The sequence below is a fragment of the Dactylosporangium sucinum genome (assembly GCF_014647515.1).
GTDB classification, from domain to species: domain Bacteria; phylum Actinomycetota; class Actinomycetes; order Mycobacteriales; family Micromonosporaceae; genus Dactylosporangium; species Dactylosporangium sucinum.
Genome location: NZ_BMPI01000075.1, coordinates 1,223 through 51,125, shown reverse-complemented (window position 1 = coordinate 51,125; position 49,903 = coordinate 1,223). Strand labels below are relative to the sequence as shown.

The window sequence follows — 49,903 nt, the reverse complement described above, 5'->3', positions numbered from 1 at the left end:
CTCTCCCGCGCCGCCCTGCTCGACATCTTCCTGATGTTCTGGATCGTCGTCGCCTTCTACTTCCTCGTCCTCGACCGCGAGCAGCGCCGCGCGGGTGTCCTGGCGTCGCTGGAGGGCGGACGGCAGCCGGGGATCCCGTGGTACCGCGTCGCCTGCGCCGTCTCGCTCGGGCTGGCCTGCGGGGTCAAGTGGAGCGGCCTGTGGTATCTCGTCCTCTTCGCGGTCGCGGTGGCGGTCTTCGACCTGGGTGCGCGCCGCAGCGCCGGGCTGCGGCTGCGCCCCGTGCCCGCCGCCGGCTGGGCGCTCGCCGTGGTCGGCATCGCGGCGCTGGCCTACCTGGCCACCTGGTGGGGCTGGTTCGCCTCCGACGACGGGTACTTCCGCCACTGGTCCGACAACGCGCTGGTCAGCCTGTGGCACTACCACCGGGAGGCGTACGGGTTCCACACGACGCTGGACACGCCGCACCCGTACCAGTCGTGGCCGTGGCAGTGGCTGCTGCTCGGCCGGCCGGTGCTGCTGTACTGGACCGGCGACGCCACCTGCGGCGGCCCCAACTGCGCGTCCTCGATCCTGCTGCTCGGCACCCCGCTGCTGTGGTGGTCGTTCCTGCCGGCGCTGTTCGGCCTGGCCTGGCTGGCGACCGCCCGCCGCGACGGCCGCGCCTGGCTGGTCCTGCTCGCCGCGCTGGCCGGCATCCTGCCCTGGTTCCAGTCGATGCCGGCCCACCGCACGATGTTCTCGTTCTACGCCCTGCCGGCCGAGCCGTTCCTCGTCCTGGCGGTCGTCTACGTCCTGGGCGCGATCATCGGCCCCCCGCAGTCCGACCACCGCCGCACGGGCGCGCTGGTCGCGGGGGCGTACGTGCTGCTGGTCGCGGCCTGCTTCGCGTACTTCTACCCGATCTTCAGCGGCATGGACATCACGTACACCCAGTGGCTCTCGCGGATGTGGCTCGGTTCCCGCTGGATCTAGGACGACGAACGTTCACCGGGTTGGTGGTGTTGTGGTTCCTCGCCGCGTTGCCGAGTCGAGCGACTCCCCACCTTGTGTGGTGGTGGGGCGGGCCTCAGCCGGCCGACCGACCCGTGCGTCCGTCCCTGCCGTGCGCACCGGTGGTTCGCCTGGTGTGGCGGGTCGGTGGTGTGGTGGGGGTCGGCGTGGGTCACGCCGGGACAGTCCGGCACCGGGGAGGTGCCGCCCTGCTCGACGGTGCGTGAGCACCTCCGGCAGCACAAGGGGTCGCGGCGATGGCGCAAGACCCGCGCAGCAGCCCGAAGCACCGCTCCCGCTGCGCCCTGGTGGTGCGCAACCCGACACGGCAGGTGCGATGCACCACCCGAACAGCAGCCGGACCACGACGACGAGGCATGCGCACACTCAAGCACACGGGTATGACAGAAAACCCGGCCAACGTTTCTGGACACAGCACTCGCCGGAACACCTCGTGCCGCTTCGCGTCGAACTCGGCGTCCGGGAGGGCGCCCGGGGCGCGCTCGTCGCCCCCACGCATCAGGCCGGGCTGTTCCCCACGCCCCTCGGCGCGCGGTAGCCGGCCCACAGCAGCCAGCCGAGGAGGACGACCTCGCCGACGAAGGTGAACGTCGCCAGGCCGAGGTCGTAGCCGGCGATGGTGCCGAGGCTGTCGCCCGCGTACCCGGCACCCGCCAGGATCAGCAGCGCGCCGAGCCAGGTCGGCACGTGCGGTGCCCGGATCGCGGCCCAGCCGGTGACGAGCAGGTGGACGCCGAAGACGAGCAGCGCGAGGTCCCAGCCGCGCTCGAAGGCGTCGACGCCGGACCGGCCGGCGAGCAGGTTGCCCTGCGCGGCGAGGAACGCGGCGGCGTAGGCGACCCGCAGCCCGGCGCAGAGCTGGGCGAGGCCGCGGTCGGCCGGGGCGAGCACACCGTAGAGGCCCCAGGCGACGACGACGTCGAGGACGGCGACGATCGCGAACCCGGCGGTGGCGCCGCGCAGGTCGGCGCCCGCGTCGGAGAGGGTGGCGAAGCTGTACCCCGACAGCACGACCATGGCCAGCAGGCCGAATCCGGCGGCGAGCGCGGAGCGGCGGTCGATCACAGCGTCACCACCAGCTTGCCGGCGGGGCGGTGGCCGAGGGCGCGCAGCGCGGCCGGGGCGTCCGCGAGCGGGTAGGTGCGCTCGACGGCCGGCGTGACCGCGCCCGCCTCGATGAGCGCCGTGAGCTCGCGCAGGTCGGCGGCGTCCTCGCGGGCGCCGACGCTGCGCAGGCGCTGCCCGACGAACAGCGACAGCAGCGGGGCGCGGAACATCTGCCGGGAGAAGCCGCCGAGGAGGCCGCCGCGGTCGTAGCTCCCGCCGACGATGGCCAGGATGCCGCGCGGGGTGAGCGCGCGCCGGAGCGTGGCCAGCGGATGGTCCCCCGCGGTTTCGATGATCACGTCGTACCGCACGGGCCCGCGGTCGAACCGGTCCTTGGCGCGGTCGATGACCTCGTCGGCGCCGAGGCCGCGGACGAGGCCGGCCTTCGCCCCGCTGCACACGCCGGTGACGTGGGCGCCGCGGGCCTTGGCGAGCTGCACGGCGAAGGAGCCGACGCCCCCGCCGGCGCCGATGACCAGGACCCGCTGGCCCGCGCCGACCTCGCCCGCGTCGCGGACGGCCCGCAGCGCGGTCATGGCGGAGACGGGCACGGCGGCGGCCTGGGCGAAGGTGAGGTTGGCGGGCTTCGGCGCGAGCCGGTCGGCGCGGGCGACGGCGAACTCGGCGTAGGAGCCGCTCTCGCCGCAGCCGTACACCTCGTCGCCGGGCCGGAAGCCGGTGACGCCGTCGCCGACCGCGGCCACGACGCCGGCCAGGTCGCGGCCGCGCACGGCCGGCGTCGGGCGGCGCAGGCCGATGGCCATGCGGACGAGGTACGGCCGGCCGGTCATGAAGATCCACACGCCGGGGTCGACGCCGGCGGCGCGGACCTCGACGAGGACCTTGCCGGGCCCGGCGGCCGGTCGGTCCGTGTCGCGCAGGGCGAGCACGTCGGCCGGCCCGTAGCGATCCTGAACGATGGCTTTCACGAGGTTTCCTCCTCGGGGTACTGGAAGACGTCGTCGAGCCGGACGCCGAGCACGTGGGCGATCTTGAACGCCATCTCCAGCGACGGCGAGTAGCGACCCTGCTCGATGGCGATCACGGTCTGCCGGGTGACGCCGATGCGGTCGGCGAGCTCGGCCTGGGTCATCTCGCCGCGCTCGAAGCGCAGCGCGCGGATGCGGTTGGTGACGCGGGTCGGCTTCACCACTGGGGGAGACTCCCGCGGTACACCAGGACCTTGGTGATCGACCCGAGGACCGCCGAGAGCACGAAGCACAGGTAGATGACGTTGGCGATCCAGAAGTAGTCCCACTCGGCGAGGGCCATGAGCATGGCCGACACCCCGCCGATGACGACGAACGCCTGGCCGACGTGGTCACCGAGGCGGCCGATCTCCTTGTCGCGCACGTCCCTGGCGCGGGAGGCCCGCGGGTTGACGACGCCGAGGCCGATCTCCGCCACGATGTTCGCCACGATGGCGCCGCCGACCGTCCACAGCAGCGGGCCGGCGTAGTGCACGCCCGCGAGGGCGCCGCCGTCCGCGCGGCCCAGCACGGTCACGACGTAGGCGGCATACGCCAGAACGCTGACCACGAGCATGATCCACGCTCGTTTCTCCTCATGCGTCACGGTCGGCTCCCGGAATGGATGTACAGAATCTTTGACATCCCGAAGGTAACACGTCTTTGACACCATGTCGAGAATGTTTGACACCGCTGCGGGTGAGCCGGTGATCGGGTCGCGGCGGCTAGCATCGGACCCGATCCGGATCGAAGAGGGGCCGCCTATGCTTGCCCGCCTCGCCGCCTGGCTGGTCCGGCCGGAGCCGCCGCCACTCGGGTGGGGCATCGCGGCCGGCGCACTGTTCGTGGTGCTGGAGACGCTGCTGGCGTATCCGCTCGCGCAGACCGCGCCCCGCGAGGCCATCGGCGCCCTGTTCCTGCCCGGCGTCCTGATCGTGGCCATCGTCTGGGGACTGCGGCTGGGCGTGGCGACCGCCATCGCGAGCGCCCTCGCGTTCGACTTCTTCCACGTCCACCCATTGCGCCGCTTCACGCTCGCCGACCTGCGCGACTGGCTGGAGCTGGCGGTGCTGCTGCTCACGGCGGCGCTCGGCGGCGCCCTGGCCCGGCTGGCCCGGTCGCGGGCGGCCGAGGCGACCCAGCGGCGCGGGGAGGCGGACCTCATCGCCGGGCTCGCCCGGCTCGTGCTCGGCGCCGGCGAGCTGCCGCCGGTGCTGCCCGAGGCCGCCCGCCGGATCGCCGACACGCTCGGGATGCCGTCCTGCTCGATCGTGCTCGACGACCCCGGGACGGCCGACGGGGAGCCGCGCGTGGTCATCCCGCTGCGGCTCGACAACCGGACCGGGGCCCTCGTCGTGCCCGCCGGCCTGCCGCCGCCGGTGCTGCGCCGGCTGTACGACCGGGTGCTGTCGCCCCTGGAGGCGCTGCTGTCGGCGGCCGGCGAGCGGGCCGCGGCCGAGGCGGCGCTGCGCACCCTGGCCGCCGAGCAGGCGATCCTGCGCCGGGTGGCGGTGCTCGTCGCGCACGGCGCCCCACCGGCCGACGTGGTGACCGCGGTCGCCGCGGAGACGGCCCGGCTGCTCGGGGCCGACGCCACGCGGCTCTTGCGCCACGAGGCGCCCGGCACGGTGACGGTCGTCGCCGAGTACGGCAAACCCGGCTTCGACAGCCTCGTGGGCCGGCGGCTCGACGTGAGCGGCGGCGTGGCCGAGCTGGTCCTGCGCACCTCCCGGCCGGCCCGCATGGACAGCTACGGCGACCGCCGCGGCACCCTCGCCGACCTCGCCCGCACCGAGGGAATGCACTCCTCGGTCGCCGCGCCGGTGCTCGTCGACGGCGGCGTCTGGGGCGTGCTGACCGTGCTGTGGGCCCGGCCCGATCCGCCGCCGCCGGGCGTCGAGCAGCGCCTCGCCCAGTTCACCGAGCTGGTCGCGACGGCCGTCGCCAACGCCGAGGACCGGGCCGAGCTGACCCGCTCACGGGCCCGGCTGGTGTTCGCCGCCGACGAGGCCCGCCGCCGCATCGAGCGCGACCTGCACGACGGCGTCCAGCAGCGGCTCGTCTCGCTCGGGCTGGAGCTGCGCGCCGCCGAGGCGCTCGTGCCGGCGCAGCTCGGCGAGCTGCGCGACCGGCTGTCCCGCACCACCGACGGCCTGCGCAGCGCGTTCGACGACCTGCAGGAGATCTCCCGCGGCATCCACCCGGCGATCCTGTCGCAGGGCGGGCTCGGCTCGGCGATCAAGGCGCTCGCCCGTCGCAGCCCGGTGCCGGTCGCCGTCCGGACCGGCCCGCGCCGCCGGTTGCCGATCGGCGTCGAGGTCGCCGCGTACTACGTGGTGTCCGAGGCGCTCACCAATGCCGCCAAGCACGCCGCCGCGTCCGAGGTCGACATCGACATCGAGTTCGCGCCCGACCCCGCCACGCGCCGCGAGCAGCTCATCCTGTCGGTCCGCGACGACGGCGCGGGCGGCGCCGACCCGAGCCTCGGCTCCGGGCTGGCCGGGCTGCGCGACCGGGTCGAGGCGATCGGCGGCCGGCTGCGCATCGCCAGCCCGGCCGGTGGCGGCACGCACCTGAGCGTCACGCTGCCGCTCGAGGACAGTCAGGTCGCCGCGCGCACCTGATGGACCTTGTGCAGCAGCTCGGCGCCGGTGAACGGCTTCTCCAGCAGAGCGACGCCGGGCTCGACGATCTGGGTCCCGCCGAGCAGGCCGTTGCTGTACCCCGACATGTACAGCACGGGCAGCCCGGGCTGACGCTCCTGGAGCGCGGCGGCCAGCCGCGGCCCCGACAGCTCGGGCATGATGACGTCGGTGAGCAGCAGGTCGCACCCGTGCAGCTCGTGCAGGCGCAGCGCCTCCGCCCCGTTGGCCGCGACCCTGACCTGGTAGCCGCCCGCGACGAGGATCCGGCACACGACCTGGGCCAGCGCGGGCTCGTCCTCGACGACCAGCACCCGCAGCCCGCCGCCGTCCGGCGGCTGCGCCCTCGCCGCGGCCTTCGCCGGCGCGGCGCCGTGCGCGACGCGCGGCAGGTAGACGCGGAAGGTGGTGCCGATCTGCGGCTCGGTGTACACGTGGATCCCCCCGCCGGCCTCGGTCACGATCCCGTAGACGGTGGCGAGGCCGAGCCCCGTCCCCTGCCCGCGCGGCTTGGTGGTGAAGAACGGCTCGAAGATCCGCTCGGCCACGTCCTTCGGCATGCCCTCGCCGGTGTCGCTCACGACGAGCCGCGCGTACTCCCCCGCGGCCAGCTCCGGCCGCACGTCCGCGACGTCCCCGTCGAGCGTCGCGGCCCCGGCCTCCATCACCAGGGTCCCGCCGTCGGGCATCGCGTCGCGCGCATTGATCGCCAGATTCAGCAGTACCTGTTGCAGCTGCCCCGGGTCCGCGTGCACCACCAGCGGCTCGCCGCCCGGGACGGTGACGAGGTTGATGTGCCCGCCGATGGTGCGGGAGAGCATGGCCTGGACCTCGGCGAGGACGGCGTTGAGGTCGACGTCCTGGGGCTGCACGGCGTCCGCGCGGGTGAACGTGAGCAGCTGGCGCGTGAGGTTCATGGCCCGCCGGGTGGCGACCCGCACCTGCTCCAGGTCCGCCTGGACGGCCGCGGCGCCGCTCGGACCGTCGGCGCTTCCTCCGCTGTCCCCGACGCTCCGGCCGCCCGCTCCGCCACCGACCCGCGCGCCTTGCGCACCTCTGCGGCTTCCGTGCAGTTCCACCGCCTCGGCGGCGAAGTCGGTGTAGTTGGCGATGATGGCCAGGATGTTGTTGAAGTCGTGGGCGACGCCGCCGGCCAGCTTGCCCAGGCTTTCCATGCGCTGCGCCTGGTGGGTGCGCTCCTCCATCGCCCGCCGCTTGGCGGCCGCCTCGTTGGCCGCGGTGATGTCCCGCGCCACGGCCGCCATGCCGACCAGCGCGCCGGTCGCGTCCTCGATCGGCGCGATGCTGACCGCCACCGCGAGGACCGTGCCGTCCTTGCGGACCCGGCGGGCCTCGTACTCGAAGTCCCGCTCCCCCGCCGCGATCCGCGCGATGACCCCGGCCTGCTGCCCCTCCTCCTGGTCGGCCGCGAGCATCGCCGCCGGCCGCCCGAGGACCTCGTCGGCGGTGTACCCGAAGAGCCGCTCCGCGCCCCGGTTCCACGCGGTGATCGCCCCGTCGAGCGACACCCCGATGACGGCGTCGGTGGTGGCGTCCACGACCGCCGCGAGGGTCGCCCGGGCGGCCCGCTCCCGCTCGCTCGCCTCGGCCAGCCGGCGCTGCTCCCACGGGCTGACGTAGATCGCGCCCCGCCCGAGCAGGACGCCGTAGCTGCGCCGCAGGGTCCAGTAGTACCCGCCGATGCCGGCGGTCAGCAGGTCCCACACGGCCATCGACCACGGCGCGTGCCCGGCATGGCCCTGCATCGCGTCCCGGTACGCCGCCGCCGCGTGCATCCCGTGGCCGACCGCGCAGCTGCAGAAGATGAGCGCGGTCGCCACGGCAAGCTTGTTCGTGCGCAGCTGCCCCGCCCGCCACACGGGCACCGCGACCGCCAGCGTGATCGCGGCGTACGCGACCATGATGAGCAGGTTGCCAACCAGGAACAGCTGCCCGGGCACGTTCACCCGATCGGACGCCCGCGGCCAGAACTGAGCGATTCACGCCCCGCGCCCGTCTTTCGGGTCCGGAACGCCGCGCGGTACGTGTGCGGGGCCGCGCCGACGACCCGCTTGAACCGCTCCCGGAACGCCGTCGGCGAGCCGAAGCCGACGTCGGCGGCGACCAGCTCGACCGGCCGGTCGGTGGTCTCCAGGAGGTGCTGCGCCCGCCGGATCCGGGTCAGCAGCAGCCACTGCAGCGGCGTCGTGCCGGTCTGCTCCCGGAACCGCCGGTTCAGCGTGCGGACGCTCATCCCGGCCCGCCCGGCCAGCTCGGCGAGCGTGAGGTCGGCGTCCGTGTTGTCCTGCATCCAGCGCAGCAGCGGCTCGAGGGCCGAGCCGCGCGGGGCCGGCGGCTGCTCCGGCACGATGAACTGGGCCTGGCCGCCCTCCCGTTCGAGCGGCATCACCGACAGCCGGGCCGCGTCGGCGGCGACCGCCGAGCCGTGGTCGCGCCGGATCAGGTGCAGGCACAGGTCCAGCCCGGCGGCAGCCCCCGCCGAGGTGAGGAACTGGCCGTTGTCGACGTACAGCACGCCGGGGTCGACCTCGACCGCCGGCCACCGCTCGGCCAGCGCCGGCGCCGCGAGCCAGTGCGTGGTGGCGCGCAGGCCGTCGAGCAGCCCGGTCGCGGCGAGCGTGAACGCGCCGGCGCAGATGGACGCGATGCGGGTGCCCCCGCCGGCCGCCTTGCGCAGGTGCCGCAGGACCTCCTCGGGCACGGGGCGGGTGGCGTCGGCGCAGCCCGGCACGATGATCGTGTCGGCGTCGAGCAGGGCGTCCAGCCCCCACGGGGCGTTCAGGGTGAAGGCGCCGGCGTCGACGGTGGCGGACGCGGCACAGATGCGTACCTCGTAGGGCGCGCCGCCGTCGGCGAGCCGCACCCGGCTGAACACCTCGATCGGCGTGGCCAGGTCGAACGGGATCACCTGGTCGAGGGCGAGGACGGCGACGACGTGCATGCCGGCCAGCGTACTGGCCGGAATCCGTCACAGCTCGGCAATCCTGCCACGAGCGCTACCCGCCGTGCTGCTCCAGGGCGGCGCCGATCTCGACGATCGCGCGCTCGACCCGGGCCCGGACCTGGCCGGCCATCGCGTGCGGCAGGACGTCGGTCAGCCACACCAGGCGGCTGCCCGCCGGGTGGTCGAAGACCTGGAAGGACGCGTGATGGTACGTGAGCGGGAGGCGCTGGCCCTCCACCACCGCGTAGGCGAGGCGGCGCAGGTCGTGGTCGGTGGCCAGGATCAGCTCGCGGATCCGGGAGCCGTCCGGCATGGTCAGGATGCGGGTGTCGCCCTCGATCCGGGCGTCCGCGACCCGCCCGGGCAGCAGGCGGCGATGCACGGCGCCGACGTCGGCGACCGCCTCCCACACCACCTGCGCCGGCAGCCCGACGACGACCTCGACGCACACCGTTGCCACGCCGCCCATCCTCGCAGACGCACCACGGCAGGCCGAGGCGACGGCCGATCAGCACGCTCCAGGCGGGGCCGACGGTCCGGCGGGCGACCGGGCCGCGTCGCGGTGGCCGTGTTCAGCGGTACAGCGTAGCGACCGCCGCGATGTCCGCGTCCTGCAGGCCCGACGCGGCCGCCTGCTCGTAGCGGTGGTGGATCGCGTCGGCGGCCGGGAGGTCGACGTGGGCGCGGCGGGCGATGTCGACGGCCAGGCCGGCGTCCTTGGCGCCCAGGGCCGTGCTCCACCAGCCGTCCTGCTTGCCGGTCAGCACGTCCTCGAACCGGTTGCGCACGCCGGCCGGCAGCATCGGGCTGGCCCCGAGGAGCTCCCGCAGCTGCTCGTCGCGCAGGCCCCCGGCCCGGCCGACCGCGAACGACTCGGCCAGGACGACCACCTCCGACAGCAGCATCAGGTTGGTCGCCAGCTTCGCGGTCAGCGCGAGATGCGGGGAGTCGTACCGCCGGACCGAGCCGGACAGCGCCGTCATCACCGGCCCCAGGTGAGCCACGATCCCGGGCTCACCCCCGGCGAGCAGCATGGCGTGCCCGCCGGTCACGGCCACCGGGCTCCCGACCACCGGCATCGCCACGAACCGGCCGGAAAACGCCTCGGCCAGGGCCGCGCTGCACTCCGGCGACACGGTCGACGAGTCGACGTACACGGCCCCGGCGCCGATGGCCGCGCGCAGCTCACCCAGCGCCACCGCCCGCACGGCCGCGTCGTCGGCGAGCATGGTGATGACCACCTCGGCCCCGGCGACGGCGTCGGCGACCCCGGACGCCTCGCGGCCACCCGCGGCGAGCACCTCCCCCGCCCGGCCCGGCGTGCGGTTCCACACCGTCACCCGGTGGCCGCCGCCGAGCAGCCGCCCGGCGATCGCCCGACCCATCCGCCCCATCCCGAGCACCGCGACGTCCATGCGCCCTGGCTGCCCGCCCTCGCCGCCGCCAAACCCGTCGTCCGCCCGGCGGCCCGGAACCTACCGCGACGTCAGCTCCAGCGCGATGTCGACGAGCATGTTTTCCTGACCGCCGACCAGCTTGCGCCGGCCGGCCTCGGTGCGGCCAGCTGGGCGGGCGGCAGCATGTGGCTCATCATGAGGAAGCCGGACACGTCCATGCCGAGGCCGCGGGCGGCCGCGATGTGCTGCGCGGAGACGTCCGCCTCGGTGCAGTGCGTGGCACTGTCGGCACGCCGGCCCGGCCGGATCACCACGACCCACGAGACCGCGCGCCTCACACGCCTGACCGGGCCGTCGCGCCGGATCGGTCGGCCGGGACTCAGTGCTGCACGAGACGGTTGCGCAGCACGATGGTGCGGGCCGGCTGGTCGTCGCCGTTGATCCGCTCCAGCAGCAGGCCGGCGGCGGTGGTGCCGATCAGGCGGGCCGGCAGCTGCACGACGGTGATCGGCAGCGGGGCGAGCGGCATGAAGGGCAGGTCGCCGAACATGGCCACGCCGACGGCCGGGGGCAGCAGTCCCCGCTGCGACAGCACCCGCAGCGCGCCGACGCTCATCAGGTTGTTCGCCACGAAGACCGCGTCGGGCGGCTCGGGCAGGTCCAGCAGCTCGGTCATCGCCTGCTCGCCGCCGTCGATGCGGAAGTTGGCGTGGCGCAGCAGCGCGTGGTCGGCGCCGCCGTGGGCCGCGAGGGCGTCGGCCCAGCCGTCGGCCCGCTGGGTCGCGGTCTCCACGTCGCGCGGGCCGGTGACGCAGGCGATGCGGCGGAAGCCCTGGTCGAACAGCGACGTGGTGGCGGCCCGGCCACCCGCGCGGTTGTCGACCGTGACGGCGTCGATGTCGAAGCCGTGCGGGCCGCGGTCGACCGCGACCACCGGGCGGCCCCGGTCGATGAGAACCTTGACGTCGCTGCGGTCGCCGGCGGCGGCGATCACGACGCCGGCGATGTTGGCGCCGACCGCGATGTCGAGATACCGCGCCTCCTTGTCGTGGTCGTCGTCGGTGTTGCACAGCAGGACCGAGTAGCCGGCGGCCTGGGCGACGTCCTCGACGCCGCGCGCCATCGAGGTGAAGAACGGGTTCTCGATGTCGGGGATGACCAGCGCGATGACCTCGGAGTGCTGCCGGCGCAGGGTCCGCGCGACGCGGTTGGGACGAAACGACAGCGCCTCGGCCGCCTCGCGCACCCGCTTGGAGCGCTCGGGCGAGACGCTCACGCCGTTCATGACCCGGGAGACGGTGGCCGGGGACACGCCGGCGAGCGCGGCGACCTCATAGATCGTTGCCATGACTCCCCCGTCCGCACCGGCTCGCAATGCCTGCGATCCTATGCCGGACGCCGGCCCGCTCGCATCGACATGCTTCCACGCCGCCCGTGCCCGTCCACCGGGGCTCGCCGTCCCAGGCGGCGCTGCACCGCCTGACGTCGTAGCCCAGCCGCGGCGGGCCGTGCCTGCCTACGCGATGGGCCACGCGTGCGGCATCGCCCACCGCGGCGTCCAGATACCGGTGTCCGGCAGCGGTCGGCGCAGCGTGCGGACGTGGGCGAGCAGCGCCGCGAGCCCCGGGTGCGGGTTCTCGCGGTGCCAGACCAGCGAGTGGGGGTACACCGGGATCGGGTCGCGCACCGGAATGCGGCGCAGGTCGTAGTGGGCCGGCCAGACCAGCCGGACGTGCCGGCCGGTCAGCGTGGCCAGGGTCGGCGAGTCCGCCAGCACCTCCAGCAGGTGGTCGGTGCCGAAGTTCGGGCCGATCCCCTCGATGCCGAGCCCGAACTCGGCGGCGAGGTCGGCGTAGAAGGTTGCCCACTCGGTGCCGGGGACGATGCCCGGGATCCAGATCGGGTGCCCGGCGAGCTCGGCCGGCGTCACCGCCCGGGCGGCGGCGAGGCGGTGGGCCGGCCCGGTCAGCAGCTCGTGCGGGTCGTCGAGGAAGCGGGCCGCGGCGAGGCCGTCCCGCAGCTGCCGCTCGGGCGCGGTGACCGCGCGGAACGTCGCGTCGATCGCACCGGATCGGACGGCGGCGACGGCCGTGTCGACGTCGGTGTCGACCAGGGTCACGACGTCGAGGTCAATGTCGGGGTGCGCCTGGTGGAAGGCGCGCATGAGCGCCGCCGGGCCGATGCTGTGGTTGAGCACGTCGACGCGCAGCGCCCGGCGCGCGGGGCGCACGGCGGCGACGGCCCGCGCCTCGGCGCTGAGCAGGGTCCGGGCGTGCGGCAGGAACGCCTGGCCGTCGATGGTGAGCCGGGCGCCGCGCGACGTGCGGGTGAACAGGGCGACGCCGAGGCTCCTCTCCAGCATGCCGATGCGCTTGGACACCGCCTGCTGGCTGATGCCGAGCCGGGCCGCGGCCTCGCCGAAGTAGCCGTCCTCGGTGACCGCGACGAACGCGCGCACCGCACCGACGTCGAGGTCCGCCGCGGAGTCGTCCACAACCGATGGTTGGGGGCGATCGGCGTGTCGGTTGTTGGACATCGCTGCCTGCTCTCGGATCGAATGCTTCCGACAACGACGAGGCTACAACCAGGAGGTGTCGTGTCGGCGGCGTCCTTCGTGCATCTCCATGTGCACACCGAGTACAGCCTGCTCGACGGGGCCGCCAAGATCGGCCGGCTCGTGGCGGAGGTCGCCCGGCAGGAGATGCCGGCCGTGGCCATGAGCGACCACGGCAACCTGCACGGGGCGTACGAGTTCCACCAGGCGGCCCGCAAGGCCGGGATCAAGCCGGTGATCGGGATCGAGGCGTACCTCGCGCCGGCCGGCCGGCAGCACCGCAAGCCCGTCTACTACAGCGACGACCTCGCGCTGCGCCGGTCCGACGACGAGACCGGCGAAGGCGGCGACGTCTCCGGGCGGGGCCTGTACACGCACCTGACGATGTGGGCGGCCGACGCCCGCGGGCTGCGCAACCTGTTCCGGCTGCAGTCGCGGGCCTGGCTGGAGGGCCATGTCCAGAAGTACCCCCGGATGGACGACGAACTGCTCGCCGAGCACGCCGGCGGGATCGTCGCCACGACCGGGTGCCCGTCCGGGGAGGTGCAGACCCGGCTGCGGCTCGGCCAGTTCGACCGGGCGGTCGAGGCCGCCGCGCGGTACCGCGACCTGTTCGGCCGCGACAACTACTTCCTGGAGCTCATGGACCACGGCCTGCCGATCGAGCGCCGGGTCCGCCGCGAGCTGCTGGAGCTCGCCAAGCGGCTGGGCCTGCCGCCGCTGGCCACCAACGACTCGCACTACGTCACCGCCGAGCAGGCACCGGCGCACGACGCGCTGCTGTGCGTCGGCACCGGCCGGCAGCTGGCCGACACCGACCGGTTCCGGTTCGCGGGCAGCGGCTACCACATCCGCTCCGCCGCCGAGATGCGCGCGCTGTGGGACGACGCGGTGCCGGGCGCCTGCGACAACACGCTGCTGGTCGCCGAGCGCGTCGGCGACTACGGCGACGTCTTCGCGCACCGCGACCTGACCCCGCGCTTCCCGGTGCCCGGCGGCGAGAGCGAGTCGAGCTGGCTGCGCCGGGAGACGCTGCGCGGTGCCCGCCGCCGCTACGGCGACGACCTGCCGCCCGCGATCCTGGACCGCATCGACTACGAGCTGTCGGTCATCGACGTCATGGGGTTTCCGGGGTACTTCCTCGTCGTCGCCGACATCTGCCGGTACGCCCGCGAACACGGCATCGGCCTGGGCCCCGGGCGGGGATCCGCCACCGGCTCGATCGTCGCCTACTGCACCGGCATCACGCAGCTCGACCCGATCGAGCACAAGCTGATCTTCGAGCGCTTCCTCAACCCGGAGCGCATCACGATGCCGGACGTCGACCTCGACTTCGACGACCGGCGGCGCGACGAGATGATCGCCTACGTCACCCGGAAGTACGGCGCCGACCGGGTCTGCCAGATCGTCACCTTCACCACCATCAAGGCGAAGGCCGCGGTCAAGGACGCCTGCCGCGTGCTCGGCCTCCCGTACGCGCTCGGCGACCGGATCACCAAGGCGTTCCCGGCGGCGGACGGCGGGCAGGAGATCCCGCTCGCCGCCGTCCACGACGAGCACCACCCGCGCCACGGCGAGGCGGCCGCGCTGCGCGAGATGTACGCGCAGGATCCCGACGTCCGGCAGGTCCTCGACACCGCGGCCGGGCTGGAGGGCCTGACCCGGGGCACCGGCGTGCACGCCGCCGGCGTCATCCTCTCCAGCGAGCCGCTCGTCGACGTCGTCCCGCTGGTCCGGCCGAAGGCCGACGGCCCGGTTGTCACCGGGTTCCCGTTCACCCAGGCCGAGGACATGGGCCTGCTGAAGATGGACTTCCTCGGGCTGCGCAACCTCACCGTCATCGGCGACGCGATCGCGAACGTCCGCGCCAACAAGGGCGTCGACATCGACATCCTCGACGTGCCGCTCGACGACGCCCGCACCTACGAGCTGCTGGCGCGCGGCGACACGCTCGGCGTCTTCCAGCTCGACAGCGCCGGCATGCGAGTGCTGCTGCGGCTCATGCAGCCCACCACGTTCACGGACATCGCCGCGGTGAACGCGCTGTACCGGCCGGGACCGATGGAGATGAACGCCCACACCAACTACGCGCTGCGCAAGACGGGCCGGCAGCCGGTCACGCCGATCCACCCGGAGCTCGCGGAGGCGCTGGAGCCGATCCTGGGCGACACCTACCACCTGGTCGTCTTCCAGGAGCAGGTGATGGCCATCGCGCAGCAGCTCGCCGGCTACTCCCTCGGCGCCGCGGACCTGCTGCGCCGCGCGATGGGCAAGAAGAAGAAGGAGGTCCTGGACGCCGAGTGGGACCGCTTCTCCGCCGGGATGCGCTCGCGCGGGTACTCCCCCGAGGCGATCGGCGCGGTCTGGGACGTGCTCGTGCCGTTCAGCGGCTACGGGTTCAACAAGTCGCACACCGCCGGCTACGGCCTCGTCTCCTACTGGACCGCGTACCTCAAGGCGAACCATCCCCAGGAGTACCTGGCCGCGCTGCTCACGTCGGTCGGCGACGACAAGGACCGGATGGCGGTCTACCTGTCCGACTGCCGGCGCCTGCGCATCCGGGTGCTGCCCCCGGACGTCAACGCCAGCCGGCTCGACTTCACCGCCGTGGGCGCCGACGTCCGCTTCGGCCTGGGTGCCGTGCGCAACGTCGGCGCCGGCGTGGTGGACGCCGTCGTCGCCGCCCGGCAGGCCCACGGCCCGTACACCGACCTCACCGACTTCCTCGCCAAAGTGCCGGCCGTCGTGTGCAACAAGCGCGTCATCGAGTCGCTCGCCAAGGCCGGCGCCTTCGACAGCCTCGGGCACCCGCGCAAGGCCGTGGTCGCCGTGCACGAGCCCGCCGTCGACGCGGTGCTCGACGTGAAGCGGCACGCGGCCTACGGGCAGGACTCGCTGTTCGGCGAGGCCGACCTGCAGGCCACCTTCTCGGTCGCTCTGCCGGACGGCGAGTGGGACCGGGCCACGCTGCTCGCCTTCGAGCGGGAGATGCTCGGCCTGTACGTCTCCAGCCACCCGCTCGACGGCGCCGAACACGTGCTCGACGCCAACCGCGACACCACGATCGCCGACCTGCTGGCCTCGGGCCGGCCGGACGGCGCGGCCCGGATCAGCGGCATCGTGGCCGGCCTGCAGCGCAGGGTCACCAAGCAGGGCGCCCAGTGGGCGGTGCTGACGGTCGAGGACCACGACGCGGCCGTGGAGTGCCTGATCTTTCCCAAGACCTATGCGGTGTACCGCGACGTGCTCGCCGAGGACCGCGTCGTCTCCGTCCGCGGCCGGATCAACGTCCGCGACGAGACGACGAGCGTCTACGGCGAGGAGGTCACCCTGCTCGACGTCACCCGGGCGCCGACCGAGCCGCCGGTCGTCATCTCGATCCAGCCGGCCCAGGTGAGCCCGCGCCTCGTCCGGGAGCTCGGGCACATCCTGGCCGCCCATCCGGGCCAGGCCCCCGTCCACGTGCGCCTGCACCACCGCCGGGCGGCGAGCGTCCTGCTGAACCTGCGGCCGTTCCGGGTCACCCCGCGACCGGCGCTCTACGGCGACCTCAAGGCGCTGCTCGGCGCCGACGCGATCGGCCGCGGATGACCGGCGAGTGGACCTGCCACCGGTGCGGCGCCGACACCCTGCTCGCCGTCCTGCACGTGCCCGGCACCTGGACGAACGCGACGGGCACCCGCTTCCCGGTCGTGCACAAGCTCGTGGTGTGCGCGGCCTGCGACCCCGCCGGCCCGCGCACGCCGGCGGCCGTGGACGAGGACGTCCTCGCCGCGGAGGCCGACGCCTGGCACCGCGGGACGCTGTGACCGCCCGCCGCTGGGGCGCCGGCGTCACCAGCCGCCTTCGAAGAAGGCGAGCAGGGCCGGGGCCGGGTCGGCGGCCACCGTCGTGTTGGCCACGGCGACCGTGAGCATGGCCAGCGACAGCAGGACCGACAGCCCGCCCAGCGCGCCCCACACGGCCCTCGCGCGGCGGGAGTCGCGGGGCGTGCGGGCGAACCGCCGCCACAGCGCCACGGCCACGGCGACGAACGCGACCGTCACGAGACCGGCGACGACGGCCATCGCCGCGTGGTAGCGCCCGAAGTCGTCGACCATCGCCTGCAGCGCCGGCGACACGGCGGCGCCCGTGGTGAGCGAGCCGGCAAGCTGCTCGCGGGCCTGGGCCAGGTCGCCGCCGCTCAGCATCGGCAGCAGCGAGGCGAACGGTGCCACGGCGCCCTGGACGTTGGCCATCACCACGACGAGCGCGAACAGCCCGAGCAGCGTGACCAGCGCGCCCGACCCGCCGAGCGCCAGCCGCCGGCCGGTGCCGGGGCCGCCGGTCCGCAGGAACGACCGGCCGAGCCGCACGGCGAGCGCGGCGAGCACGACCAGCAGCAGGGCGGCGATCGCGCCCTTCACCAGGTGGTAGCCGAACCAGTAGTCGACGGCCCGCTGCAGGGCCGGGGAGAGCGGCCGGTCGCCGGCGCTCCAGTACTCGGCGAACGCCCCGCGGAGGCCGTCGAGGTCACCGCCCGAGCCGGCCGCGGCGAGCGGGCCGGGAGCGACGACGAACGCCGCGACGAGGGCCGCGGCGACGGCGGCGAGGACGGCGACGGTGCGGCCGGACACGCCGGACGGCCGCCACGGGAGGACGGGGCTGCTCACGGAGAGGCTCCTTACTGTTGACTGCGCAGGTAGGTCAGCACGGCGAGGACCCGCCGGTTGGTGTCGTCGTTGACGGGCAGGCCGAGCTTGGCGAGCAGGCTGCCGATGTGCTTGCCGATGCCGGCCTCGGTCAGCGCGAGCGTGCGGGCGATCGCCGCGTTGGAGTGGCCCTCGGCGAGCAGCGCGAGCACCTCGCGCTCGCGGGCCGACAGGTGGCCGAGCGGGTCACGGCCGCGCAGCATGAGCTGGCGCACGACCTCCGGGTCGACGACCGTGCCGCCGTCGGCCACCCGCCGCAGCATGCCGGCGAACTCGGCGACGTCGGCCACCCGGTCCTTGAGCAGGTAGCCGATGGCGCGGCCCTGGCCGGAGGCGAGCAGCTCGCCGGCGTAGCTGTGCTGCACATACTGGCTCAGCGCCACCACGGCGAGCCCGGGATGCGCCGCCCGCAGCGCCACGGCGGCCCGCAGCCCCTCGTCGGTGAACCCCGGCGGCATGCGCACGTCGGTGACGACGAGGTCGGGCGCGGTCTCCGCCACCGCCGTCACCAGCTCGGCGGCGTCACCGACCGCGGCGACGACCTCGAACCCGAACCGGCCGAGCAGCCCGGCGAGCCCTTCCCGGAAGAGAACGGAGTCCTCGGCGATCACGACGCGCACGGCAGCTCCACCCGCAGGATCGTCGGCCCGCCGGGCGGGCTGGAGATGAGCAGCCGGCCACCGGCCGCGGCGGCCCGGTCGGCCAGGCCGGTCAGGCCCGACCCGTGGGCCGGGTCGGCGCCGCCGCGCCCGTCGTCGCGCACCTCGACGGCCAGCAGCCGCCGGGACGGCGAGCCCGACGGCCGGGCGGCGACGGCGACCTCGGTGGCGCCGGCGTGCTTCACGGCGTTGGCGAGGGCCTCCGACACGGCGGCGTAGGCGACGGTCTCCACGGCCGGCGCGAACCGGCCCGGGTCGGCGTCGACGCGCACCCGCAGTGGGCTGGCGGCGGCCAGCTCCTCGACCGCGGCCCGCAGCCCCAGCTCGCGCAGCGTGCGCGGGCTGATGCCGCGGATCAGGTCGCGCAGCTCGACCATCAGCGCCTTGGCCTGCTCGTGCGCCGTCGCCACCGCGTCCGCCGCGGGCGAGCCGGGCGGCAGGTCCAGCTTCGCGAGGCCGAGCTGCATGGTCAGGGTGGCGAGCCGCTGCTGGGCGATGTCGTGCAGGTCGCGCTCGATCCGGTGCCGCTCGGCGTCGAACGCGTCGGCGAGCCGCGCCCGGGACCGGGTCACCTCGACCAACTCGGCCGACGCCGGGTCGGGCTCGCCGCACAGCAGCAGCCGGGCGAGCGCGGCATGGGCTCCGCCGAGCGCGGCGGCGAGGTACAACAGGACCGGGATCAGCAGCAGTCCGAGCGCGGCCCGCCCGAGGACGTTCGCGGCCGAGTCCATGGTCGCCACCCGGTGGTGCACCGCGACCGGCGTGGAGGCGACGAGCAGGCCGACGAGGGCGAGCGCGCCCAGCCACACGGGCGCCACGATGCCGAGCAGCAGCAGGTAGGCCACGGCCCGCCAGGTGGCCGGGTCGGCGTAGAGGCCGCCGCCACGGGGGCGGGCCGGCGCCGGCGCGTCCTCGGCCAGCCGCAGCCGCCACCGCTCCGCCCCGGCCACGACGAGCGCCAGCCGCGGCCCCACGAGCGCGAGCAGCCCCACCCCGAGCAGCCCGAGCGCGGCCGCGCCGGCCAGGGAGGGACCGGCCCGCAGCACCACGACGGCGAGCGCGAGCGGGGCGACCGGCACGGCGAGCACGAGCCAGAGCAGCCCCGCCGCCACGGCCGTGGTCGTCGCGTAGGCGATCCCGCGCCACGGCCACGCCGACACGAGGAACCGGGGCCGCATCGCGGCCCTGAGCAGCGTCATGCCACCCAAGCTAGGCGAGCGCCGGGTCCCCCAACCATGGTGCTGGGTCGACTCTTTCGGTATACCTAGCTCTACCAAGGCCGACCGCCGGAAACTGTCGTACCCGGCGAGCATCATTGGGCCCATGCGAATCCTCACCGTTGCCGGCACCGAGCTGTTCGTCGAAGGCCCGAGGCAGGTCGTCCGGGTCGAGGTCGCGGACTGGCCGGGGCGCCTCCAGGTCACCGGCGACGGCGTGTCCGGCGCGGCGGAGGCGACCGGGCCTCTCGCCGAGGTGGCCGTCGACTGCGACGCGCCGCCGGGCACGGTCGTGCCGATCCGGGTCACCGCCGACGGCGGCCCGCCGGTCGAGGCGGAGCTCACCGTGGCCGAGCCCGGCTGGACGGTGTGGATGGTGCCGCACTTCCACTACGACCCGGTCTGGTGGAACACGCAGGCCGCATACACCGCGACGTGGGACCGCGCCGGCCGGCTCGGCACCGAGTTCCGGGCGCAGTTCCAGCGCACCGGCTTCGACCTGGTCCGCCTGCACCTGGAGACGGCCCGCCGCGACCCCGACTACAAGTTCGTCCTGGCCGAGCTGGACTACCTGAAGCCCTACTGGGACAGCCACCCGCACGACCGCGGCTACCTGCGCACCCTGCTCGCCGAGGGCCGGCTGGAGCTGATGGGCGGGACGTATAACGAGCCCAACACCAACCTCACCTCGGCGGAGTCGACGATCCGCAATCTGGTCCACGGCGTCGGGTTCCAGCGCGACGTCGTCGGCGGCGACCCGCGCACCGCCTGGCAGCTCGACGCGTTCGGCCACGACCCGCAGTTCCCCGGCCTGGTTGCGGACGCGGGGCTGGACTCGTCGTCGTGGGCGCGCGGCCCGTTCCACCAGTGGGGGCCGATGCTGTGGACGTATGAGGCGCGCGACGGTTGGGGCGACCCGTCGGTGATGCAGTTCAGCTCCGAGTTCGAATGGGTGTCGCCGTCCGGGCGGGGCGTGCTGACGCACTACATGCCGGCGCACTACTCGGCCGGCTGGCACATCGACGGCAAGCCGACGCTGGAGGCCGCCGAGCAGAGCGTGTATGAGCTGTTCCTGCTGCTGAAGCGGGTCGCCGCGACCCGCAACGTGCTCCTGCCGGTCGGCACCGACTACACGCCGCCGGCGAAGTGGGTGACCGACATCCACCGGCACTGGAACGCGCGGTATGTGTCGCCGCGGTTCGTCTGCGGCCTGCCCCGGGAGTTCTTCGCGGCGGTCCGCGCCGAGGGACGACGACTCAGCCCGCAGACCCGCGACATGAACCCCGTCTACACCGGCAAGGACGTGTCGTTCATCGACACCAAGCAGGCCCAGCGCCACGCCGAGGCGCTGCTGACCGACGCCGAGCTGTTCGCGACGGTCGCCGCGGCCCGCGGGGCCGGGTTCCCGCACGCCGCGGTCGACAAGGCGTGGCGGCAGCTGGTCTACGGCGCGCACCACGACGCCATCACCGGCAGCGAGTCCGACCAGGTGTATCTCGACCTGCTCACCGGCTGGCGCGAGGCGCACGACCTGGCGGCGAAGGTCCTCGACGACGCGCTGCGGCACCTTGCCCCGCCGTCGGGCGGCGTCGTCGTCTTCAACCCGTCGGCGTGGACCCGGTCCGGTGTCGTGCGGGTCCGGACGGACGACGGCGACGTGGTGTTCCGCGCCACGGACGTCCCGCCGCTGGGCTACCGCACGTTCCCGCTGCCGGGCCGGACCGAGCGGTGGACCGAAGTCGGCGAGCCGGTCATCAGCAACGACGCCTACCGCGTGACCGTCGACCCCGGGCGCGGCGGCTGCGTGTCCAGCGTCGTCGACCTGCGTACCGGCCGGGAGCTGCTCCAGCCCGGCCGGGTCGGCAACGAGCTGCACGTCTACTGCGAGTATCCGGCCCACCCGCGCTTCCACGAGGGCCCCTGGCACCTGCTGCCGAAGGGACCGCCCACCCACGGCTCCGCCCGCCGGCCGGCCACCACGACGAGGACGGAGCACGGCCCGCTCGGCCAGCGGATCACCGTCACCGGCGAGTGCGGGCCCATGCGATACAGCCAGGTCATCACGCTGTGGAGCGGCGAATCGCGGATCGAGCTCGTGACCCGCCTCGACGACTTCGCCGGCGAGGACCAGCTCGTGCGGCTCTGCTGGCCGGTCGCGGTGCCCGGCGCGCTGCCGGTCAGCGAGGTCGGCAACGCCGTTGTCGGCCGCGGGTTCGGGCTCATCGACGCCGACAGCGAGCACGCCCCGTGGACGCTCGACAACCCGGCGCACCACTGGTTCGGCGTGTCCAGCACCGCCCGCGTCGAGGTGCGCGACCCCGACGGCGCGCGGCGGCACACCCGGGCGATCGGCGTGGCCGAGATCGTCGCCGACGACGACGTGCGGGACCTGGCCGTCGCCCTGGTCAGGCAGGGCGTGACGGCGACCACGTCCCGCCCGGACGGCACCCGCTACGGCCGGCTCGCCGTCGACTCGAACCTGCCCGACGTCCGGATCGCCGTCGGCCGCACGCCCTACACCGACGCGGTCGTCGCCGCGGCCGGCGGCGCGGACGAGGTCGAGCGGCAGCTCGCCGCGACCGGCCGGGCCAGGGTGTGGCTGCCGGCCGAGCGGGCGCTCAGCGACGTGTGGCGGCCGAACGCGGACCTGACCGGGCTGCTCGACCTGCCGGTGCTCGTCGTCATCGGCGACGTCGAGGGCTTCTGCCGCGACGTCGGCACCGGCACGGTGCCGGCGACGCGCCCCGCCGGCGGCCGGACCGATCCCGACCCGGACCTCGACGACCGGACCGTGGCCCTGCTCAACCGCGGCATCCCGGGCTTCGCGGTCGACACGTCAGGAGCGCTCCAGCTGTCCCTGGTCCGCTCGTGCACCGGCTGGCCGTCCGGCGTCTGGATCGACCCGCCCCGCCGGACCGCTCCGGACGGCTCGACCTTCCAGCAGCAGCACTGGTCGCACACCTTTGAGTACGCGCTGGTCACCGCACCCGGCGACTGGCGGGCGGCCGGCCTGGTCCGGCACGGCCACGAGCTGAACCATCCGCTGCACGCCCGTCTGGCAGCGGGAGACGGCGGACCGGCGGCCGGGTCGTTCGTCACCGTCGAGGCCGCCGGCGACGTCGTCCTCACCGCGCTGAAGCCGGCCGGCAACCCGCTCGCGTCGGGCGCCGCACCGGCCACAGTGGACGGTGTGACGGTCCGGCTGTACGAGGCGTCGGGCCGCCCCACCGAGGCCCGGCTGCGGCTCTGGGCGCCGGCGAGCGAGGCGCACGCCGTGGACCTGCTGGAGACGCCGGGCGCCGCGCTGCCCGTCGACGCCGACGGCGCCGTCCGGCTCGCGCTCGGCGGCGCGGACATCGGGCAGGCGACGATCCGGGTCGGGCCGATCCCGCCCGCGCACGAGCCTCCCGCGCCGGCGTACGCGAAGTACTGGCTCGACAACGCGGGCCCGGCGCCGACCGGGAACCTGCCGGTCGCGCTGCACCTCGACCCGCCGGTCGCGGTCGCGGACGGCCCGGTCACGCTGACGGCGACCGTGGCCTCCAACCGGGTCGATGCGCGCTGCGGCGGCACCGTGGAGATCCAGGCGCCACCGGGATGGCGGGCCGAGCCGGGCACCTTCCCGTTCGACCTCGACCCGGGCGGGTTCACCGCGACGCCGGTCGTGCTGGTCCCGCCGCCCGGCGCCGCGCGGGGTGTGCACTGGGTGCGGGCCCGCACCGACGGGCTGGTGGAGGACGTGGCCCGGCTGCTGGTCGACGCCTCCGGTCCCGAGTCGGTCACCGCGTCCTGGGGCTGCGACGCGCTGACCCTGCGGGCCGGCGAGGAGTCCGTGCTCCGGCTCGGCCTCGGCACCGACGCCGCCGGGCCGATCGAGGTCGACGTGCGGCTGGTCAGCCCGTGGCCGGCCTGGCGGCTGTTCCCGGTGGCCGCGGCCCGGGTCGCGCCGCCGGCCCGGCTGGAGCTGCCGGTGCAGGTGCCGCACGACCACGAGCCGGGCCGCTGGTGGGTGCTCGCCAAGCTCGCGCACGCCGGCGAGCTGCACTACACGGCCCCGCTGACGGTCGAGGTGGTGCCGTGAGCGGGGTCGCCGCCCGGGTCGGGGACCGGCCGATCGCGGTCGCCGCCGTCGAGGAGCGGCTGGCGGCGATGCGGCGCGGCCCGTTCGCGGCGCGGCTGCCCCACCCGGACACCGCCGAGGGGCGCAACCTGCGCCGGTGGCTCGTGCAGGTGCTGGTCACCGAGGCCGTGGTCGAGCACGAGGCGGCCGCCCTCGGGGTGCTTCCAGCCGCCGATGACGGGCCGCGCCCGCTCACGCTCGCGGAGGCGCTGCGGACCGGCGGGGTGACGGCCGCGGTCGTGGCCGCCCACCCCCTCGCCCGCGCGCTGCGGGACCGGGTCGCGCCGCCGCGGCCGGCGCCGGACGAGGTCGCCGCCGACTACCACCGCCGCAACCGGGACCGCTACCCGCAGCCGTTCGACGAGGTGCGGGCCGACCTGGCCGCCCGGCTGGGCGCGGAGGACGCCGAGCGCCGGTTCGCGGCCTGGCTCGACGAGCGGTGCGCGGCCCTGGTGCGCCTGGAGCCGGGCTACGAGCACCCGGCCGACCCCCGCCACCCGGACGCGACGCACCGGCACTGAGGCCGCAGCCGGTGCGCCCGCGGCTTCGTCGGCAGCCCCGCTGATCGGCGGCCGGCCTCAGAACTCGAACACCAGGCGGGCCGGCACCCGGCCAGCCAGGATCTCCTCGAAGCAGGCGTTGACCTCGTCGAGCTTGCGGGTCCGCGAGATCACCCGGGTCCGGCCGGCCGCGTGCAGCGCGAACACCTCGGCGAGGTCCTGCCGGGTGCCGACGATCGAGCCGATCACCGACCGGCCGCCGAGCACCGTGTCGAAGATGGGCACCGGGATGCTGCCGCCGGCGGGCAGGCCCACGCAGACGAGGCGGCCGCCCCGGGCCAGCGAGCGCAGCGCCTGTTCGAACGGCTTCTCGGTGGCGGCGAGCACGACGGCGACGTCCGCGCCGCCGACCGACTGGATCTCGGCGACGGGGTCGGTGGTGCGCGCGTTGACCAGGTGGTCGGCGCCGAGCTCCCGGGCCAGTTCCAGCTTGGCCGGTTCGACGTCGACCGCCGTGACGAGGCCGCCGACGATGCGCGCGTACTGCACCGCGAGGTGTCCGAGCCCGCCGACGCCGAACACCGCGACCCGCTCGGCCGGGCGCACCTGCGCCACCTTGATCGCCTTGTACGTCGTGACCCCGGCACACGTGAGCGGCGCGGCGTCGAGCGAGGAGACCCCGTCCGGCACCTCGACCACGCCGCGCTCGTAGGCGGCGGCGTACTCGGCGTAGGCGCCGTTGACCGAGTATCCGCTGTTGAGCTGCCGCTCGCACAGCGTCTCCCAGCCGGTCAGGCAGTATCGGCACCGCCCGCACGCCGCGGCCAGCCAGGGGATCGCCACCCGCTTGCCGAGCCAGTCGGCGGCGACGCCGTCGCCGACCGCCTCGACCACGCCGACGCCCTCGTGGCCGGGGATGAACGGCGGGGTGGGCTTCACCGGCCAGTCGCCGTGTGCGGCGTGGATGTCGGTGTGGCACAGGCCGGACGCGACGATCCGGACGAGCAGCTGGTCCGGCGCGGGCGTCGGGACCGGGAGCTCCTCGATCTGCAGCGGACGGTCGAAACCGGTGACGACGGCCGCCTTCATGGTGATCACTCCTTCGTGCGGGTTGCGTTCTCAGTTCAAACCTGGCGGCCACGGCGGCGGTGCGCACCGGCCGAAGGTCCCGCCGACGCGGGTACCACGGCGGGACCTTCGGCTCTGACGCTTCCGTCCGGTCCGCACGACGGTGGGGACGGAGGGAGGTGAGTTCGATGCGCATCGTTCGGCGCCACGACATGGCGCTGCGAGCGTTCGGCACGGTGCGGCGCGCCCTGACGCGGGCGCCCCGGCAGCCGGCAGCGGAGGTCCGCCTCGAACGGCACAAGGACGACCTGCCGCCGCGGCTCAACGTCGGCTGACAACCACCCGCCGCCGGTCACGGCCGTTGCCCGGCCGCGGCCGGCGGCCGAGATCGGAGGATCGAGATGACACAGCAGCGGTACACCGGGCGCGTCGCACTGGTGACGGGCGCCGGATCGGGCATCGGGCAGGCGACGGCGCTGCGGCTCGCCCGCGAGGGTGCCCGCGTCGTCGGCTGCGACGTCGACGCGGCCGGCCTGGAGGCGACCGCCAAGCTGCTCGCCGCGGAGCGCTACGAGGCGGACCTGCTCAACGCGGACATCACCGTGCAGGGCGACGTGGAGCGCGTCGTCGCCGCCCCGCCCGGCGGCTTCGTCGACCTGCTCGCCAACGTGGCCGGGATCATGGACTACTTCCTGCCGGTCGGCGAGCTCGACGACGAGACCTGGGACCGGGTGATCGCCGTCAACCTCACCGGCCCGATGCGGCTGTGCCGGGCCGTCGTGCCGATCATGCGCACGAACGGCGAGGGCGCCATCGTGAACGTGTCGTCGATCGGCGGGCTGACCGGCTCCGTCGCCGGCACCGCCTACGTGTCGGCGAAGCACGGGCTCATCGGCCTCACCCGGTCGCTCGCGTACCTCTACGGCCCGGAGGGCATCCGGACCAACGCGGTCTGCCCGGGCGGCGTGCGCACGAACATCGGCCGCACCGCGTTCCCCAAGTCCGACTGGGCGTTCCGGCGGTTCGAGCAGTCGTTCGATCGCGAGTCGCGCACGGCCGAGCCGGACGAGATCGCCGCGCTCGTCGCGTGGCTCGGCTCGGCCGAGGCCCGCAACGTCAACGGCGCCGTCATCACGTCGGACGGCGGCTGGACGGCCTGAGTACCGCACGGTCCCCGACGATTGGTGGCTGCGGCCCCGGTGGGCCGGGTCCACGGGCCCGGCCCACCGCGCCGGCCGCGGTGCTGCCCGCTACCCGCCCAACGGGCCGGGCATGGCGATGACGTCGAAGTCCGCGGAGGCTCCACCGTCCGCGGCGCACGCGAGGGCCGCCCGGGTTCGCCAGGCGTCGACCGCGAGGGTGGCCGCCGCACCGAGCGCGGCACCCTCGCCGAACCGCCAGTCGTTCAGCAGGGACCGCCCGTCCCGTTCCAGGCGCCGCCACCAGCGGGTCTCGCCCCGCCAAAGGTCGACCGCCGCGGTGATGTCCGGGAACGGCCAGGCCGCCCACCTGGGCAGCGCGGCGGCGAAGCCGGCCAGCGAGCCGGACCGCAGCGCCCGAGGGCCGAGCAGCGCGGCGGCGCGGCGCTCCACCTGCGCCGGCAGCGGGCGCCCGGTCGTCCATCGTTCCCGGGCGACCAGGAGTGCCGCACCGCCGCAGGCCCACGCCCGCGCGGCCGGCAGCGCAGCCACCCCCTGCGCCCACGCCAGCCGCATGCTCAGCGCCACGGCGTGCGCGCCGGCCTCCCCCGGATCGCCCCACGCCGACGCGGCGAGCGCCGCGCGCACCTCGTCCACCGTGCCGGCTCGGGCCAGCCGTGGGGTCGCGGTCGCCAACGCGCCGACGCGGTACCGCACGGGGCGACCCGGCTGTCGCAGCCGCCGTTCGACATCGCTGATCTCGAACCAGCCGGCCAGCGCCCGCAGTGTCGCCACGGCACGGCCGGGCTGCCAGCCGGCGAGGACCCGCAGGTGCCACAGCAGGGTCGCCGCGACCGCCTCCTGCGCCTCGTCGAGGCCCTGGCCCGGCCGGACGTCACGACCATAGGGTGTCGAGGCCAGGATATCGAGCGCGGCGCCGAGGGTGTGGCAGAGCGCGACCCGGCGCGCCGCCGCGGGGCCGATGCAGCGGCGGACGAGGGCACGGGCCCGGACACTGCCGGCCACAAGCGCGGCGCCGCCGGTGCTCATGATTCCAGGATGACCCGGCACGCCACGATCCGCGCGGTGCGGCGGGCCGGCCGTTCCGAGCGGCTCCAGCACTGCCAGACCCGACCGGTGCGGCATACCGTCGGAGTCCTGGAGCCCCGACACCAGTGAGGTGAGCGCAGTGGCCACAACGCTGCTCGCGGCAGCAATCGTCACCGGCGTCCGCACGGTCCTCATCGCATTGTGCGTGCCGGCGGTCCGCCGTCGTCCCGCGGCGGGCGGGTCGGCGGATCCGCCGCGGGCCGCCTGGCTCGCCGCACGGGTCGCACCATTGCCGGAGGCCGTGTCGGAGCCACGCCGGTAGCGGCGGGACTGACGGGAAGTGGGTGCCGGCGGTGGGCATCGCCGACCTGTTGCAGCGCTTCCGGCCGGCCGGCCCGCCCGGGGCCGCCCGGCCGGCGGCCGTTCCCGCGGACCCCGCGGCGGAGGCCGCCGCTGAGCTGCTGCCGGTGTTCGCCGCGTTGCGGGAGACGACGGCCGAGGCCGCGGCGATCCGGGCCACGGCGGAGACCGGGGCGGACACACGGCGCCGCCGGGCGGTGATCGCGGCACGGCGCGTCGTCGCCGGGGCCCGGCGTGCGGCGCCGGCCGCCCGGGCGCAGGCGTTCGCCGAGGCCCGAGCCGGTGACAGCCGCGCCGGGGACGCCCTCATGGCCGCCGCCCGCCACGACGCCGACGAGGTGCGCCGCCGCGCCACGGAGCGGCTCGATCGGGCCGTCTCCGACGTCGTAGCCGGCGTGCTCGCCGAACTCTACGATCCACGCGAGGTGCCGCGATGAGCGCGGTGCGGCTGCGGGAGCGGATGCTTCCGACCCGCATGAGCCGGATCGCCCTGGTGACGCCCGAGGCGGCGCTGGACGCGGTCCTGGCTGAGGTCGCGGCAGCCGGTGTGGTGGAGCTCGAGCCCGTCGACGCCGGCGGACGCCCGGCGGGCGAACGGGGGTCCGGCACCGCGCGGATGCGCTCGGGGGCGGTGCGCGAGCAGGGCGTTGCGGCCTATCGGGGCTGGTGCCCGGAGCGTGAGCGGGCGCCGTTGGCGGCGCGGATCGCACCGTTGGGCGGCGCGCTCGTACCGCTTCCCCGCCCGGCCGGCGTCGACCCGCCGACGCTGCTGGTGCCCGCCGGCCCGGTGGGCCGGTCCGTCGCCCCGCTGGTCGGCACCTACGGGACCGTGCCGTACGCGGACGTCGACCCGTCCGTGCTGGCCGGGGTGGCGTACGTGGTGATGTTCGGCATGATGTTCGCCGACGCCGGCCACGGCCTGGTGCTGGTCGCCATCGCCGTCGCGCTGCGCCTGCACCCACCCCGGCGATGGCCGGCGCTGCGCGACGCCTGGCTGTTCATCGCCGGGGCCGGGCTGGCGGGCACGCTGTTCGGTGTGCTGTTCGGCGAGTGCTTCGGCCCGACCGGCCTACCGGCGTTGTGGCTGGAGCCGCTTGCGGAGCCGGTGCGGCTGCTCACCGCCGGCGTCGCGGTCGGTGCGGTGCTGCTCGCCGCCGCCTTCGCCGTCGGCGTGGTGAACCGCTGGCGCGAGGGCTCCGTCCGGCTAGCCCTGTACGCGCCGTCAGGGGTCGCCGGCGCCGCGGTCTTCCTGGGTCTTGGCTGCGTCGCCGCCGGCTTCTACGCCGGCGCCGTGCCGGTCACGGTGACCGGTGCCGCCGTGGCCGGGTGCGGCCTCCTCCTCGCCGCGGTCGGGCTTCACGCGGCCGCGGGTGGCGGCGGTGCGGCGGTTGCGCAGACCGCGGTGCAGCTGTTCGACCTGGTCGTCAGGATCGGTGCGAACGTTGTGTCTTTCGCCCGGCTCGCCGCGTTCGGCCTGACCCACGCCGCCCTCGGCGGCCTGGTGTGGGTGGCGACCGCCGACCTGTGGCATCGCGGTGGCGGCTGGGTGGCCGCCGCCGCTGTCGTGTTCCTGGCCGGCAACACGGTGACGTTCGGCCTGGAGGCCCTCGTCGCCGGTGTGCAGGCCCTGCGTCTTGAGTACTACGAACTGTTCTCGCGCGTTTTCGAGACGACCGGCCGGCCGTTCCGCCCGTGGCGTGGCGATCCGGGCCCCGGGCCGGGCTCGGAGGAGGTGCTGCCATGAGTGCGTTGTGGCTTGGGGTGCTGCCGGCGGTACTGCTGGTGTGCTGGGCGGCACGGGCGTTGGCCCGGCGGCATCCGCGTGCGGTGCCCCGCGCCCTGCTGGTGCTCAACGCCGCACTGCTGGCGGCCGCGGCCGTCATGGCGGTCGTGGCGTTCACGGCCGCCCCGGCCCAAGCCAGCGCCGCGGGCGTCGCAGCGGCCGGCGGATCGAACTGGGCGGCATTGCTGGGGGCGGCGGTGGCGGTCGCGGGCTCGTCGATCGGCGCGGCGATCGCGGTGGCGTACACCGGAGCCGCCGCACTGGCCGCCATGAGCGAACGGCCCGAGGTCTTCGGCCGGGCGATGGTCATCGTCGGCCTGGCCGAGGGCATCGCGATCTACGGCCTGATCGTGGCGATCATTCTGATCGGCAAGGCCTGATCATGGACCACAGGGGGGAGCCCGAGTCCCGCTCCGCTGCGGGACGGGTCGCGGCCATCGGGGAAGCGCAGCTCGTGCGGGGCTACGCGCTGGCCGGGGTGGCCGTCACCGTCGCCGCCGACGGCCCGGCGGTGCGCGCCGCGTGGCGGGCACTGGCACCGGACATCGTCGTGGTCGTGCTGACCCAGGCCGCCGCCCGGGCACTGGCGGGCGTCGCCGCGGCACCGGGGCGCATGGTGGCGGTCCTGCCGGAGCCGCCCGGGGCCCGGCCGTGAGCACCGCGGTCCGGGAGGCGCTCGAACCGCTGCGGCGGGCGATCCTGCGGGCGGCCCGCGCGTACGCCGACGGCTGCCGGGCGGACGCCGCAGAAGCTGCCGGCGGGATGCTGCGTGCGGCCCGGGCAGAAGCCGAGCAGATCCGGCTGGAGGCTCGCGCAGCCGGCCTCGACGATGCCGCCGTCCTGTCGGCGGCCGAACGGGCGCACACACGCCGGGCCGCCCGGGCGGTGGTGCTCGCAGCACGCCGCGACACGGCCGAGGAGCTGCGCCGCCGGGTGAGCGCCGCGCTGCGGGCGGAACTCGGCGGCGGATGCCTCGGGCCGGCGCTGGCCGACCGGGCTCGGGCGGTGCTCGGGCCACAGGCACGGATCGAACCGGCCGGAGACGGCGGCGTCATCGGCACGCTCGGGAACCGCCGGGCCGACTGCTCCATCGCGGCGCTGACCGAGTACGCCATCGCGCGGCAGGCCGGCCGCGCCGCAGAGGTGTGGACGTGATGCCGCGCGAGACCCCCGACGGACGGATCACCCGGGTCGCCGGCCCGCTCGTCGAGATGAGCGACCGCGGCCGCGGGGTTGCGATGCACGACCTCGTCGGTCTCGGCTCCCAGCGGCTGCCCGGAGAGGTCGTCGGCATCCGGGAGGGCACGCTGACCGTCCAGGCCTACGAGTACACCGGCGGCCTGCGGCCCGGCGCGGCGGCGGTGCCCCTCGGGCACCGCCTCGTCGCCCGCCTGGGCCCGTGGCTGCTCGGCGGCGTCTTCGACGGGCTGCTGCGCCCGCTCGCCGGCGCGCCGGTGTGGCTCGCCCCCGGCGCGGCCGGCGGCGAGCCACCCGCCGGGTCCCGGTGGCGCTTCGCGCCCTGCGTGGCCGACGGCCAGGTCGTCAGCGGCGGATCGAAGCTCGGTGTCCTGGCCACCGTCGGGCCGGTCGAGTACCGGGTGCTGGTCCCGCCGGAGGTCGCCGGTGTCGTCGAGCGGTGCGCCGCGCCTGGTGAGCGCGGGCCGGACGACGTGCTCGCGAGCGTCGGCGGCATGCCGGTCGGGATGACCGCCACCTGGCCGATCCGCGCGCCGCGGCCGGTCCGGGGGCGGCGGGACGCCGACGAGCCCCTGCACACCGGCCAGCGCGTCGTGGACGGCCTGTTCCCGATCGCCAAGGGCAGCACGGCCGCGGTGCCGGGCGGCTTCGGCACGGGCAAGACGATGCTGCTGCAGCAGATCGCCAAATGGTGCGACGCGGACGTCATCGTCTACGTCGGCTGCGGCGAGCGCGGCAACGAGATGGCCGACGTCGTCGCCGAACTGGCGGCACTCGAGGATCCCCGGACCGGCGGGCGGCTCATCGACCGTTCCGTCGTCGTCGCCAACACGTCCAACATGCCGATGATGGCGCGGGAGGCAAGCGTCTACACGGGCGTCACCGTCGCCGAGTTCTTCCGCGACATGGGCCACGACGTCGTGGTCATCGCGGACTCCACGTCCCGCTGGGCGGAGGCGCTGCGCGAGTTCGCCTCGCGGGCCGGAGCGTTGCCGGCCGAGGAGGGCTACCCGGCCGACCTGGCCTCCGCGCTCGCCGCGTTCTACGAGCGGGCCGGTGCGGTGAGGACGCTCGGCGGCGCCCCGGGCTCGGTCACCATCGTCGGCGCGGTGTCGCCGCCCGGCGGCGACCTCACCGAGCCCGTGACGATGAACACCGAACGCTTCGTCCGGTGCCGCTGGACGCTTGACCGCGATCTCGCCTACGCCCGGCACTACCCGGCGGTGTCCTGGTCGGGGTCGTTCTCGCGGGACGCCGCGGCGATCGGCTCGTGGCACGCTCGGCACGGCGACGCCGCGTGGCTGCGTCGGCGGGCCCGGGCGCTCGACGTCCTCGCCGAGGCCGACCGGCTCGGCGCGCTTGCCGAACTGGTCGGCACGGCGAGCCTGCCGCCGCACGAGCGCGTCGCGATCCTGGCCGGGAGGCTGCTGCGTGAGGGGGTGCTGCAGCAGAACGCGCTGGCGCCGAACGACGCGCGCTGTACCGCGGAGAAGGCAGCGGCCCTGCTCGACGCGATCCTGGCCGTCACGCAGCGCTGCCACGCGCTCGTCGACGCCGGCGTGCCCGCGGAGACGCTCGAGTCGGTGGACTACGGGCCGTTGGTCCGGGCGCGCGAGGCGACCCGGCCCGACGGCGTGGCGGAGGTCGCCGGGCAGGCCGAGGCGACGCTCGCCCGGGTCGACGCGACGAGGGAGCGGTCATGAGCGGGTGGCCGGTGGTCGAGCACGCGTCGGTCCACGAGGTCCACGGACCGCTGCTGGTTGTCGGCGACGTGGGCGGGGCCGCCGGCTACGACGACGTCGCGACGATCGTTTCCGCCGACGGCGGGCGGCGGCACGGCGTCGTGCTGGAGGCCGGCGGGGACACGGCGGTCGTTCAGGTCTACGAGGGCACCTCCGGTATCGCGCGGTCCGGAACCCGGGTCGCGTTCACCGGCGCACCCATGCGGATCCCGGTCGGCGAGCGCTGGCTCGGCCGCATGTGCAACGGCCGGGGAGAACCGCTCGACGGCGGGCCGCCGGTGATCGCCGACCGGTCGGTCCCGGTGGCGGGGTCTCCGATGAACCCGACCTGGCGCGAGCCGCCGAGCGAACCGGTCGTCACCGGCGTCTCGGCGGTCGACGCGCTGACGACCCTGGTCCGGGGACAGAAGCTGCCGGTGTTCGCCGCCGCGGGATTGCCGTACCTGGAGCTCGCCGTCCAGATCGCGCGCCAGGCCCATGCCGGCGGGGCACCGTTCTGCGTCGTCTTCGCCGGGATGGGTCTCACCCACGCCGACGCCGGCTTCGTCCGCGACGCGCTGGACGAGCGCGCGGCCGCGGACGAGTTGGTGCTGTTCCTCAACGCCGCCGACGACCCGGTCATCGAGCGGATCCTGACGCCGAGGCTGGGGCTGACCGTAGCGGAGGACCTCGCCTTCACCGGCGGCCGGCACGTGCTGGTGGTGATGACGGACATGACAAGTTACGCCGAGGCGCTCCGCGAGGTCTCCGCGGCCCGCGGCGAGATCCCGGCCCGGCGGGCGTACCCGGGCTACCTGTACAGCGACCTGGCCTCGCTCTACGAGCGCTGCGGCCGGGTGCGCGGCCGGCCGGGGTCGGTGACGATCGTTCCGGTGCTCACCATGCCGGCCGAGGACATCACCCATCCGGTGCCGGACCTCACCGGGTACATCACCGAGGGCCAGATCGTCCTGTCCTCGGAGGTGCACAGCCGCGGGGTGTACCCGCCGGTCGACCCGCTGTCCTCACTGTCGCGCCTCATGCGGCACGGCGCTGGGGCCGGCCGGACCCGCGACGACCATCTCCCGGTCGCGGCGCAGCTGATGGCCGCCCTGGCGCGCGCCCGGCAGGTGCGCGAACTGGCGGACCTCGTCGGCACGGCCGCCCTCGGCGACACCGATCGCCGCTACCTGGACTTCGCCGGGGCCGTCGACCGCGACCTGCTGAACCAGCGGCCGGACGAGTCCCGGTCGCTCGACGAGACGCTCGGCCGAGCGTGGCGGACCCTCCTGCGGCTGCCCGACGCGGAGCTGACCACGCTCCCGGACGCGCTGCTCACTCGGCATCGCCGGACGGGGTGACCGCCGTGCCGCGACTGCGTCAGGTGCCGCCCGGCCGGGCCGGGACGCTCTGGCTGCGCCACCGGCTGGCGGTGGCCCGGCGGGGCTGCGGCGTCCTGCGCCGCAAGCTCACGATGCTCACCGAGGAACGCGAACGCCTCCGTCGCCGATACGAGACCACCGCGGCGGAGTGGGCCCGCGCCGATCGGGTGGCCTGCGGCTGGCTTCGGCGGGCCGCGGTCCTGGACGGCGCGGATGTCGTCGGCCCGGCCGGAGCCGGCGGCCCGATGACCGTGGTCCCGCGATGGACGGCGTTGATGGGCGTGCGGTACGCCGCGCCGCCCGGGATCGAGCCTCCGCACCCGCCGGCGGGGTGGCACGCGCCGGGCGGGTCAGCGACCTCGCAGGCGGCCCTGACGTACCGGGCGGCCGCCGAGGCCGCCGCCCGGCATGCGGCCTCGTCCTCGGCGCTGTCCACCGTCGACGAGGAGGTCTCCGCCGTCCGCCAGCGGGTGCGCATGCTGGAGCAGCACTGGATTCCCCGGCTGGAGGACGCCCTGGTGGTAGCCCGGCAGCAGATGGACGAGCAGGAGGCCGCCGACGGAGCGCGCCGCCGGGCGAGGGACGGAAGGCAGGCCTGAGGGTGGCGGCGGTCAGACCTGACGCGGGATGCCGCCGCTGAGCGACAGGATCCAGCACATCGCCTTGTGACCGAAGTCGGCGGTGGGGCCGAACATCAGCGGGCACCCGCCGGCGATGACGTGGATGCCGTGGCCACGGCCGTACTCGGCGGCCGCGTCGGAGGCGCTGCCGGGGCCGAACCCGCGGTGCATCCACACGTGGGTGACGCCGAGGTCGGCGCACTCGCGCATGGTGGCCTCGGCGGTCTCGGGGCGGGTGCCGATGACGACCGCGTCGACGCCGCCGGGGATCGACGCGAGGTCGGGGTACGAGTGGTCGCCCTCGACCTGCTCGGCGTTGGGGTTGACCGCGAACACCTCGTAACCGCGGTCCCGCAGCCGCTGGTAGACGACGTTGCTGCCGTGGCCCTGCGGGGTCCGGGACACGCCCGTCACCGCGATGCGCCGGTGGGCCAGGAACTCCGCCGCGGCGGCCTTCAGTGTGGCCATGGTGCCGTCCCTCCCTGACACGTGCGGGGCGGGAGCCCCGCCACGACCACCGTCCCGCCGGCGGCGGCGGTGCACGAGGGCCGAAGGTCCTCACCCCTGGGTGCGCACGACCAGAACCGGGCGGTGGGCGTGGTGCAGGGTCGCCATCGCCACGCTGCCGAGGAGGATCTCGCGCACCGCCGAGCGGCCGCGGGAGCCGACGACCACGACCGCGGCGTCCTGTTCCCGGGCGCAGTCGGCGAGCGCCCCGGCGACGGCGCGCCCCGGCGGGCCGGGCCGGGACGGCACGTGCAGGCGGGCCGGCGCCGCGCCACCCGCCTGCGGGTCGCCGGGCGCCTGGCCGTCGTCCACGGTCACCGGCAGCACGGTCCGCGCCGGGAACAGCCGGACGGCGGTGTCGAGGGCGGCCTGCGCGCCGGCCGAGCCGTCGTCGCCGACGAGCACGGGGCCGGCGCTCAGGGCCGCGAACTCGGCGGTCAGCAGCGGGTGCGGCACCACGAGCACGGGCCGGGCCGCGTAGTGCACGGCCATGTCGGAGACGCTGCCCAGCACCGCCCGGGCGCCGCCGAGGCCGCGCGAGCCGACGAGCACCAGGTCGGCGTCCACCTGCTCGGCGAGCTCGGCGAGCTGGAGGCCCTCCCCGGCGTACGTCTGCGCCACGAGCGCCTCGGCGGACCACCCCTCGGCGGCGGCCAGGGTGACGCCGACCGCGGCGATCCGGGCGGCCTCCCTCCCGCCCTCGCGCTCGACCGCCGCGACGAACTCGTCGATGTGGGCGGCGCCGGTCCACAGCCGCCGCCGCAACGCGTCGTCGGCGAACGGCGGGGGCCACAGGTTGGCCACCCAGGCCTTCGCCCGCGGGAACAGCTTGGCGGCGGCCGCGATGGCGGCACTCGCCGCCGGTGAGCCGTCGTACCCGGCCAGCACTCGGATGGGCATCGCAGCCTCCTCGACGCTCGGCGATCTTGGCTCGTTCCAGCATGGCGAGCCGCCCGCGCGGCCGGCAGGGCGTTCGGTCCCGGCTCACCCGGGCCGTTCGCCCTGGATGACGTCTCAGGTGTGCGTCGGGTGCTCGTGGTCCGCGTGGCCGGCGGGTTCGAGCTGGAACGTGGAGTGGGCGACGTCGAAGTGCCCGGCCAGGCAGTCCTGGAGGGCGTCCAGGAGCTGCGGCGCGTGCCCGTCGTGGAAGCAGGAGTCGTCGACGACCACGTGCGCGGTGAGGACAGGCAGGCCCGACGTCACGGTGGAGACGTGCAGGTCGTGGACGGCGAGGACGTGGTCGAGCCCGGTGATGTGGGCCCGGATCCGCGCCAGGTCGATGCCGGGCGGGGCCGCCTCCAGCAGGATGTCGACCGCCTCCTTGAGCAGCCGGACGGCCCGGGGCGCGATGACCAGCCCGATGAGGATCGACACGATCGCGTCGGCGCGGGTGAAGCCGGTCAGCGCGATGACGCCGGCCGCGACGAGGACGCCGACGGAGGTGGCGGTGTCGGTGGCGACCTCCAGGAACGCGCCGCGCAGGTTCAGGCTGGCGTTGCGGGCCCGGTAGAGCAGCGCCACCCCGGCGAGGTTGCCGGCCAGGCCGATGACGCCGAACAGGGCCATGCCGCCCGGCGCGACGTCGGCCTGGTCGAGCAGCAGCCGCCGGATGCCCTCGACGAACACGTACCCGCCGATGCCGCACAGCAGCAGGCCGTTGACGGCCGCGGCGAGGATCTCCGCCCGGGCCCAGCCGAAGGTCCGCCGTCCCGAGGCGGGGCGGGCGGCCAGCAGGGTCGCTCCCAGCGCGAGGGCGACGCCGCCGGCGTCGGCGAGCACGTGCCCGGCGTCGGCCAGCAGCGCCAGGCTGCCGGTGAGCAGCGCACCGGCGACCTCGACGACGAAGATCACCGCCGACACGCCGAGGACCGCGGCAAGGGTCCGCCGGTGCGCGCCGGTCGCCGTGGTCGCGTGGTCGTGCTGGTGGCTCATCGCCGGTCACCGAACCCGGCCGCAGGAAGCATGCTCATATGCGCACTATACAATATGTCTGCGGGATAGTTCAGCCGTCCGTGTACCATCCGGTCGTGCATCGGCATCGGCCTCGACTCGGTCATCGAGGTCGCCTCCGCCGCCGTGGTGGCCTGCCAGTGCTCCGGCCCCGACCACGAGCGCCGCGAGCGCACCGCCCTGCGGATCATCGCCGTCTCGTTCTTCGCTGTTCGGCTCGTGGTGGGCCCGACCCGCTCGCCGCGCTGGCCATCGCCGCCGTCGCGGTGCAGGAGGGCCGGGAGGCGTGGCGCGGCGAGGCCTGCCGCGCCCCCACCGCCGCCGCGGCCTGCACCGACGGCTGCTGCGAGGACCGGTAGGCGACCGGCGGCGTCAGACGACGGCGGCCAGGAGCGTGCCGGTGTACGCCGCGCCGAGCCCGGCGACGACGGAGGCCGTCACGTTGCCCGCCGCGAGGAACCAGGCGCCGGTCTGGGCCAGGCGCAGGGTCTCGTAGCTGAAGGTGGAGTACGTGGTCAGCGCGCCGCACAAGCCGATGCTGGCGAAGGCGACGAGGGCCGGGTCGGCGGGCAGCGCGGTGAGGAACCCGAGCAGCAGCGACCCGGAGATGTTGACCATGAGGGTGCCCCACGGGAAGACCGAGTCGTGCCGGGCCTGCACGGCCCGGTCGGTAAGGTACCGCAGCGGGGCGCCGATCGCGGCGCCGAGCAGGACCAGCAGCAGGGTCACCGGTCGCCTCCCGCCGCTCGCCGGGCCCGCCGCACCAGCCAGGTGGTGGTCCCGGCCCCGACCCAGACCGCCAGCATCGCCGAGACGAGGGTGACCGCCAGGTAGAGCAGGCCGAGGCCGGGCCGCCCGGCGGTGGCGGTGCGGTGCGTCTCGACGACGTAGGTGGAGAACGTCGTGTACCCGCCGAGCACGCCGACGCCGAGGAACGGGCGCAGCAGTCGCTGCCGGGTCGCGACCTCGGTGACGATCACCATGAGCACGCCGATGAGCAGGCATCCCGACACGTTGACGACCAGCGTGGCCCACGGGAACTCGCCGGGCGCATGCGGCCAGGCGACACCGAGCCCGTAGCGGGCGGCGGAGCCGAGCATGCCCCCGGCGGAGATCGCCGCCAGCACCGGCAGCGCGTGCGGGCGCAGCTCGGCGCGCTCGGCGGGAACGTGCAGGTCGACGTCGGAGTCGATGGGCTGGACGGGGTTCATGCGCGGGCGGTCCCTCCTGCAGGCACGCGGCAGCTGTCTGCAGGGACCGTTGGCATCGTCGCGGTTCACCCGGCACGGGTCGGCGGGCCCCACCGCCGGCCACGGCTCGCGCTGAGCGGCCACGGCACCGCCAGCATACCGCCTGCCGCTGCGCGCCGCGGGGTTGCATCCGGTACCCCGGTACAGGCTTACCGTCGGGGAGCAGCGCCGCACCGGCGCCTGTCCTGCCAGTTCAAGGAGCCTGTGATGGCGTTCGACGTCCCTGACGCGTGCACCCTGCCGACCGCGGAACAGCCGCTGCGGCTGGCCGAGTTCGACGCACTGTTCGCCACCGCCGTCCGCGCGGTGACCACGGTGAGCCCGACCCACGCCCGGATGCGCCTGACCGGCGCGGCCGGGCTCGAGGCCGCCGTGCGCGACCTGGCCGCCCGCGAGACGCAGTGCTGCTCGTTCTTCACCTTCACCGTCACGCCGCAGCCGGCGACCGGCACCGGCGGCGAGGCGCTCGTCCTGGACGTCGAGGTCCCGGCCGCCCACACCGACGTGCTCGCCTCCCTCGCCGGCCGGGCGAGCGCGGTCGCCGGCCGGGCGAGCGCGATCGCCGGCCGGGCGAGCGCGATCGCCGCCGGTACGGCCTCGTGACCGCCGGCGACACGGACCGGGCCCACGTGCGGCTGCCCCTGCAGCCGCCGCCGGTGGACAACGCGCCGCCGACGCGCAGCAAGGTCAGCGGCGTGCTCGCCGCCGTCGCCTGCGCCGCCTGCTGCGCTCTGCCCCTGCTCATCGCGGCCGGGGTGCTCACCACCGCCGGCGCGGCGGTCCTGGAGAAGACCCTCCTCGCCGTCGCCGCCGGGCTGGGCGTCGCGGCGCTGGGCATGTGGTGGCTGCACCGGCGCCGCAGCGCCCGGCACGCCGCCGCGGCCGGCGCCACCTGCGGCTGCGGCGGCGGAGGGTGCGGCTGCTGAACACCGCCGGCGGTGCGGCCCCCGCAACGGCCGCACCGCCGCGGTGTGCTGCGATGACGACCATGACGATCATCCGGTCCATCGCCCTGTTCGTTCTCGCCGCCCTCGCCGAGATCGGCGGGGCCTGGCTCATCTGGCAGGGCGTGCGCGAGCACAAGGGCCTGCTGTGGATCGGCGCCGGCGTCGCCGCCCTCGGCGCCTACGGCTTCGTCGCGACCCTCCAGCCCGACGCCAACTTCGGCCGCATCCTGGCCGCCTACGGCGGCGTCTTCGTCGCCGGCTCCCTCGCCTGGGCCATGGTGGTCGACCGGTTCCGCCCCGACCGCTACGACGTCATCGGCGCCGTCGTCTGCCTCGTCGGCGTCGCCGTCATCATGTACGCGCCGCGCGCCGGCTCCTGAGCAACAGGCCCTTCGTCCCGCGGCGACGGGCCGGACTCCCGTCGTCCCGCCGGCCGGCCAGGAGCCAGATGAACGGGATCACCGCCGGATACACCGCCGGCATCCTGGAGATCCGGGTGCCGCTGACCGGTCGGGCCGAGCCCGGACCGGAGATCCCGATCACCGTCGCCGGCAAGGCCGCCAGGAAGCAGTGAAGCGCGGGTCCCGGGGGCAGCCCCGGGGACCCGCCCGCGCATCGGTTCACCCGCAGCGCCGCCGCGGTCTCGTGTCGTCGACCGACCAGTCCAGCTCGTCGGCGACCCGCAGGACGCCCTCGACGGCCCGCGTGCGGGCGGCCAGCCGGACGGCCGTGGCCCGCCGGTCGACGCTGCCGCGCAGCGTGACCGCCCCGTCGTGCACCTCGACCGAGATCCGCGCCGGGTCGACGCCGTAGGTGGGCAGCACCACCCCGTCCAGGACGTCGCGTGCGATCGCGTCGTCGCCGCGCAGCGTCCGGCGGACCAGGTCGCCGCGGGTGATGATGCCGACCAGCCGGCCCGACGCGTCGTCGACCACCGGCAGTCGCTTCACCCGGTGGTGGGACATGAGCCGCGCCGCGACGCCGACCGGCGCCTCCGGGCCGACGGTGACGGCCGGCGCCGTCATCAGCTCGGCGGCCCGGCTGGACTCCAGGGACGTGCCGTCGCCGATCGCCGGCAGCAGGTCCGCCTCCGACACCACGCCGATCACCCGGTCGGCGTCGTCGACGACGGGCATGCCGCTCGCCCCGTAGTCGGTGAGCACGTCGATGATGTTGCGGGCCCGGCAGTCCGCGGTCACCACGACCACCGCCTGGGTCATCACTTCACGCACCTGTACCTCGTGCATCGCGCGCCTCCCCCGCTCGTTCACGCCTTGGGCACCGCGAGCGGGTGCTCGACGTCGTCCTGGGCCGCCATCGCGGCCATCGTCGCCCGGTACCGGTCGCGGGTCAGCCGGCCCGCGACGAGGTCGTGAGCGGCCTCGGTCTCGATCCGGGCCCGGCGCCGGTCGCCGGCGCTCGCCAGCCACACGGCGAGCCGGGGACGGTACCGGTCGTCGGCCGGTCCGCGGGCGCGGATCGCCGCGACGTGCATGGCGATGAGGATGCCGTACACCGCCGCGATGGCACCCGCGAAGATCATCGTCGCCGCCATGATGCGCTCCTCCCCCGATCCTGCTCCGGCCTCAGCCTCGCCCGCCACGCGTACCCCGGCCAGTGCGCACGGTCCCGTGCACAGCGGGCCGATCGGCCCTGACGGCGTGGCGGCCGGACGCCACAGACTGGGGCCGGTGCCACGGAAGGAGGAGCCATGAGCCGCGACAACCTGCGCTCGGCCCTGCTCGGGATCGGGATCGCCGCCGTCGGCGTCGTGATGAGCGACGCGCTCGCCCGGATGACCGCCCGGGCGCTGCGCGAACCGCCCGCGCGGCGCCGCCCCGCCGCCGGCGCGTCATGAACGGCGCGGCAGTCCGCGACTGAAGCGGCCGCCCATCCCAAGCGGCCGCCCGCCCCAAGCGGCCGCCCGTCCACAGCGGCGCTCGTCTACAACAGCGCCTCGTCCAGCATCGCCCGCACCAGCCCGGCGGCCTGCCGCTGGGCCGGTGTGCCGTCCTCGCACAGCAGCCGGATCGCGGCGGCGAGCGCCTCGGCGCGCCGCTCGGCCCGGCACATCCGCAGGGCCAGGTCAGCGGTGTCGGTGCTCGGCCGCCGCGGCACCACGGTCGTCGTCAGCGTCTGCGTGGTCATGGCCCCCACCTCCCGGATTTCTCGGTCATTCCCGACATGTCAACCGTGCCGCCCGGGTCCCGCCGGCGGACAGCGCCGAACGGCCCGTGCGCCCGGACGAACGGCCCGGGTGAGGCGAACGACCCCCCGCGGCCGGCCCAAAGCCCCTGCCGGACGGACATCGACGGCTCGACGCTGAGGGTGGAGGCATCGAGAGGGGAGCAACGATGGAGACCCAACGGATCGTCGTCGGCTACGACGGGTCGGTCGAGGCGCGGGACGCGGTCGACTGGGCCGCGGACGAGGCGGCCCGGACCGGGGCGCCGCTGCGCATCGTGTACGCGTACCAGCTGGCCTGGCCCGCCGCCGCCATGTACGGCCAGGTGACCGAGGTGCTGGCGACGGAGGCCGAGGAGCGCGGCGACCACACCGTCCGCGACATCGTCGAGCACGTGCGCCGCCGCCGGCCCACCGTCGAGGTCACGGGCTCGGCGGTGCACGCGGAACCCGCGCCGCTGCTGCTCGGCCAGGCCGCGGGCACGCGCCTGCTCGTGGTGGGCAACCGCGGCGGCGGGGGCATGACCAACCTGCTGCTCGGCTCGATCAGCCAGCAGGTCGCCACCCACGCGCGAACCCCCGTCGCCGTCGTCCGCGGGCGGGCCGGCACGACGGACGGTCCGGTCGTGGTCGGCGTCGACGGGTCCGGGTCGACGGACGCGGCGCTTGCGCTCGCGTTCGAGGCGGCCGTCGCCCGCGGCGCCGAGGTGATCGCCGTCCGCGCGTACAGCCCGCCGAGCCCGGCCGTCGTGCCGCTCAGCGCCGTCGAGGCGGACGAGCGCGCCGCGCTGGAGGCGTCGCTGGCGGGCTGGGCGGAGAAGTACCCGGGCACCAGGCTGACGGCGCTGCTCGCGGTCGGCCGGGCGGCCCGGGTGCTCGTCGGGATGTCGCACACCGCGCAGCTCGTGGTCGTCGGCAGCCGCGGTCACGGCGGCTTCACCGGCCTGCTGCTCGGCTCGGTCGGGCAGCAGCTGATGCACCACGCCGAGTGCCCGATCCTGATCGCCCACCGGCCGGACGACCACTGACGGCCACCGATCGGGGCCCGTGCGGCATGCCGCACGGGCCCTTCGACCCTGGTCGCCCGGGGTCCGCACAGCGGAGGCTGGAATCGGCGCACAACGCCCCGTACCCGCAGAACGGAGGTGGCGGCGATGAGCACCGAGTCCGCCGTCGTGGTCGGCGTGGACGGCTCGCCGGACGCCCGCAGCGCCGTCGAGTGGGCCGCGGCGGACGCGATGCGCAGGCACCGCCCGCTGCGCATCGTCCACGCGTACCTGTGGCCCACCGGCTACGCCCCGATGGCGGTGCCCGGCCCGCCGGCACTGTACGACGAGACCATGCGGCTGGCGGCCGAGCAGATCGTCGACGAGGCGGTCACCCTCGCCCGGGCTGTCGCGCCGGCGCTCGACATCGCCGCCGACGTGCGGGTCCAGCAGCCGTCCGCGGCGCTCAGCGACGCGTCCCGCAACGCTCGCCTGGTCGTGATCGGCAACCGCGGGCTCGGCGGCTTCGCCGGGCTGCTGCTCGGGTCCGTCGGCATCCAGCTCGCCGCCCACGCCGCCTGCCCCGTGGTCATCGTCCGGCACGCGGGCCGCCCGCCGGGCCCCGAGGCGGGCCGGGTGGTCGTCGGCGTCGACGGCTCCCACGACGCCGAGCGGGCCCTGGGGTTCGCGTTCGAGCAGGCGTCGTTCCGGGGTGTCGGGCTGACCGCCGTCGAGGCCTACCGGTGGCCGGCGTCGAGCGGCCCGGGCGATCTGGTGCCGCTGGTCTACGACCCCGCCAAGCTCCGCGACGACGAGGATCGCACCCTGGCCGAGGCGATCGGCGGCTGGGCCGGGAAGTACCCGGACGTCGACGTGCGCCGCGCGGTGGCCAACGGCCGTCCGGCCGCCGTGCTCACCGAGCTGTCCGCGGGCGCGGAGCTCGTCGTCGTCGGCAGCCGGGGCCGCGGGGGCTTCGCCGGGCTGCTGCTGGGCTCGGTCAGCCAGGCCCTCATCCACCACGCCGCCTGCCCGGTCGCCGTGGTCCGCTGACCGCACCGCGCACGGGCCAGGACACCGGCCCGCGCGGGGCGCCGCACGGGCCTGTCGCCGGTGGTCGGCCGGGGCTGCCCGGCGGACGCTGGAGTCGGAGCACAACGCCTCCCAGTACCCGCAGAACGGAGGTGGCGGTGATGAGCACCGAGTCCGCGGTCGTGGTCGGCGTCGACGGCTCACCCGACGCCCGCAGCGCCGTCGAGTGGGCCGCGGCGGACGCGATGCGCAGGCAGCGGCCGTTGCGGATCGTTCACGCCTGCCTGTGGCCCACGGTCTACGCCCCGATGGCGCTGCCCTCGCCGCCGGCGATGTTCGAGGAGACGATGCGGGAGGCGGCCGAGCAGATCGTCGACGAGGCCGTGAGCCTCGCCCTGGACGTCGCGCCCGGGCTGGACGTCAGCACCGACGTGCCGATCCAGCAGCCGACGGCGGCGCTCAGCGACGCGTCCCGCAACGCCTGTCTGGTCGTGATCGGCAACCGGGGGCTCGGCGGCTTCGCCGGGCTGCTGCTCGGCTCCGTCGGCATCCAGCTCGCCGCCCACGCCGAGTGCCCGGTGGTCATCGTCCGGCACGCGGACCGCCCGCCGGGCCCCGAGGCGGGCCGGGTCGTCGTCGGCGTCGACTGCTCCCACGACGCCGCGCGGGCCCTGGGGTTCGCGTTCGAACAGGCGTCGGTCCGCGGCGCCGGGCTGACCGTCGTCGAGGCCCGCGGGGGGCCGGTGCCGGCCGGACCGGACGACCGGGTGCCGCTGGTGTACGACCCGGTCGAGCTGCGCGCCGACGAGGAGCGGGTGCTGGTCGAGGCGACCGGCGGCTGGGCCAGGAGGTACCCGGGTGTCGACGTGCGCCGCGCGGTGGCCAACGGGCGCCCGGCCGCCGTGCTCACCGGGGTGTCCGCGGGCGCGGCGCTGATCGTGGTCGGCAGCCGGGGCCGCGGCGGCTTCACCGGGCTGCTGCTGGGCTCGGTCAGCCAGGCCCTCATCCATCACGCCGCCTGCCCGGTCGCCGTGATCCGCGCAACGGCCGCCCGAAGCTGAACGAGCCGCCCGAAGCTGAACGAGCCACGACGGGCGGGACCTGTGGCCCGGGTCCACCGGCCGGCGGTTCGGGCCGAAGTACCGTGTCGCGGCACCGCCGCGGGCACGAGAGTCGAAGGCGAAGCACAGAGCCGGAAGGAGCCGACACCATGCTCGCCACCGAGGCCCGGACCAGGATCGAGGCGCACGCCATCGAACACGCCGTCGAGCGGCTGACCCGCCGCTACGCCGGCCGGCACACCCCCGAGGCGGTCCGGCAGACCGTCGAGCAGCTCACCGACCGGTACGCGACCGCCGAGATCCACGCCTTCGTGCCGGTGCTCGTCGAGCGCGACGCCCGCCGGATCCTCGACGCGGACGGGGGCGCGTCATGACGTACCGCATCGCCGTCAACGGCTTCGGCCGGATCGGCCGCGACTTCGTGCGGTGCCTCGTCGAGCGCGACCTGCTCGGCAGCGCCGTCACCCTGGTCGCGATCAACGACCTGTTCGACACCGCCACCCTCGCGCACCTGCTCCAGCACGACTCGACCTTCGGCCGGCTGCGCGCCGAGGTCGCGGTCGACCCGTCCGGCGGCGGCATGACCGTCGGCGGGCAGTACATCGAGGTGCTGCGCCAGCGCGACCCGGCGGTCCTGCCGTGGGCCGATCTCGGCGTGGACCTGGTCATCGAGTCGACCGGCCGGTTCCGCAGCCGCGACGACGCCGCCGTCCACCTGAAGGCCGGCGCGCGCAAGGTGCTCATCTCGGCGCCGGGCAAGGAGGTCGACGCGACGATCGTGCTCGGCGTCAACGGCGACACCTACGACCCCGACCTGCACGACGTCGTGTCCGCCGCGTCCTGCACGACCAACTGCGCGGCCCCGATGGCGCAGGTGCTGCACAACGCGTTCGGCATCGAGCAGGGCGTGCTCACCACCGTGCACGCGTACACCAACGACCAGTCGGTGCTCGACGCGCCGCACAAGGACCTGCGCCGGGCCCGGACCGCGGCCACGAACATCATCCCGACGAGCACCGGCGCGGCGAAGGCGATCGGGCTGGTGCTGCCCGGGCTGGCCGGGCGCCTGGGCGGCGTGGCGCTGCGGGTGCCGGTCGAGAACGGGTCGCTGACCGACCTGACCGTCCGGCTGTCCCAGCCGGCGACGGCCGAGCAGGTCAACGCCGCCTTCGCCGCGGCCGCCGCCGGCCCGCTGGCCGGCATCCTGCGCTACAGCGAGGCGCCGCTGGTGTCCCGCGACATTATCGGCGACCCGTCGTCCTGCGTCTTCGACGCCGGCCTGACCTCGGCCGACGGCCGGCTGGTGAAGGTGTTCGGCTGGTACGACAACGAGTGGGGATACACCAACCGTCTGGTTGATCTCGCAACGATGTTCGCCGCCAGGTAGGGGCCGGACACGCGCACGAAATGGTTACCTGGCACAGTGGAGGTGGAGACGACCGCGAGCGGAGGGGAGGCGACGGCACCTGACTCGCCTGCTGCTCGTCCAGGAAGCACCGGCCGGCGCCGCCGCGCTGGCCGGGCTCCTGCGCGGTGAGGGATTCGGTGTCGAGTCCACCACCGCCGAGGTCGTGGCCGGTCTCGCCGCACGCCAGGCCGACCTGGTGCTGCTCGACCTTCCCCTGCCCGGCGTGCCGGGCGCGGACCTGTGCCGGGTGCTACGGGCGCGCTCCTCCGCCGGGATCATCGTGCTCGGTGCCGCCCATTTCGAGCCCGACGCGCCGATCGCGCTGGACTGCGGCGCCGACGACTATCTCGCCAAGCCCTTCGGCCTCCGGGAGCTCGTCGCCCGGATCCGGGCCGTCGTGCGCCGCCGCCGCGGCCCCGAGCCGCGGGCACCGCAGGACGTCCTCGCCGGCGGGCCGGTCGTGCTCGACGTCGGCGCGCACCGGGCCACGCTCGCCGGGCAGGCGCTCGACCTGCCGCTCAAGGAGTTCCAGCTGCTCGAGACGCTGCTGCGCCAGGCCGGCCGCCCGGTCGCCCGCGCCCGGCTGCTGCACACGATCCGCAGCGGCGACGAGAGCGGCCACCAGGGCAGCAACACCCTCAGCGTCCACATCAAGCGCCTCCGCACCAAGATCGAGCCCGATCCCGGGGCGCCGAGCCATCTCGTCACCGTCCGCGGCGTCGGCTACAAGTTCGTCCCGTGGCCGGCGCAGCCCACACCACCCGGCGACCTGCGGCCCGACCTCGCCGACGCGCTGCGGACCGCGCTCGGCTGGCGACTGCCGCCCGCCGGCTGGATGCTCGTCGACGGCCTGGCCCGCGAGATCGAACGTTCGCTCAACAGCGACCCGGTGGAGCTGCGGGTGGCACGGCAGCGTCTCGACCTGCTCCAACCGGGCACGGCGACGCCCGCCGGCGCCCAGCCGTGCCCCGAACACCTGTCGGAGCGCCTGGAGGCGATCGCCCGGCGGCTGGCACCGGACCGGGGCTGACAGCCCGCTTCAGTACGCGGCGAGACCCGCTGCGTGGAACTGCGAGCGGACCCGGTCCACGACGTCGGCGGCCGGCGGCGGCGTGTCGCGCAGCGGGAACGGGATGCCGAGCCGCTCGTACTTCGGGGCGCCGAGCCGGTGGAACGGCAGCACGTCGACCCGCTCCACGTTCCCGAGCGAGGCCGCGAACCCGGCGACGCCCGCGACCTCGGAGGCGTCGTCGGTGAGGCCGGGCACGAGCACGTAGCGGACCCAGACCGGCGTGCCGCGGGCGGCCAGCCGCCGGGCGAAGTCCAGCGTCGGCGCGAGCGAGCCCCCGGTGAGCCGCCGGTACCGGACCGGGTCCCACGCCTTGATGTCGAGCAGGACCAGGCTGGTGACGTCGAGCAGGGCGTCGGACGCGCGGGCGCCGAGCCCGCCCGCGGTGTCCAGCGCGGTGTGCAGGCCCAGCCCGCGAGCGCCGGTGAACAGCGCCTCGGTGAACGCGGGCTGCAGCAGCGGCTCGCCGCCGCTGACCGTCATCCCGCCGCCGGCGACGTGGACGAACGACGCGAACGGCTCGACCTGCCGCAGCACGGCGCCGGCGGTGGTCGGCGAACCGTCGCGCATGTGCCAGGTGTCCGGGTTCTGGCAGTACAGGCAGCGCAGCGGACACCCGGCGAGGAAGGCCACGAACCGGGTGCCGGGCCCGTCCACACCCGTGGAGAGGTCCCACGAGTGCAGCCGGCCCGGCACCGTCGCAGTCGTCATCGCGCACCGTGAAACGTCCGGCTGATCACGTCGCGCTGCTGCTCCGGGGTCAGCTTGACGAAGTTCACGGCGTAGCCCGACACGCGCACGGTCAGCTGCGGGTAGCGCTCGGGGTGCGCCATCGCGTCGACCAGCGTCTCGCGGTCCAGCACGTTCACGTTGAGGTGGAAGCCGCCCGCGGCCGTGTAGCCGTCGAGGATCCCGGCCAGGTTCACCGCCCGCTCCGCGTCCGTGCGGCCCAGCCCGCCGGGGGTGACGGTGCTGGTGAGCGAGATGCCGTCGCGGGCCGACGCGTACGGCAGCTTCGCCACCGACAGCGCGGAGGCGGCCATGCCGTGCACGTCGCGGCCGTTCATCGGGTTCGCCCCCGGCGCGAACGGCTCACCCGCGCGCCGGCCGTCGGGCGTGTTGCCGGTGTGCTTGCCGTAGACCACGTTCGACGTGATCGTGAGCACCGACTGGGTGTGGATCGCGTCGCGGTACGCGGGATTGGCCCGCACCTTCGCCATGAACGTCTCGACCAGCCACACGGCGATGCTGTCCGCGCGGTCGTCGCCGTTGCCGTACGCCGGGTAGTCGCCCTCGACCAGGTAGTCGACGGCGAGCCCGGTCTCGTCCCGGACCGGGCGGACCGTGGCGTACCGGATCGCCGAGAGGCTGTCGGCGGCGACGGACAGGCCGGCGATGCCGCAGGCCAGGAACCGGCGCACCGGGTAGTCGTGCAGCGCCATCTCGAGCCGCTCGTAGGCGTACTTGTCGTGCATGTAGTGGATGATGTTCAGCGCGTCGACGTAGGTGCGGGCGAGCCAGTCGAGGGTCCCGTCGAAGGCGGCCAGGACGGTGTCGTAGTCGAGCACGTCACCGTCCGGCGCCGGGGACGGCGGGGCGACCTGGGCGCCGCTCATCTCGTCGCGGCCGCCGTTGATCGCGTACAGCAGGGCCTTGGCCACGTTGACCCGCGCGCCGAAGAACTGCATGTCCTTGCCGACCCGCATCGCCGAGACGCAGCACGCGATCGCGGTGTCGTCGTCGCTGTAGCGGCGCAGCAGGTCGTCGTTCTCGTACTGGATCGCGCTGGTCTCGAGCGAGACCTGCGCGCAGAAGCGCTTGAACGGCGCGGGCAGCGCCGGCGACCACAGCACCGTCAGGTTCGGCTCCGGCGCCGGTCCCAGGTTGTACAGCGTCTGCAGGTAGCGGTACGAGGTCCGGGTGACGAGGGTCCGGCCGTCGCGGCCCATCCCGCCGATCGACTCGGTGACCCAGGTCGGGTCGCCGGAGAACAGCTGGTCGTACTCGGGCGTGCGCAGGAACCGCACGATGCGCAGCTTGACGACGAAGTCGTCGACGAGCTCCTGCGCCTGCGCCTCGGTGAGCGTGCCCTCGTCGAGGTCGCGCTCGAGGTACACGTCGATGAAGCTCGACGTCCGGCCGAGCGACATGGCGGCGCCGTTCTGATCCTTGGTGGCGGCGAGGTAGGCGAAGTACAGCCACTGCACCGCCTCACGCGCGGTGCGCGCCGGCCCCGAGACGTCGTAGCCGTAGCTCGCGGCCATCGCCTTGAGCTCGTCGAGCGCGCGCAGCTGCTCGGCCAGCTCCTCCCGGTCACGGATGACGTCGGCGGTGGCGGCGTGGTGGTCGAGGGACGCCTTGTCGCGCCGCTTGGCCTCGATCAGGGCGTCGGCGCCGTAGAGTGGCACCCGGCGGTAGTCGCCGATGATGCGCCCGCGGCCGTACGCGTCGGGCAGGCCGGTGATGACGCCAGCCCGGCGGGCGGCAAGGATCTGCGGCGTGTAGGCGTCGAACACGGCGTCGTTGTGGGTCTTCCGGTATCGGGTGAAGATCTCCCGGACGACCGGGTCGAGCTCGTAGCCGTAGGCGCGCAGGCCGTTCTCGACCATCCGCAGCCCGCCGCAGGGCATGATGGCCCGGCGCAGCGGCGCGTCGGTCTGCAGGCCGACGATCAGCTCGCGGTCGCGGTCGATGTACCCCGGGGCGTGCGCGGTGATCGACGCCGGGGTGCGCGGGTCGACGTCGTAGATCCCGCGCCGCCGCTCCTCCGGGAACATCTCGGTGAGCAGGCCCCAGACGTGCGTGGTCCGCGCGGTGGGCCCGGCGAGGAAGCCGCCGTCGCCGGTGTACGGGCGCACGTTGGCCCGCACGAAGCCGGCGACGTCGATCTCGTCGCGCCACCCGCCGCCGCGGAAGCCGCGCCAGGCGGCGAGCCCGGCCGGCGCGGGAGCACTCGTGGTGGTCATCGGTTCCTCCTCAGATGGCTGCACCCTCAGCCTTGCCCGGCGCGGACGAACCGGACAGGGCCGTTCGTCCCCCCGCGCCGGGACGTGGGCCTCGGGTGCCGCGCGGCCGGCGGGCGCACGGTGTGGGGAGAACCCGTGGAGGTGGACCATGACCAAGTACGTCTACGACTTCGCCGAGGGCGGCCGGGAGCTCAAGGACCTGCTCGGCGGCAAGGGCGGCAACCTCGCCGAGATGGTGAACCTGGGGTTGCCGGTGCCGCCGGGCTTCACGGTCACCACCGACGCGTGCCGGGCGTTCCTGCGCACCGGCGCCGAGCCGTACGGCCTCGCCGAGGAGGTCGCCCTGCACCTGGAGCGGCTGGAACGGCAGGCCGGCCGGCGGCTCGGCGACC

General features: G+C 75.1%; 54 protein-coding genes and 2 pseudogenes. 29 read left to right on the top strand and 27 right to left on the bottom strand.

Annotated elements, in window-relative coordinates; all coding sequences use genetic code 11:
* The coding region (locus IEZ31_RS60675) for a dolichyl-phosphate-mannose--protein mannosyltransferase (RefSeq protein ID WP_190256597.1) at positions 1-975 on the top strand (975 nt) is incomplete at its 5' end.
* Between the two features lie 537 nt (positions 976-1,512).
* On the opposite strand, the gene IEZ31_RS60670 is transcribed toward IEZ31_RS60675, so the two are convergent.
* The 4 genes from IEZ31_RS60670 to IEZ31_RS60655 are packed head-to-tail and all read right to left on the bottom strand — an operon-like array spanning position 1,513 to position 3,696.
* On the bottom strand, positions 1,513-2,079 hold the full coding sequence (locus IEZ31_RS60670) for a DUF4386 domain-containing protein (RefSeq protein WP_190256596.1): 567 nt from the start codon (positions 2,077-2,079) through the stop codon (positions 1,513-1,515).
* Positions 2,076-3,050, bottom strand: a complete 975-nt coding sequence (locus IEZ31_RS60665) for an NAD(P)-dependent alcohol dehydrogenase (protein WP_190256595.1) — start codon at positions 3,048-3,050, stop codon at positions 2,076-2,078. Before IEZ31_RS60665 ends, IEZ31_RS60670 begins: the two co-directional genes overlap by 4 nt.
* Positions 3,047-3,274 (bottom strand): helix-turn-helix transcriptional regulator, encoded by a 228-nt coding sequence (locus IEZ31_RS60660; protein WP_190256594.1) that lies wholly within the window; start codon positions 3,272-3,274, stop codon positions 3,047-3,049. The genes IEZ31_RS60665 and IEZ31_RS60660 overlap by 4 nt, the downstream gene beginning before the upstream one ends.
* Entirely contained in the window at positions 3,268-3,696 is a 429-nt protein-coding gene (locus tag IEZ31_RS60655; RefSeq protein ID WP_190256593.1) for a hypothetical protein, read from the bottom strand. The genes IEZ31_RS60660 and IEZ31_RS60655 overlap by 7 nt, the downstream gene beginning before the upstream one ends.
* Before the next feature lie 157 nt (positions 3,697-3,853).
* Between IEZ31_RS60655 and IEZ31_RS60650 the strand changes: the two genes are divergently transcribed.
* On the top strand, positions 3,854-5,713 hold the full coding sequence (locus IEZ31_RS60650; protein WP_190256592.1) for a GAF domain-containing sensor histidine kinase: 1,860 nt from the start codon (positions 3,854-3,856) through the stop codon (positions 5,711-5,713).
* Here the strand turns inward: IEZ31_RS60650 and IEZ31_RS60645 are convergent.
* From IEZ31_RS60645 to IEZ31_RS60610, 8 genes and pseudogenes are all read right to left on the bottom strand, one after another.
* Positions 5,692-7,698, bottom strand: coding sequence for a PAS domain S-box protein (locus IEZ31_RS60645; RefSeq protein WP_308429509.1), 2,007 nt, complete (start codon positions 7,696-7,698; stop codon positions 5,692-5,694). The two genes, IEZ31_RS60650 and IEZ31_RS60645, sit on opposite strands and share 22 nt — an antisense overlap.
* Positions 7,695-8,693: a GlxA family transcriptional regulator gene (locus tag IEZ31_RS60640; protein WP_190256591.1), complete on the bottom strand. Its 999-nt coding sequence runs from the start codon at positions 8,691-8,693 to the stop codon at positions 7,695-7,697. The genes IEZ31_RS60645 and IEZ31_RS60640 overlap by 4 nt, the downstream gene beginning before the upstream one ends.
* 55 nt (positions 8,694-8,748) lie before the next feature.
* Positions 8,749-9,156 carry an SRPBCC family protein gene (locus IEZ31_RS60635; RefSeq protein ID WP_190256590.1) on the bottom strand — a complete coding sequence of 136 codons (408 nt, stop codon included), beginning with the start codon at positions 9,154-9,156 and terminating at the stop codon, positions 8,749-8,751.
* Positions 9,157-9,268: 112 nt separating this feature from the next.
* A complete protein-coding gene (locus IEZ31_RS60630) occupies positions 9,269-10,111 on the bottom strand; it encodes an NAD(P)-dependent oxidoreductase (RefSeq protein ID WP_190256589.1) in 843 nt (280 codons plus the stop codon).
* Between the two features lie 60 nt (positions 10,112-10,171).
* Positions 10,172-10,231, bottom strand: coding sequence for a hypothetical protein (locus IEZ31_RS60625; RefSeq protein ID WP_373294805.1), 60 nt, complete (start codon positions 10,229-10,231; stop codon positions 10,172-10,174).
* Positions 10,222-10,374, bottom strand: a pseudogene (locus tag IEZ31_RS60620) (4-hydroxy-2-oxovalerate aldolase); the annotation flags it as partial. The gene IEZ31_RS60625 and the pseudogene IEZ31_RS60620, both read right to left, overlap by 10 nt.
* A 98-nt stretch (positions 10,375-10,472) precedes the next feature.
* Positions 10,473-11,441: a LacI family DNA-binding transcriptional regulator gene (locus IEZ31_RS60615; RefSeq protein WP_190256588.1), complete on the bottom strand. Its 969-nt coding sequence runs from the start codon at positions 11,439-11,441 to the stop codon at positions 10,473-10,475.
* A gap of 168 nt (positions 11,442-11,609) precedes the next feature.
* Complete coding sequence (locus IEZ31_RS60610) at positions 11,610-12,587, bottom strand: LysR family transcriptional regulator (protein ID WP_229836929.1); 978 nt, start codon at positions 12,585-12,587, stop codon at positions 11,610-11,612.
* A gap of 63 nt (positions 12,588-12,650) precedes the next feature.
* On the opposite strand from IEZ31_RS60610, the gene dnaE reads away from it, so the two are divergent.
* Both dnaE and IEZ31_RS60600 read left to right on the top strand, forming a co-directional pair.
* The gene (gene dnaE / locus IEZ31_RS60605) at positions 12,651-16,238 is read left to right on the top strand and encodes a DNA polymerase III subunit alpha (RefSeq protein WP_190256586.1); all 3,588 of its coding nucleotides are present in this window, start codon (positions 12,651-12,653) and stop codon (positions 16,236-16,238) included.
* Positions 16,235-16,456: a DUF6300 family protein gene (locus IEZ31_RS60600; RefSeq protein WP_190256585.1), complete on the top strand. Its 222-nt coding sequence runs from the start codon at positions 16,235-16,237 to the stop codon at positions 16,454-16,456. Before dnaE ends, IEZ31_RS60600 begins: the two co-directional genes overlap by 4 nt.
* Before the next feature lie 24 nt (positions 16,457-16,480).
* Here the strand turns inward: IEZ31_RS60600 and IEZ31_RS60595 are convergent, their stop codons facing one another.
* From IEZ31_RS60595 to IEZ31_RS60585, 3 genes are read right to left on the bottom strand one after another with little or no spacing between them, the layout of a single operon-like run.
* Entirely contained in the window at positions 16,481-17,299 is an 819-nt protein-coding gene (locus IEZ31_RS60595) for a hypothetical protein (RefSeq protein ID WP_229836925.1), read from the bottom strand.
* 11 nt (positions 17,300-17,310) lie between these two features.
* Positions 17,311-17,958: a response regulator transcription factor gene (locus IEZ31_RS60590; protein ID WP_190256584.1), complete on the bottom strand. Its 648-nt coding sequence runs from the start codon at positions 17,956-17,958 to the stop codon at positions 17,311-17,313.
* Complete coding sequence (locus tag IEZ31_RS60585) at positions 17,946-19,196, bottom strand: sensor histidine kinase (RefSeq protein ID WP_190256583.1); 1,251 nt, start codon at positions 19,194-19,196, stop codon at positions 17,946-17,948. The genes IEZ31_RS60590 and IEZ31_RS60585 overlap by 13 nt, the downstream gene beginning before the upstream one ends.
* 124 nt (positions 19,197-19,320) lie before the next feature.
* On the opposite strand from IEZ31_RS60585, the gene IEZ31_RS60580 reads away from it, so the two are divergent.
* Together IEZ31_RS60580 and IEZ31_RS60575 are read left to right on the top strand one after the other, a co-directional pair.
* Complete coding sequence (locus IEZ31_RS60580) at positions 19,321-23,295, top strand: glycoside hydrolase family 38 N-terminal domain-containing protein (protein ID WP_190256582.1); 3,975 nt, start codon at positions 19,321-19,323, stop codon at positions 23,293-23,295.
* On the top strand, positions 23,292-23,855 hold the full coding sequence (locus IEZ31_RS60575; protein ID WP_190256581.1) for a DUF7158 domain-containing protein: 564 nt from the start codon (positions 23,292-23,294) through the stop codon (positions 23,853-23,855). Before IEZ31_RS60580 ends, IEZ31_RS60575 begins: the two co-directional genes overlap by 4 nt.
* Positions 23,856-23,912: 57 nt before the next feature.
* Here IEZ31_RS60575 and IEZ31_RS60570 read toward each other — a convergent pair whose 3' ends face one another.
* Entirely contained in the window at positions 23,913-24,923 is a 1,011-nt protein-coding gene (locus tag IEZ31_RS60570; protein ID WP_190256580.1) for a zinc-dependent alcohol dehydrogenase, read from the bottom strand.
* A 167-nt stretch (positions 24,924-25,090) separates the two neighbouring features.
* Between IEZ31_RS60570 and IEZ31_RS60565 the strand changes: the two genes are divergently transcribed.
* Positions 25,091-25,237, top strand: a complete 147-nt coding sequence (locus IEZ31_RS60565) for a hypothetical protein (protein ID WP_190256579.1) — start codon at positions 25,091-25,093, stop codon at positions 25,235-25,237.
* Positions 25,238-25,303: 66 nt separating this feature from the next.
* Positions 25,304-26,062 carry an SDR family NAD(P)-dependent oxidoreductase gene (locus IEZ31_RS60560; protein WP_190256578.1) on the top strand — a complete coding sequence of 253 codons (759 nt, stop codon included), beginning with the start codon at positions 25,304-25,306 and terminating at the stop codon, positions 26,060-26,062.
* Between the two features lie 90 nt (positions 26,063-26,152).
* On the opposite strand, the gene IEZ31_RS60555 is transcribed toward IEZ31_RS60560, so the two are convergent.
* Positions 26,153-27,091, bottom strand: a complete 939-nt coding sequence (locus tag IEZ31_RS60555; protein ID WP_190256577.1) for a serine/threonine-protein kinase — start codon at positions 27,089-27,091, stop codon at positions 26,153-26,155.
* Positions 27,092-27,444: 353 nt separating this feature from the next.
* Between IEZ31_RS60555 and IEZ31_RS60550 the strand changes: the two genes are divergently transcribed.
* Genes IEZ31_RS60550 through IEZ31_RS60515 form a run of 8 tightly spaced genes read left to right on the top strand, consistent with a single transcriptional unit; the run spans position 27,445 to position 34,133 of the window.
* Positions 27,445-27,888, top strand: coding sequence for a hypothetical protein (locus IEZ31_RS60550; protein WP_190256576.1), 444 nt, complete (start codon positions 27,445-27,447; stop codon positions 27,886-27,888).
* A complete protein-coding gene (locus IEZ31_RS60545) occupies positions 27,885-29,195 on the top strand; it encodes a V-type ATPase 116kDa subunit family protein (RefSeq protein ID WP_190256575.1) in 1,311 nt (436 codons plus the stop codon). Before IEZ31_RS60550 ends, IEZ31_RS60545 begins: the two co-directional genes overlap by 4 nt.
* A complete protein-coding gene (locus tag IEZ31_RS60540) occupies positions 29,192-29,614 on the top strand; it encodes an ATP synthase subunit C (protein ID WP_190256574.1) in 423 nt (140 codons plus the stop codon). The genes IEZ31_RS60545 and IEZ31_RS60540 overlap by 4 nt, the downstream gene beginning before the upstream one ends.
* A gap of 2 nt (positions 29,615-29,616) precedes the next feature.
* Complete coding sequence (locus tag IEZ31_RS60535) at positions 29,617-29,889, top strand: hypothetical protein (RefSeq protein WP_190256573.1); 273 nt, start codon at positions 29,617-29,619, stop codon at positions 29,887-29,889.
* The gene (locus IEZ31_RS60530; RefSeq protein WP_190256572.1) at positions 29,886-30,389 is read left to right on the top strand and encodes a hypothetical protein; all 504 of its coding nucleotides are present in this window, start codon (positions 29,886-29,888) and stop codon (positions 30,387-30,389) included. Before IEZ31_RS60535 ends, IEZ31_RS60530 begins: the two co-directional genes overlap by 4 nt.
* Positions 30,389-32,134 (top strand): V-type ATP synthase subunit A, encoded by a 1,746-nt coding sequence (locus IEZ31_RS60525; protein WP_190256599.1) that lies wholly within the window; start codon positions 30,389-30,391, stop codon positions 32,132-32,134. Before IEZ31_RS60530 ends, IEZ31_RS60525 begins: the two co-directional genes overlap by 1 nt.
* Positions 32,131-33,513 (top strand): V-type ATP synthase subunit B, encoded by a 1,383-nt coding sequence (locus tag IEZ31_RS60520; RefSeq protein ID WP_190256571.1) that lies wholly within the window; start codon positions 32,131-32,133, stop codon positions 33,511-33,513. The genes IEZ31_RS60525 and IEZ31_RS60520 overlap by 4 nt, the downstream gene beginning before the upstream one ends.
* A gap of 5 nt (positions 33,514-33,518) precedes the next feature.
* Positions 33,519-34,133 carry a V-type ATP synthase subunit D gene (locus IEZ31_RS60515; RefSeq protein ID WP_190256570.1) on the top strand — a complete coding sequence of 205 codons (615 nt, stop codon included), beginning with the start codon at positions 33,519-33,521 and terminating at the stop codon, positions 34,131-34,133.
* A 12-nt stretch (positions 34,134-34,145) separates the two neighbouring features.
* On the opposite strand, the gene IEZ31_RS60510 is transcribed toward IEZ31_RS60515, so the two are convergent.
* The 3 genes from IEZ31_RS60510 to IEZ31_RS60500 all read right to left on the bottom strand — a co-directional run bounded on the left by IEZ31_RS60510 (position 34,146) and on the right by IEZ31_RS60500 (position 36,593).
* On the bottom strand, positions 34,146-34,622 hold the full coding sequence (locus IEZ31_RS60510) for a CoA-binding protein (RefSeq protein WP_190256569.1): 477 nt from the start codon (positions 34,620-34,622) through the stop codon (positions 34,146-34,148).
* 90 nt (positions 34,623-34,712) lie between these two features.
* Complete coding sequence (locus tag IEZ31_RS60505; RefSeq protein ID WP_190256568.1) at positions 34,713-35,561, bottom strand: universal stress protein; 849 nt, start codon at positions 35,559-35,561, stop codon at positions 34,713-34,715.
* 114 nt (positions 35,562-35,675) lie between these two features.
* Complete coding sequence (locus IEZ31_RS60500; RefSeq protein ID WP_190256567.1) at positions 35,676-36,593, bottom strand: cation diffusion facilitator family transporter; 918 nt, start codon at positions 36,591-36,593, stop codon at positions 35,676-35,678.
* Positions 36,594-36,692: 99 nt separating this feature from the next.
* Between IEZ31_RS60500 and IEZ31_RS60495 the strand changes: the two are divergent.
* Positions 36,693-36,970 (top strand): annotated as a pseudogene (locus IEZ31_RS60495) (hypothetical protein); the annotation flags it as partial.
* A 13-nt stretch (positions 36,971-36,983) separates the two neighbouring features.
* On the opposite strand, the gene IEZ31_RS60490 reads toward IEZ31_RS60495, so the two are convergent.
* The gene (locus tag IEZ31_RS60490) at positions 36,984-37,340 is read right to left on the bottom strand and encodes a fluoride efflux transporter FluC (protein WP_190256566.1); all 357 of its coding nucleotides are present in this window, start codon (positions 37,338-37,340) and stop codon (positions 36,984-36,986) included.
* Positions 37,337-37,822 (bottom strand): fluoride efflux transporter FluC, encoded by a 486-nt coding sequence (locus tag IEZ31_RS60485; protein ID WP_190256565.1) that lies wholly within the window; start codon positions 37,820-37,822, stop codon positions 37,337-37,339. The genes IEZ31_RS60490 and IEZ31_RS60485 overlap by 4 nt, the downstream gene beginning before the upstream one ends.
* Positions 37,823-38,068: 246 nt before the next feature.
* On the opposite strand from IEZ31_RS60485, the gene IEZ31_RS60480 reads away from it, so the two are divergent.
* The 4 genes from IEZ31_RS60480 to IEZ31_RS60465 all read left to right on the top strand — a co-directional run bounded on the left by IEZ31_RS60480 (position 38,069) and on the right by IEZ31_RS60465 (position 39,382).
* Complete coding sequence (locus IEZ31_RS60480) at positions 38,069-38,464, top strand: hypothetical protein (protein ID WP_190256564.1); 396 nt, start codon at positions 38,069-38,071, stop codon at positions 38,462-38,464.
* Positions 38,461-38,787 carry a mercuric ion transporter MerT gene (gene merT / locus IEZ31_RS60475; protein ID WP_190256563.1) on the top strand — a complete coding sequence of 109 codons (327 nt, stop codon included), beginning with the start codon at positions 38,461-38,463 and terminating at the stop codon, positions 38,785-38,787. Before IEZ31_RS60480 ends, merT begins: the two co-directional genes overlap by 4 nt.
* 62 nt (positions 38,788-38,849) lie before the next feature.
* On the top strand, positions 38,850-39,188 hold the full coding sequence (locus tag IEZ31_RS60470) for a YnfA family protein (protein WP_190256562.1): 339 nt from the start codon (positions 38,850-38,852) through the stop codon (positions 39,186-39,188).
* Positions 39,189-39,256: 68 nt separating this feature from the next.
* Entirely contained in the window at positions 39,257-39,382 is a 126-nt protein-coding gene (locus IEZ31_RS60465) for a hypothetical protein (protein ID WP_268241754.1), read from the top strand.
* 46 nt (positions 39,383-39,428) lie between these two features.
* Here the strand turns inward: IEZ31_RS60465 and IEZ31_RS60460 are convergent, their stop codons facing one another.
* Both IEZ31_RS60460 and IEZ31_RS60455 read right to left on the bottom strand, forming a co-directional pair.
* Entirely contained in the window at positions 39,429-40,055 is a 627-nt protein-coding gene (locus IEZ31_RS60460) for a CBS domain-containing protein (RefSeq protein WP_190256561.1), read from the bottom strand.
* A gap of 20 nt (positions 40,056-40,075) precedes the next feature.
* A complete protein-coding gene (locus IEZ31_RS60455) occupies positions 40,076-40,363 on the bottom strand; it encodes a hypothetical protein (RefSeq protein WP_190256560.1) in 288 nt (95 codons plus the stop codon).
* A 156-nt stretch (positions 40,364-40,519) separates the two neighbouring features.
* On the opposite strand from IEZ31_RS60455, the gene IEZ31_RS60450 reads away from it, so the two are divergent.
* The gene (locus tag IEZ31_RS60450; RefSeq protein ID WP_190256559.1) at positions 40,520-40,666 is read left to right on the top strand and encodes a hypothetical protein; all 147 of its coding nucleotides are present in this window, start codon (positions 40,520-40,522) and stop codon (positions 40,664-40,666) included.
* Between the two features lie 86 nt (positions 40,667-40,752).
* On the opposite strand, the gene IEZ31_RS60445 is transcribed toward IEZ31_RS60450, so the two are convergent.
* Positions 40,753-40,956 carry a hypothetical protein gene (locus IEZ31_RS60445; protein ID WP_190256558.1) on the bottom strand — a complete coding sequence of 68 codons (204 nt, stop codon included), beginning with the start codon at positions 40,954-40,956 and terminating at the stop codon, positions 40,753-40,755.
* Positions 40,957-41,162: 206 nt separating this feature from the next.
* Between IEZ31_RS60445 and IEZ31_RS60440 the strand changes: the two genes are divergently transcribed.
* The 6 genes from IEZ31_RS60440 (at position 41,163) to IEZ31_RS60415 (ending at position 46,506) form a co-directional block, all read left to right on the top strand.
* Positions 41,163-42,020: a universal stress protein gene (locus tag IEZ31_RS60440; RefSeq protein WP_190256557.1), complete on the top strand. Its 858-nt coding sequence runs from the start codon at positions 41,163-41,165 to the stop codon at positions 42,018-42,020.
* A 126-nt stretch (positions 42,021-42,146) separates the two neighbouring features.
* Positions 42,147-43,028 (top strand): universal stress protein, encoded by an 882-nt coding sequence (locus tag IEZ31_RS60435; RefSeq protein WP_190256556.1) that lies wholly within the window; start codon positions 42,147-42,149, stop codon positions 43,026-43,028.
* 140 nt (positions 43,029-43,168) lie between these two features.
* Entirely contained in the window at positions 43,169-44,068 is a 900-nt protein-coding gene (locus tag IEZ31_RS60430; RefSeq protein WP_190256555.1) for a universal stress protein, read from the top strand.
* 149 nt (positions 44,069-44,217) lie between these two features.
* The gene (locus tag IEZ31_RS60425) at positions 44,218-44,442 is read left to right on the top strand and encodes a three-helix bundle dimerization domain-containing protein (protein ID WP_190256554.1); all 225 of its coding nucleotides are present in this window, start codon (positions 44,218-44,220) and stop codon (positions 44,440-44,442) included.
* Entirely contained in the window at positions 44,439-45,455 is a 1,017-nt protein-coding gene (gene gap / locus IEZ31_RS60420) for a type I glyceraldehyde-3-phosphate dehydrogenase (RefSeq protein ID WP_190256553.1), read from the top strand. Before IEZ31_RS60425 ends, gap begins: the two co-directional genes overlap by 4 nt.
* The gene (locus IEZ31_RS60415; protein ID WP_229836922.1) at positions 45,424-46,506 is read left to right on the top strand and encodes a CATRA system-associated protein; all 1,083 of its coding nucleotides are present in this window, start codon (positions 45,424-45,426) and stop codon (positions 46,504-46,506) included. The genes gap and IEZ31_RS60415 overlap by 32 nt, the downstream gene beginning before the upstream one ends.
* 9 nt (positions 46,507-46,515) lie before the next feature.
* Here the strand turns inward: IEZ31_RS60415 and pflA are convergent, their stop codons facing one another.
* Positions 46,516-47,256: a pyruvate formate-lyase-activating protein gene (pflA, locus tag IEZ31_RS60410; RefSeq protein ID WP_190256552.1), complete on the bottom strand. Its 741-nt coding sequence runs from the start codon at positions 47,254-47,256 to the stop codon at positions 46,516-46,518.
* On the bottom strand, positions 47,253-49,511 hold the full coding sequence (pflB, locus tag IEZ31_RS60405; protein ID WP_190256551.1) for a formate C-acetyltransferase: 2,259 nt from the start codon (positions 49,509-49,511) through the stop codon (positions 47,253-47,255). The genes pflA and pflB overlap by 4 nt, the downstream gene beginning before the upstream one ends.
* Positions 49,512-49,659: 148 nt before the next feature.
* Here pflB and IEZ31_RS60400 point away from each other — a divergent pair.
* Positions 49,660-49,903, top strand: a 244-nt coding sequence (locus IEZ31_RS60400) for a PEP/pyruvate-binding domain-containing protein (RefSeq protein WP_190256550.1), incomplete at its 3' end; no start/stop codon positions are given.

Coding starts and splice junctions, on each gene's coding strand:
- IEZ31_RS60650 (WP_190256592.1), top strand. CDS start 3,854: ATGCTTGCCCGCCTCGCCGCCTGGCTGGTCCGGCCGGAGCCGCCGCCA.
- IEZ31_RS60640 (WP_190256591.1), bottom strand. CDS start 8,693: ATGCACGTCGTCGCCGTCCTCGCCCTCGACCAGGTGATCCCGTTCGAC.
- IEZ31_RS60630 (WP_190256589.1), bottom strand. CDS start 10,111: ATGGACGTCGCGGTGCTCGGGATGGGGCGGATGGGTCGGGCGATCGCC.
- IEZ31_RS60615 (WP_190256588.1), bottom strand. CDS start 11,441: ATGGCAACGATCTATGAGGTCGCCGCGCTCGCCGGCGTGTCCCCGGCC.
- dnaE (WP_190256586.1), top strand. CDS start 12,651: ATGCTTCCGACAACGACGAGGCTACAACCAGGAGGTGTCGTGTCGGCG.
- IEZ31_RS60600 (WP_190256585.1), top strand. CDS start 16,235: ATGACCGGCGAGTGGACCTGCCACCGGTGCGGCGCCGACACCCTGCTC.
- IEZ31_RS60585 (WP_190256583.1), bottom strand. CDS start 19,196: ATGACGCTGCTCAGGGCCGCGATGCGGCCCCGGTTCCTCGTGTCGGCG.
- IEZ31_RS60580 (WP_190256582.1), top strand. CDS start 19,321: ATGCGAATCCTCACCGTTGCCGGCACCGAGCTGTTCGTCGAAGGCCCG.
- IEZ31_RS60570 (WP_190256580.1), bottom strand. CDS start 24,923: ATGAAGGCGGCCGTCGTCACCGGTTTCGACCGTCCGCTGCAGATCGAG.
- IEZ31_RS60565 (WP_190256579.1), top strand. CDS start 25,091: ATGCGCATCGTTCGGCGCCACGACATGGCGCTGCGAGCGTTCGGCACG.
- IEZ31_RS60560 (WP_190256578.1), top strand. CDS start 25,304: ATGACACAGCAGCGGTACACCGGGCGCGTCGCACTGGTGACGGGCGCC.
- IEZ31_RS60555 (WP_190256577.1), bottom strand. CDS start 27,091: ATGAGCACCGGCGGCGCCGCGCTTGTGGCCGGCAGTGTCCGGGCCCGT.
- IEZ31_RS60545 (WP_190256575.1), top strand. CDS start 27,885: ATGAGCGCGGTGCGGCTGCGGGAGCGGATGCTTCCGACCCGCATGAGC.
- IEZ31_RS60540 (WP_190256574.1), top strand. CDS start 29,192: ATGAGTGCGTTGTGGCTTGGGGTGCTGCCGGCGGTACTGCTGGTGTGC.
- IEZ31_RS60535 (WP_190256573.1), top strand. CDS start 29,617: ATGGACCACAGGGGGGAGCCCGAGTCCCGCTCCGCTGCGGGACGGGTC.
- IEZ31_RS60525 (WP_190256599.1), top strand. CDS start 30,389: ATGCCGCGCGAGACCCCCGACGGACGGATCACCCGGGTCGCCGGCCCG.
- IEZ31_RS60520 (WP_190256571.1), top strand. CDS start 32,131: ATGAGCGGGTGGCCGGTGGTCGAGCACGCGTCGGTCCACGAGGTCCAC.
- IEZ31_RS60510 (WP_190256569.1), bottom strand. CDS start 34,622: ATGGCCACACTGAAGGCCGCCGCGGCGGAGTTCCTGGCCCACCGGCGC.
- IEZ31_RS60505 (WP_190256568.1), bottom strand. CDS start 35,561: ATGCCCATCCGAGTGCTGGCCGGGTACGACGGCTCACCGGCGGCGAGT.
- IEZ31_RS60500 (WP_190256567.1), bottom strand. CDS start 36,593: ATGAGCCACCAGCACGACCACGCGACCACGGCGACCGGCGCGCACCGG.
- IEZ31_RS60485 (WP_190256565.1), bottom strand. CDS start 37,822: ATGAACCCCGTCCAGCCCATCGACTCCGACGTCGACCTGCACGTTCCC.
- IEZ31_RS60480 (WP_190256564.1), top strand. CDS start 38,069: ATGGCGTTCGACGTCCCTGACGCGTGCACCCTGCCGACCGCGGAACAG.
- IEZ31_RS60470 (WP_190256562.1), top strand. CDS start 38,850: ATGACGATCATCCGGTCCATCGCCCTGTTCGTTCTCGCCGCCCTCGCC.
- IEZ31_RS60465 (WP_268241754.1), top strand. CDS start 39,257: ATGAACGGGATCACCGCCGGATACACCGCCGGCATCCTGGAGATCCGG.
- IEZ31_RS60460 (WP_190256561.1), bottom strand. CDS start 40,055: ATGCACGAGGTACAGGTGCGTGAAGTGATGACCCAGGCGGTGGTCGTG.
- IEZ31_RS60455 (WP_190256560.1), bottom strand. CDS start 40,363: ATGGCGGCGACGATGATCTTCGCGGGTGCCATCGCGGCGGTGTACGGC.
- IEZ31_RS60450 (WP_190256559.1), top strand. CDS start 40,520: ATGAGCCGCGACAACCTGCGCTCGGCCCTGCTCGGGATCGGGATCGCC.
- IEZ31_RS60445 (WP_190256558.1), bottom strand. CDS start 40,956: ATGACCACGCAGACGCTGACGACGACCGTGGTGCCGCGGCGGCCGAGC.
- IEZ31_RS60440 (WP_190256557.1), top strand. CDS start 41,163: ATGGAGACCCAACGGATCGTCGTCGGCTACGACGGGTCGGTCGAGGCG.
- IEZ31_RS60435 (WP_190256556.1), top strand. CDS start 42,147: ATGAGCACCGAGTCCGCCGTCGTGGTCGGCGTGGACGGCTCGCCGGAC.
- IEZ31_RS60430 (WP_190256555.1), top strand. CDS start 43,169: ATGAGCACCGAGTCCGCGGTCGTGGTCGGCGTCGACGGCTCACCCGAC.
- IEZ31_RS60425 (WP_190256554.1), top strand. CDS start 44,218: ATGCTCGCCACCGAGGCCCGGACCAGGATCGAGGCGCACGCCATCGAA.
- gap (WP_190256553.1), top strand. CDS start 44,439: ATGACGTACCGCATCGCCGTCAACGGCTTCGGCCGGATCGGCCGCGAC.
- pflA (WP_190256552.1), bottom strand. CDS start 47,256: ATGACGACTGCGACGGTGCCGGGCCGGCTGCACTCGTGGGACCTCTCC.
- pflB (WP_190256551.1), bottom strand. CDS start 49,511: ATGACCACCACGAGTGCTCCCGCGCCGGCCGGGCTCGCCGCCTGGCGC.